The sequence below is a fragment of the Tunturibacter gelidoferens genome (assembly GCF_040358255.1).
In the GTDB taxonomy this organism is placed as follows: Bacteria; Acidobacteriota; Terriglobia; order Terriglobales; family Acidobacteriaceae; genus Edaphobacter; species Edaphobacter gelidiferens.
This window is the reverse complement of the sequence record NZ_CP132938.1, coordinates 1,095,760-1,153,430: the sequence shown is the minus strand read 5'-3', so window position 1 is coordinate 1,153,430 and position 57,671 is coordinate 1,095,760. Positions and strand designations below refer to the sequence as shown.

The 57,671-nt window shown below is 58.3% G+C and carries 46 protein-coding genes (1 of these 46 running past the window's edge); 21 read left to right on the top strand and 25 right to left on the bottom strand.

Going from position 1 to position 57,671, the window contains the following annotated elements:
• The 8 genes in view from RBB81_RS05385 to RBB81_RS05350 are tightly spaced (at most 37 nt apart) and all read right to left on the bottom strand, a layout consistent with a single transcriptional unit that may run on beyond the window.
• Window positions 1-685, bottom strand: partial view of an SCO family protein gene (locus RBB81_RS05385; protein WP_353072979.1) — the 5' portion only. Its footprint begins 215 nt before the window's first position; 685 of the gene's 900 nt are visible here — the first part of the coding sequence; its start codon is at window positions 683-685; the stop codon falls past the left edge of the window.
• 37 nt (window positions 686-722) lie between these two features.
• Window positions 723-1,412, bottom strand: coding sequence for a hypothetical protein (locus RBB81_RS05380; protein WP_183790584.1), 690 nt, complete (start codon window positions 1,410-1,412; stop codon window positions 723-725).
• A complete protein-coding gene (locus tag RBB81_RS05375; RefSeq protein ID WP_353072978.1) occupies window positions 1,402-2,745 on the bottom strand; it encodes a hypothetical protein in 1,344 nt (447 codons plus the stop codon). Before RBB81_RS05375 ends, RBB81_RS05380 begins: the two co-directional genes overlap by 11 nt.
• A 33-nt stretch (window positions 2,746-2,778) precedes the next feature.
• Window positions 2,779-3,561, bottom strand: coding sequence for a c-type cytochrome (locus tag RBB81_RS05370; protein ID WP_353072977.1), 783 nt, complete (start codon window positions 3,559-3,561; stop codon window positions 2,779-2,781).
• A gap of 7 nt (window positions 3,562-3,568) precedes the next feature.
• The gene (locus tag RBB81_RS05365; RefSeq protein ID WP_353072976.1) at window positions 3,569-4,111 is read right to left on the bottom strand and encodes a DUF3341 domain-containing protein; all 543 of its coding nucleotides are present in this window, start codon (window positions 4,109-4,111) and stop codon (window positions 3,569-3,571) included.
• Window positions 4,111-5,565, bottom strand: a complete 1,455-nt coding sequence (nrfD, locus tag RBB81_RS05360; RefSeq protein ID WP_179580864.1) for an NrfD/PsrC family molybdoenzyme membrane anchor subunit — start codon at window positions 5,563-5,565, stop codon at window positions 4,111-4,113. Before nrfD ends, RBB81_RS05365 begins: the two co-directional genes overlap by 1 nt.
• On the bottom strand, window positions 5,565-8,765 hold the full coding sequence (locus RBB81_RS05355; protein WP_353072975.1) for a TAT-variant-translocated molybdopterin oxidoreductase: 3,201 nt from the start codon (window positions 8,763-8,765) through the stop codon (window positions 5,565-5,567). The genes nrfD and RBB81_RS05355 overlap by 1 nt, the downstream gene beginning before the upstream one ends.
• The gene (locus RBB81_RS05350) at window positions 8,762-9,631 is read right to left on the bottom strand and encodes a cytochrome c3 family protein (protein ID WP_179580860.1); all 870 of its coding nucleotides are present in this window, start codon (window positions 9,629-9,631) and stop codon (window positions 8,762-8,764) included. Before RBB81_RS05350 ends, RBB81_RS05355 begins: the two co-directional genes overlap by 4 nt.
• 414 nt (window positions 9,632-10,045) lie before the next feature.
• On the opposite strand from RBB81_RS05350, the gene RBB81_RS05345 reads away from it, so the two are divergent.
• The 4 genes from RBB81_RS05345 (at window position 10,046) to RBB81_RS05330 (ending at window position 15,304) form a co-directional block, all read left to right on the top strand.
• Complete coding sequence (locus RBB81_RS05345; protein ID WP_179580858.1) at window positions 10,046-10,744, top strand: DNA-3-methyladenine glycosylase family protein; 699 nt, start codon at window positions 10,046-10,048, stop codon at window positions 10,742-10,744.
• Between the two features lie 258 nt (window positions 10,745-11,002).
• The gene (locus tag RBB81_RS05340; protein WP_353072974.1) at window positions 11,003-11,392 is read left to right on the top strand and encodes a DUF2809 domain-containing protein; all 390 of its coding nucleotides are present in this window, start codon (window positions 11,003-11,005) and stop codon (window positions 11,390-11,392) included.
• 24 nt (window positions 11,393-11,416) lie between these two features.
• The gene (locus RBB81_RS05335; RefSeq protein ID WP_353072973.1) at window positions 11,417-12,604 is read left to right on the top strand and encodes a hypothetical protein; all 1,188 of its coding nucleotides are present in this window, start codon (window positions 11,417-11,419) and stop codon (window positions 12,602-12,604) included.
• Between the two features lie 108 nt (window positions 12,605-12,712).
• Window positions 12,713-15,304 (top strand): DUF3536 domain-containing protein, encoded by a 2,592-nt coding sequence (locus tag RBB81_RS05330; protein WP_353072972.1) that lies wholly within the window; start codon window positions 12,713-12,715, stop codon window positions 15,302-15,304.
• A gap of 118 nt (window positions 15,305-15,422) precedes the next feature.
• Here RBB81_RS05330 and RBB81_RS05325 read toward each other — a convergent pair whose 3' ends face one another.
• Window positions 15,423-17,144, bottom strand: a complete 1,722-nt coding sequence (locus tag RBB81_RS05325; protein ID WP_353072971.1) for a hypothetical protein — start codon at window positions 17,142-17,144, stop codon at window positions 15,423-15,425.
• A 358-nt stretch (window positions 17,145-17,502) separates the two neighbouring features.
• Entirely contained in the window at window positions 17,503-18,633 is a 1,131-nt protein-coding gene (locus RBB81_RS05320; RefSeq protein ID WP_246373693.1) for a Rieske 2Fe-2S domain-containing protein, read from the bottom strand.
• Between the two features lie 311 nt (window positions 18,634-18,944).
• On the opposite strand from RBB81_RS05320, the gene RBB81_RS05315 reads away from it, so the two are divergent.
• Window positions 18,945-20,996 carry a phospholipid carrier-dependent glycosyltransferase gene (locus tag RBB81_RS05315; RefSeq protein WP_353072970.1) on the top strand — a complete coding sequence of 684 codons (2,052 nt, stop codon included), beginning with the start codon at window positions 18,945-18,947 and terminating at the stop codon, window positions 20,994-20,996.
• A gap of 224 nt (window positions 20,997-21,220) precedes the next feature.
• Here RBB81_RS05315 and RBB81_RS05310 read toward each other — a convergent pair whose 3' ends face one another.
• On the bottom strand, window positions 21,221-21,508 hold the full coding sequence (locus RBB81_RS05310) for a hypothetical protein (protein WP_179580852.1): 288 nt from the start codon (window positions 21,506-21,508) through the stop codon (window positions 21,221-21,223).
• Window positions 21,509-21,686: 178 nt separating this feature from the next.
• Here RBB81_RS05310 and RBB81_RS05305 point away from each other — a divergent pair, with 178 nt between their 5' ends.
• Window positions 21,687-22,205, top strand: coding sequence for a response regulator (locus RBB81_RS05305; protein WP_183790602.1), 519 nt, complete (start codon window positions 21,687-21,689; stop codon window positions 22,203-22,205).
• Between the two features lie 2 nt (window positions 22,206-22,207).
• Here RBB81_RS05305 and RBB81_RS05300 read toward each other — a convergent pair whose 3' ends face one another.
• The 4 genes from RBB81_RS05300 to RBB81_RS05285 form a co-directional block, all read right to left on the bottom strand.
• The gene (locus RBB81_RS05300) at window positions 22,208-22,927 is read right to left on the bottom strand and encodes a helix-turn-helix transcriptional regulator (protein ID WP_353072969.1); all 720 of its coding nucleotides are present in this window, start codon (window positions 22,925-22,927) and stop codon (window positions 22,208-22,210) included.
• Between the two features lie 164 nt (window positions 22,928-23,091).
• Window positions 23,092-23,478 carry a VOC family protein gene (locus RBB81_RS05295; RefSeq protein ID WP_179580846.1) on the bottom strand — a complete coding sequence of 129 codons (387 nt, stop codon included), beginning with the start codon at window positions 23,476-23,478 and terminating at the stop codon, window positions 23,092-23,094.
• Between the two features lie 186 nt (window positions 23,479-23,664).
• Entirely contained in the window at window positions 23,665-24,054 is a 390-nt protein-coding gene (locus tag RBB81_RS05290) for a VOC family protein (protein ID WP_353072968.1), read from the bottom strand.
• A 63-nt stretch (window positions 24,055-24,117) separates the two neighbouring features.
• The gene (locus RBB81_RS05285) at window positions 24,118-24,759 is read right to left on the bottom strand and encodes a TetR/AcrR family transcriptional regulator (protein WP_353072967.1); all 642 of its coding nucleotides are present in this window, start codon (window positions 24,757-24,759) and stop codon (window positions 24,118-24,120) included.
• Window positions 24,760-24,848: 89 nt separating this feature from the next.
• On the opposite strand from RBB81_RS05285, the gene RBB81_RS05280 reads away from it, so the two are divergent.
• The 4 genes from RBB81_RS05280 (at window position 24,849) to RBB81_RS05265 (ending at window position 29,247) form a co-directional block, all read left to right on the top strand.
• Window positions 24,849-25,733 carry an aldo/keto reductase family oxidoreductase gene (locus tag RBB81_RS05280; protein ID WP_353072966.1) on the top strand — a complete coding sequence of 295 codons (885 nt, stop codon included), beginning with the start codon at window positions 24,849-24,851 and terminating at the stop codon, window positions 25,731-25,733.
• 253 nt (window positions 25,734-25,986) lie between these two features.
• The gene (locus RBB81_RS05275) at window positions 25,987-26,523 is read left to right on the top strand and encodes a cupin domain-containing protein (protein WP_353072965.1); all 537 of its coding nucleotides are present in this window, start codon (window positions 25,987-25,989) and stop codon (window positions 26,521-26,523) included.
• 43 nt (window positions 26,524-26,566) lie between these two features.
• Window positions 26,567-28,036 (top strand): serine hydrolase domain-containing protein, encoded by a 1,470-nt coding sequence (locus RBB81_RS05270; RefSeq protein ID WP_353072964.1) that lies wholly within the window; start codon window positions 26,567-26,569, stop codon window positions 28,034-28,036.
• 206 nt (window positions 28,037-28,242) lie between these two features.
• Window positions 28,243-29,247 carry an NAD(P)-dependent alcohol dehydrogenase gene (locus tag RBB81_RS05265; protein WP_179580836.1) on the top strand — a complete coding sequence of 335 codons (1,005 nt, stop codon included), beginning with the start codon at window positions 28,243-28,245 and terminating at the stop codon, window positions 29,245-29,247.
• 176 nt (window positions 29,248-29,423) lie between these two features.
• On the opposite strand, the gene dnaB is transcribed toward RBB81_RS05265, so the two are convergent.
• Window positions 29,424-30,803, bottom strand: coding sequence for a replicative DNA helicase (gene dnaB, locus RBB81_RS05260; RefSeq protein ID WP_353072963.1), 1,380 nt, complete (start codon window positions 30,801-30,803; stop codon window positions 29,424-29,426).
• A gap of 225 nt (window positions 30,804-31,028) precedes the next feature.
• Between dnaB and RBB81_RS05255 the strand changes: the two genes are divergently transcribed.
• On the top strand, window positions 31,029-31,328 hold the full coding sequence (locus RBB81_RS05255; RefSeq protein ID WP_353072962.1) for a DUF5076 domain-containing protein: 300 nt from the start codon (window positions 31,029-31,031) through the stop codon (window positions 31,326-31,328).
• A 519-nt stretch (window positions 31,329-31,847) separates the two neighbouring features.
• Here RBB81_RS05255 and msrA read toward each other — a convergent pair.
• From msrA to RBB81_RS05240, 3 genes are all read right to left on the bottom strand, one after another.
• The gene (gene msrA, locus RBB81_RS05250) at window positions 31,848-32,465 is read right to left on the bottom strand and encodes a peptide-methionine (S)-S-oxide reductase MsrA (RefSeq protein WP_423248064.1); all 618 of its coding nucleotides are present in this window, start codon (window positions 32,463-32,465) and stop codon (window positions 31,848-31,850) included.
• Between the two features lie 234 nt (window positions 32,466-32,699).
• Window positions 32,700-34,718: a tRNA uridine-5-carboxymethylaminomethyl(34) synthesis enzyme MnmG gene (gene mnmG / locus RBB81_RS05245; RefSeq protein ID WP_353072961.1), complete on the bottom strand. Its 2,019-nt coding sequence runs from the start codon at window positions 34,716-34,718 to the stop codon at window positions 32,700-32,702.
• Window positions 34,719-34,722: 4 nt separating this feature from the next.
• Window positions 34,723-35,361, bottom strand: coding sequence for a hypothetical protein (locus RBB81_RS05240; protein ID WP_353072960.1), 639 nt, complete (start codon window positions 35,359-35,361; stop codon window positions 34,723-34,725).
• A gap of 105 nt (window positions 35,362-35,466) precedes the next feature.
• Between RBB81_RS05240 and RBB81_RS05235 the strand changes: the two genes are divergently transcribed.
• The 3 genes from RBB81_RS05235 to RBB81_RS05225 all read left to right on the top strand — a co-directional run bounded on the left by RBB81_RS05235 (window position 35,467) and on the right by RBB81_RS05225 (window position 38,187).
• Window positions 35,467-36,378, top strand: a complete 912-nt coding sequence (locus RBB81_RS05235) for an alpha/beta hydrolase family protein (protein ID WP_353072959.1) — start codon at window positions 35,467-35,469, stop codon at window positions 36,376-36,378.
• Window positions 36,379-36,462: 84 nt separating this feature from the next.
• Complete coding sequence (locus RBB81_RS05230) at window positions 36,463-37,641, top strand: mechanosensitive ion channel family protein (RefSeq protein WP_218892283.1); 1,179 nt, start codon at window positions 36,463-36,465, stop codon at window positions 37,639-37,641.
• A gap of 171 nt (window positions 37,642-37,812) precedes the next feature.
• A complete protein-coding gene (locus tag RBB81_RS05225) occupies window positions 37,813-38,187 on the top strand; it encodes a VOC family protein (RefSeq protein WP_179580829.1) in 375 nt (124 codons plus the stop codon).
• A gap of 13 nt (window positions 38,188-38,200) precedes the next feature.
• On the opposite strand, the gene RBB81_RS05220 is transcribed toward RBB81_RS05225, so the two are convergent.
• From RBB81_RS05220 to RBB81_RS05205, 4 genes are all read right to left on the bottom strand, one after another.
• Entirely contained in the window at window positions 38,201-38,518 is a 318-nt protein-coding gene (locus tag RBB81_RS05220) for a rhodanese-like domain-containing protein (RefSeq protein WP_353072958.1), read from the bottom strand.
• Entirely contained in the window at window positions 38,518-39,180 is a 663-nt protein-coding gene (locus RBB81_RS05215) for a DedA family protein (RefSeq protein ID WP_353072957.1), read from the bottom strand. The genes RBB81_RS05220 and RBB81_RS05215 overlap by 1 nt, the downstream gene beginning before the upstream one ends.
• A 71-nt stretch (window positions 39,181-39,251) precedes the next feature.
• Window positions 39,252-42,671, bottom strand: a complete 3,420-nt coding sequence (locus RBB81_RS05210; RefSeq protein ID WP_353072956.1) for a TonB-dependent receptor — start codon at window positions 42,669-42,671, stop codon at window positions 39,252-39,254.
• A gap of 238 nt (window positions 42,672-42,909) precedes the next feature.
• Window positions 42,910-46,266, bottom strand: a complete 3,357-nt coding sequence (locus tag RBB81_RS05205; RefSeq protein ID WP_353072955.1) for a TonB-dependent receptor — start codon at window positions 46,264-46,266, stop codon at window positions 42,910-42,912.
• 241 nt (window positions 46,267-46,507) lie between these two features.
• On the opposite strand from RBB81_RS05205, the gene obgE reads away from it, so the two are divergent.
• From obgE to RBB81_RS05180, 5 genes are all read left to right on the top strand, one after another.
• Window positions 46,508-47,620 carry a GTPase ObgE gene (obgE, locus tag RBB81_RS05200; protein WP_179580823.1) on the top strand — a complete coding sequence of 371 codons (1,113 nt, stop codon included), beginning with the start codon at window positions 46,508-46,510 and terminating at the stop codon, window positions 47,618-47,620.
• Window positions 47,621-48,190: 570 nt separating this feature from the next.
• Window positions 48,191-48,838 (top strand): hypothetical protein, encoded by a 648-nt coding sequence (locus RBB81_RS05195; RefSeq protein ID WP_353072954.1) that lies wholly within the window; start codon window positions 48,191-48,193, stop codon window positions 48,836-48,838.
• Window positions 48,839-49,315: 477 nt separating this feature from the next.
• Window positions 49,316-50,230 carry a 3-methyl-2-oxobutanoate hydroxymethyltransferase gene (panB, locus tag RBB81_RS05190; RefSeq protein ID WP_353072953.1) on the top strand — a complete coding sequence of 305 codons (915 nt, stop codon included), beginning with the start codon at window positions 49,316-49,318 and terminating at the stop codon, window positions 50,228-50,230.
• Between the two features lie 135 nt (window positions 50,231-50,365).
• Window positions 50,366-51,208 (top strand): pantoate--beta-alanine ligase, encoded by an 843-nt coding sequence (panC, locus tag RBB81_RS05185; RefSeq protein ID WP_353072952.1) that lies wholly within the window; start codon window positions 50,366-50,368, stop codon window positions 51,206-51,208.
• A gap of 57 nt (window positions 51,209-51,265) precedes the next feature.
• Window positions 51,266-52,729 carry a GGDEF domain-containing protein gene (locus tag RBB81_RS05180; protein ID WP_353072951.1) on the top strand — a complete coding sequence of 488 codons (1,464 nt, stop codon included), beginning with the start codon at window positions 51,266-51,268 and terminating at the stop codon, window positions 52,727-52,729.
• Window positions 52,730-52,831: 102 nt separating this feature from the next.
• Here RBB81_RS05180 and mnmE read toward each other — a convergent pair whose 3' ends face one another.
• On the bottom strand, window positions 52,832-54,235 hold the full coding sequence (gene mnmE, locus RBB81_RS05175; protein ID WP_353072950.1) for a tRNA uridine-5-carboxymethylaminomethyl(34) synthesis GTPase MnmE: 1,404 nt from the start codon (window positions 54,233-54,235) through the stop codon (window positions 52,832-52,834).
• A gap of 627 nt (window positions 54,236-54,862) precedes the next feature.
• Window positions 54,863-55,714: a PEP-CTERM sorting domain-containing protein gene (locus tag RBB81_RS05170; protein ID WP_353072949.1), complete on the bottom strand. Its 852-nt coding sequence runs from the start codon at window positions 55,712-55,714 to the stop codon at window positions 54,863-54,865.
• A gap of 590 nt (window positions 55,715-56,304) precedes the next feature.
• Between RBB81_RS05170 and RBB81_RS05165 the strand changes: the two genes are divergently transcribed.
• Both RBB81_RS05165 and RBB81_RS05160 read left to right on the top strand, forming a co-directional pair.
• On the top strand, window positions 56,305-56,997 hold the full coding sequence (locus tag RBB81_RS05165; RefSeq protein WP_353072948.1) for a DUF2461 domain-containing protein: 693 nt from the start codon (window positions 56,305-56,307) through the stop codon (window positions 56,995-56,997).
• A gap of 182 nt (window positions 56,998-57,179) precedes the next feature.
• A complete protein-coding gene (locus tag RBB81_RS05160) occupies window positions 57,180-57,623 on the top strand; it encodes a rhodanese-like domain-containing protein (protein WP_353072947.1) in 444 nt (147 codons plus the stop codon).
• The last annotated feature ends 48 nt before the right edge of the window (window positions 57,624-57,671 follow it).

The window sequence follows — 57,671 nt, the reverse complement described above, 5'->3', positions numbered from 1 at the left end:
AAGCATCGATCAGCCCAAGCAGCATGTCCTTCGGCGAGTACTCCACTCCCAGGTAGTACTGAGCCAACTTCCCGTCCGTCGTAACAATCTCGATCGAGCTCGCATGGGCGAACTGCGTCAGCTTTCCATCAGGTCCGGGAACCTTGACATAGCCAAACCCGACTGCATTCGTTACCGCATCAATCGCCGGTCGCTGCCCTGTAAGGAAGTGCCAACCCGAAGCAGTCTCCGGGCGCCCATAACGCTTCACATAGAAGGCTTTTTTTGCCGCCGCGGTCTCCGGAGTCTCACTCGGGTCGATGCTGATAATTACTACATCGAAGTCCTTCCCGGGTGTCAGCTTGACCATCTCCAGCGCACCGGTCAGTCCGTCCAGTTCCTCAGAACAAAGCATGGGGCAGTTGTAGTAAACCAGCGAAAGAATAACGGGATGCTTTCCAAAGTAGTCGCCCAGCTTCACAGTCTTCCCGGTGTCGTCCACAAAAGACGCGTCCAGAGGAAGCTGCTGATTCAAATGCTGCGAAACCCCGACCTTCTGCAAAACCTGCGGCAACTGGTCGCCAGCGTTATCGCCACTCTGCTTATCGCCATAGCTTGAGACTTGCGCAAACAACGGTGCACCAAACAGGGCGCAGCAAAGAATCGCCGCCTGCCATCCACGTCGGATTGTCCGCCCGTATCTCATATCTCTTCTCTATGCTAAATCTGCTTGATCAATTTCATTACTTTGCTGGAGCAAACTCCGCCTGCGTGGCTGCTTCAGCTTTGCCGTATGTCATCTTTTGCTCCCGTGCTTCGATAACCTCAAGCTCATATCCGGTCCGGGCAAATCCGGAGGTCAAAGGAGCTAAGACCACTGGCTTCTCATCTCCGGCCATCTCAACGGTAGCAGCCGCCTGAGGGCTGACCGGGAGACCACGTTGCGCGATCAACTCCATTGCACGAGAGATCGGAATTCGAATCGACCCATTCTCGGCAGGAGTCACGCTGTAGTAGTTCAGCAGCAGATCCTCGCGAGCATGCATGTCCGCCGTCGCTTGATTGCCATCATCGATATCGAGTCGCGGCTCCGGGAAGCTCGACGTCATCTGCTGAAACTCTCTCTGCTGCATCTCTGGGTTGCTGGCCAGATCCTGCCGCTTCCCATTGGTTGTCTCCGCGCCAGCAAACGCCGATAGCTTATTCCACTTTGTCGTTGGCCCGTCAGATTTTTCAATCGCCGAGTTGATGACCTTCCCCATCACAAAGCAGAAGATAAAGAAGACCAGAACAGATCCAAATAGACCGGCCAAAAACACTGCCACACCACCGGCGTTGACGTCCGTCGTCTCGTATCCCGGAGACTCCGCATCGCGGACATGAACGTCGTGTGGTCCCGGAGTCTGGTGCATTTCGTGATCGTTAGTGGGCATGTTCAGGCTCCAACATCTCTTCAACGTGAGGATCGTTCACGTTGAGCAGAGGACGTGCTTGCAATTGCGTCATGTAATAAGCGGCCCACAGCGAAATAACAGCTACGGGAACAGTGATGTAGGCAAGAATTCCCATATTGCCGGCGATATGCAGATTGCCCGCAGCATCTGCGAAGTTCGGTTCGATGAGCCAGAACATATCCAGGCAGCGCGCGAAGATCATGAAGCACGTCAACCAGATCATCTTCTGCTTGTTCCTCTTCAGATCCCTCGACAACAGCAGGCAGAAGGGAATCAGCCAGTGGCAGATGAAGTCCGCAGAGCAGACATACCACCACCCACCGTGGATTCGGTTCAGATACCAGGGAATCTCGTCCGGCACGTTCCCCGACCAGATGATGAGGAACTCTGCAAAGCAAAGATAGATATTGAGCATCACGAAGGCGAACGCCAGCTTGCCCAGGTCGTGCTGCTCTGTCGCCCGCAGCATCGTCTTCATCGGCTCAAACCGCGACAGCAGAATTACCGTCAGAATCCCGAGCGCGAGTACCGCGTAACCTTGCCCTACCAGGAACTGCAGCCCCCATATCGACGAATACCAGGTGATGTCCAGCGACTTGATCCAGACGACCGCACCATCGGTAAGGAGAATGACGTAGATCAGAATTCCAATGCCGCTCAGGTTCTCGAACTTCACTCGCCAACGGTCAAAGCTTGGTTCGGTCCCACGCTCTGGATCGGCGTCACGCTGTAGCGACCATTTATTGAGAAGAAACGCGAACGTCCCGATGATCGCGAAGATCACGAAAGTCTGAAAGATTGCCGCAGCCGGATTCAACATGGCTCGCTTAGCATCGAGCGTCATCGCCTGTTCAAGCGTCACCGCGTGATTTGCCAACGCCTGAGCCACCGCTCCAGCCGTCGGAAACGCCGCCCACTGATACAAATGCTTCCAAAGGAAGATGATCGGCACGAACATCAGGCCTACCAGCCAGATCGTGCGCGTCATCGCCTCGAGCGGGCGTCGCAGCAACAGACCCCATTTACCGCCGCTGACATACTGCAGCATCAGCATTGCCAACCCACCACCAGCGAAGCTGAAGCAGATCATGTAGCCCAACAGGTAGGCGCGAAGAATATGATTCTTTCCCTCGTGAGTGAATGCGAAGAAGATCGACAGAATCGTGGCGACCGCAAAAATGATCAGCGCACGCGTCCGCCAGGCGGAGAGAATCTCCGGCGCGGCGAGCGACGCAGGCAGTACTCGCGGCCCGTGGTGGGAGTGGTCGTGTTGCCCGCCTGCTTCTCCGTTATGTTCGTGTCCAAATGACATGCGTTTCAAGCCTTCGTTCGGAAGCTTCCGAGGTTACTGCTTCGGTGCGGTTTGTCCGGCAGACGCCGCCGGAGGAACTGCGTTGGTTCGCGATGGTGCAGCAGATGGCGCTCCAGCAGCCCCGGCTCCCGGGACGGGTAGCACATAAAGTCCATTATCAGGTGTTCCCGTCACAGCAGTCGGCGGTAGCACCCACTCATTTGCAAAAGAGGCTGGCAGGCCCTCTCGTTCGGCAATGCCTGCAAGCGGCTCAACGTGAGCTCCTGATGCAACGTCCGCCTGCGTCGCCTTTTGGCTCAGCTGCAAAGCCTTGATGTAGGCGACAATCGCCCAGCGGTCTGCGGGTGTGATCTGTGATGAATAGTCGGGCATCGAACCATAGCCATTCGACATCACGTGAAAGAAATGCCCCAGTGGCGCGCTCTCGAGCCGAGCCGAATGAAAGCTGCCAGCCTTGGAGTACCCACGCTGCACGATCATGCCGATCCCATTTCCCACACGCGAGTGACACGGGGTGCAGTAGACGTTGTAACGCTCCTGCCCGCGCTCTAACACTTGCATCGTAGCCGGGAAGGGCATGCCGTTCCCCTCTTTTCCATTCACAAGCCCGGTATAAAAGTAGGCGTCTTCATGCAGCTGGTTTCGCGCAACCGTGTTCTCTACCTGCGGACGCACAGAGCGGCCATCCGCATAAAAATCCGTGCCACGTTGAGGAAAAAACTTCGGCTGATCATGCATATCCTGCCGGCAACCCACCGCAACCAGCAGCGACAGCGCAGCCGTGGCCAAGGTGATGCGTCGGGATGTCAATCTCACTTGGGTATTAATGATCCACCTCCACCACGGAGACCGCAGGGAACTGCTCGAGGAAAGCCCGCGTCTCGCTCAGCGAGAACTTCGGATCAACTGCCTCGAGGCACAGAAAAAACTTATCGGTCGTCGCGCCATTCCTGAAGTTCGGCGCGTTGAACACCGGATGATAAAGCTGCGGCAGGCCATTGAGCGCGATCATTCCGAGAGCCGCCGAAAAACCTGCAAACAGAATCGTCCACTCGTAGGCCGGAATAATGAACGCAGGCCAGGAAAACAACGGACGACCAGCAATGTTCAGTGGATAGGCCCACACGTTGATCCACGTCTCCATCAGGAACGCCGTCGTTACCCCCATCAAGCCGCCAAGCAGGCAAACCAAGGGGACGCGCGTCTGGTGGAAGTGCAGCGCCTCCGCCGCCTGTTCCACCGGATAGGGCGTGTAGCACTCCATCCTGCGATAACCGGCACGGTGCGCCTCCTCGGTCGCATGCACCAACTCACCGGGGGTATTGAACTCGGCCAGCAGACCGTAAATTCCTTCGCGGGGCGGCATTAGGACTCCTCCTGACTGATTGTCTCTGCGTTTGCTCCGCCCGGCGTCACCTTCGTCTGCGGCAGCATCATTCGAATCTCGGACATCGGAATCATCGGTAGGAAGCGAACAAAGAGGAAGAACAGGAACGTAAACAGACCCATCGTTCCCACGTAGATCATGTAATCCCACTTCGTCGCGCGGTAGGTGCCCCAGCTTGAGGGCAGATACTCGCGGTAGAGGCTGGTCACGACGATGACGAAACGCTCAAACCACATACCCGTATTGACGATGAGCGACAGGATAAACAGAAACGTCACGTTCACCCGCAGCTTGCGCGACCAGAGCGTCGTCAGCGGAATCGCGATGTTGGTCAGGATCAGGATCCAGTAAGCCCAACCCATCGGCCCGAACATGCGGTTCCACATCATGAAGAACTCCCAGTGGCTGGCCGAATACCACGCCATGAAGACCTCCATGCCGTACCCATAGGCCACAATCGAACCCGTAGCCAGCATCACCTTGGCCATGTTGTCCAGGTGTCGCAGCGTCACGAGATCTTCCATGTGGTAGAACTTTCGGATCGGAATCGCCAGCGTCAGCACCATGGCAAAACCCGAGTACACCGCTCCCGCCACGAAATAAGGTGGGAAGATCGTCGTATGCCATCCCGCCAGTGCCGCCACCGCGAAGTCGAAGCTGATGACCGTGTGCACCGAGAGCACCAGCGGCGTTGAAAGCCCCGCCAGCAGCAGGGAAGCCGACTCATAGCGAATCCAGTGCCGGGTCGATCCGCGCCATCCCAGCGACAGCATCCCATAGAAGTACTTCGCAGCCGGCATCGTAGCCCGGTCGCGAAGCGTCCCGAAGTCGGGAATCATTCCGATGTACCAGAAGATGATCGAGATCGACGCATACGTCGAAACCGCGAAGACGTCCCACGCCAGCGGGCTACGGAACTGCGGCCACACGTTCATCGTGTTCGGGTAAGGGAAGAGCCAGTACGCAAGCCAGGGCCGGCCAACGTGAATCAGAGGAAACGTTCCCGCGCAGACCACCGCAAAGATCGTCATGGCCTCCGCAAACCGGTTGATCGAGTTGCGCCAGGTCTGTTTGAACAGCAGCAGAATCGCCGAGATCAGCGTACCCGCGTGGCCGATACCGATCCACCACACAAAGTTGATGATGGCGAATCCCCAGGCGCCGGGAATCGTAACGCCCCAGATTCCGACGCCCTTCAGGAACAGCCAGGTACAGCCGATCACCAGCCCCATAGTGACACCGGCGGCCACGATCAGGCCGAAGAACCAGCCCAGCGGAGTGTTCGACGTCAGCACGATGCCAGCAATCTTCTGCGTCACCGACTTGAAGTTATGGCCCGGCGCGATAACCGCATACTCGCCAGTACGCGGGTCGATCATGGGATCAATCACGGGATCGACGCTCGGGTCTTGCATGGGTCCTTTGGTCGCCATTATGCCAGCTCCGGATGCGGGTTGATGACTCCGGCCGTATAGGTGGTGCGCGGACGGAAGTTGAGGTCGGCGAGTACCTGGTAATCGCGCTCCTCAGCCTTCATCTTTGCCACCTTGCTCGCCTTGTCGTTGATATTGCCGAAGGTGATAGCGCTCGTCGGGCAGGCCTGCTGGCATGCCGTCACGATCTCGCCGTCACGAATCTCGCGATTTTCCTTATCCGCAGTAATCTTTGCCGCCTCAATACGCTGCACGCAGTAGCTGCACTTCTCCATCACGCCGCGCGAACGAACCGAAACGTCAGGATTCCGCATGAACTTCAGGCTCTCCGTGTCGTAGTCCGAATACAACAGGAAGTTGAACTTGCGAACCTTGTAGGGGCAGTTGTTCGAGCAGTATCGCGTTCCAACGCAGCGGTTATAGACCATCGTGTTCAGGCCCTCCGGCGTATGCACTGTCGCGCCCACCGGGCAGACCTGTTCGCAGCCCGCGTTCTCGCAGTGCTGGCAGGCCATTGGCTGAAAGTGCGCCTTCGGTGCATGCAGATCGCCTTCGAAGTAAGTATCGATGCGCAGCCACTGCATATTGCGCCCAACCTTCACCTGCTCGCGCCCTATCACGGGGATATTGTTCTCCGCATAGCAGCTGACGATGCAGGCATTGCAACCAATGCAGCTGTTCAGGTCGATCGCCATGCCCCACGCATTCTGAATCTTCAGCGTCGATGGATCTTGCTTCTCATAGTTCCAGTTATCCGGGAAGAACGAGTTGTCGTGTGGCACCTTCTCGCCCTGCGGCGAATACCCAACCTTGTCGATCAGCGTGCCGCTCGCCCCGCCCTCATGAGCGAAGTTCGGATTCTTCTTGACCTCATCCAAAGTCGCGTACCGGATGATCGACCGCTCCTCCGCCTCGTGCCCGGCCAGCGAGTACACGCCATCTTTATCCGAGAGCGGTTTCTCCAGATCGTGCTGCGCAAAGCTGCCGCGATGCTCGATGTTGTGGACCTTCGTGATGCAAAGATCGTACGTTCCGGGAACTTTCTTTGCGGTCGCGCCTGAAACCGACAACAACCCATCGGTAGTGCGAATCTGGTAAGCATCGAAGCCGACGCCCTGACCAACACGACCCGCCTCAACGCCTCGGCCAAAGCCAAGATGAACCGTGATCACGCCATCCGGATGTCCGGGAATCATCATCGCCGGCGCAACCACCTCGCGGCCATTCAACGAAATCTTCACCGGATCCGACTCATCGAGCTTCAAATCGGCCAGCGTGTTGATGCTCATGATCGCGGCGTTATCCCAGCTCAGACTCGTCACCTGCTTGGGCAACTCCTGCAGCCAGCCCACATTCGCGAACCGCCCATCGTAGATCGAAGGATCAGGCCGGAACGAAACCTCAAGTCCACTCTGAGCCGCAGCCGCGGGGAAGGACGCTAGAGAACTCTTACCCGCACCACCAGCCTTCGCCGTGAAGGCAGTTCCTTCTACCCAGCCATCATGCAGCGCCTTGCGCCACGAGGTAGCAAAGTCGCCCTTGATATAAGTCTTCGCATTTGCAACCACCACGTCATAGGCCGACTGTTGCGGATCCGCCAGCAGCGCCTGCAGCACATCATGCGCCGACTTGCCGCCATACATCGGATCGATCATCGGCTGAATAATCGAGATCGTTCCGTCGTATGCCCGCGCATCCGACCAGCTCTCGAGGTAGTGCGCTTTATTGATATGCCAGTTCGAGATCGCGCCCGTCTCATCCACATGCGACGCCAGTTGCACCGTCACCGGAACATTCGCGAAGGCGTCTCGGAAACCAAGATCCCACGGTGCTGAATAGATCGGATTGACACCGAGCATCACCAGCCACTGCACCTTGCCGGCCTTCATATCGGCAACCAGCGACTTCAGGTCAGCAACCTGCTCGCTCGGCATCGGATTCACCGTCTCGGTGTAGATAACCGTCTTGCCTACAGCACCCAGCGAAGAGTTCAACGCATAAGCCGCAGCATGAACCGCCGGCGAAGCCTGCTCGCCAGGAATCACGACACACTTGCCGCCCGCGCTCTTCAGGTCCGCGCTCAACGCTGCAAAAAACTTCTGTTGTTCCGCAGTCGCACCCTGGGGAGCCGAGCCGGTCGCCAGTGCCTGCGCAAAAGTCGCAATCTCACTAGGCTTCAACGCCAGTCGATGCTCCGCCTTGAACCCCGTCACCGTCGGCATGGTCTCGACGACGTACAGCCGGTTCATCGTCTTACCCTCTTCATACCGATGTCGCTCGGCATAGCCCGAAGCCAGCGGCAGGAAACCCGGATGAGCAATACCACCCAGGAAGTCGGCATCGAGCGAGAGGATGACGTCAGCCTCTTCCAGCTTGTACTGCGCATCCGTATAGCTGCCGAACGCCGCCTTCGAGGCCGCGCGCGAGGAGTCCTGGTTTACCGGCTCCCACTGCACCAGCTTCGCCTGCGGATACGCCGCCTGCACCTGCTTCCACTGCACCGCCAACGTGGGCGACGTAATCGTCTCGCTCAGGAAGTAGATCCCCTGTCCACCAGAGGTCTTCTTGGCGGCGGTTGCAAACGCCTGCTGAAACTCACCCCACGACGAGACTTCGCCGCGATGCAGCACATGCTGCGAACGATCAGGGTCATACAGATCGAGCAGCGTCGCCTGCGTAAATGCATCCGACTTACCCTTCGACATCGGATGCTCAGGATTGCCGTCGACCTTGATCGGCCGGAACGAATCCGACTTCACCAGCACCGGAATCGCGCCGGTCGGAAACGGATACGCCGTCGCAAAGTACATCGGCTTGCCGAGAACCAGGTCCTCAGGCTGCTTGATGTAAGGAAAGATCGGCTCATCCGGCTGCTTCGTACAACCCGCCAGCCCAGCCAGCGCCAACGACGCGCCCATCACCTTCAGGAAGCCGCGTCGACTCACTGCATCGACCCACTCGCCCGCTCCAGCCTGCCGTGGAAACTCTTCCTGCATCAACTCCTGGAACGCCGGCGTATCCGCCAACTCATCCAGATTCTTCCAGAAGCGCCGACCCGTCTTGCCATCCAACTTCGCATGGACCTCAGCAAGCGTCATCTTCGCCGGTGCAATCTGGGTGACTACTACGGGTTGTCCTGCCGGTGCTCTCATCTCAGCCATCGTCTCGTCTGTTCCAGTCTGATTCCCAGTCGTCTTCATCGGTGGCACGTCTCACAGCTCGACAGCTGCTCCGGATTGCGGATGTGATACTGAGCGGTTAGATACTTGCCCAGGTCAATCTGGCTCGTGAACTTCTGATAGCTCGCCGGCATCGTGATCCCCAGCGGGGGCACATCGCTCGACGTCGGCCCATTCGCCTCAGTGTTCATCTGCAACATCGCCACCTCAGGACTCTTGCCCGAAGGATTCGTCGTCGTGCAGCTCACATTCTGCGCCGTCGGTCCAGATCCAGCTGCGCCCGTCGCCGTGCTCGAACACCACACCGGCTTCTCGCTCGAAGGCCCAGCCCACGCCATGTTGTAGATCTCGCTGGTCGGCCGCAGATTTACCGCCGGATTGCGATGGCAGTTCAAACACCACTCCATCTGCAGCGTGTTCTGCTGGTACATCAGCGGCATCTCGTCCACGCGTCCATGACAACTCGCGCAGCCAATACCCTTGTTCACGTGGATCTCATGGTTGAAGTAAACGTAGTCCGGTAGATCGTGCACCCGAATCCACTGAATCGATGCGCCAGTCGCCCAGCTCTGTCGAACCGGCTCCAGCAGTTCCGCGTTCGTCCAGATTTGCGCGTGGCAGTTAATACAGGTCTTCGTCGGAGGAATCCCGGCGTACGCAGCCTTTTCCACTTGCGTGTGGCAGTACTGACACTGCAAACCAAGTCCCTCGACATGGTGCTTGTGGCTGAACGGTATCGGCTGATCTGGCCGCTGGCCCTGCCGCGTCACCCACGGTGATCGCTGTAGCTGGTCCAGGGTTACGCCGAGCGCGATGACGATTACGCCCGTCAATACAAGGCTGAATCGAGCCAGCGCGTTCGAACTGCGGTCAAAAACTTGCGCCATGAGTGCGTTCCTGCTTCCTCTGCATTACCTGAGCTAAGGGTTGAGAAGTTGCTGTCAAGGTTTAGTTACTGCTTCTGGCTGATCGCCGCGCAATCCATACGCGGCGGCTGGAGCATCCGCAAACGGAGGCCCCGAAAATTTCTGTCTTCGAAACTCAGAGTATAGCAGTGGAAAACCCCGCCTCGACTCATCCCCTACAACTCGCAACTGATTTTCCTGCTGCAACATCCGATTATCGAACCCACTTCAAATCCCACGCACAACATCTCGTGCATGCTTGTTCACCGGCTGAAAACGACCACTACATCTACCCTGCCCGAAACGTATCGGACTTGTAAATGGAAACCAACTTAGTCCGAATTCTGCTAATCGCGCACAAGACTTTCCCGCCCCTCCTGCGATACCGTCAGTGTCATGCCGCGCCCACACCACGCTCCTCGTTCTCCCCGCTATGATGCCCGCCAGGCCCTGTTGGATCTATCCACCTCCGATCCCAAATTAGGCAAGCTCATCGAACGCGCCGGTCCCTTCACCCTCAGAGTCGCCAGCACCCAATCCCCCTTCGAAGCCCTCGTCGAAAGCATCATCTATCAGCAACTACACGGCAAAGCAGCCGCCGCGATCCACCGCCGCCTGCTCGAAAGCTTCTACCCAGTAACTTCCAACGAGCACTTCGCCGCCCAGCATCTCCTCGACTGCCCCAACGAGCAGCTCCGCGCCGCCGGCCTCTCGCACAACAAGTCCCTCGCCCTCCGCGATCTCGCCGCCAAGACCATCGACGGCACCGTCCCCACCCTCCTCCGCATCCGTCGCATGTCCGACGAAGCCATCATCGAGCACCTCACCCAGGTCCGCGGCGTCGGCCGCTGGACCGTCGAGATGCTTCTCATCTTCCGGCTAGGCCGACCAAACGTCCTGCCCGTCGACGACTACGGCGTCCGTAAAGGCTTCGCCCTCACCTTCGGCAAACTCAAACCCGTTGACAAAGTCACACCCATGGATCTCCCCAAACCCGACGTCATGCGTCGTCGAGCCAAAAAATGGGAGCCCTGGTGCTCGGTCGCCAGCTGGTATCTCTGGCGAGCCTGCGACCTCGTCAAACCCAAGACCTAACCGTGTGTCTTCGCAGTTGCAGTTGTACTTGCCCTTACTTTTTTGTTGTCATCTTTCGCCAAAGGCGGAGAATCTCCTATTGCACTTGCCTTCGCTTTTGCCTTTTCCGTTGCATTTGCCCTTTACGTTGCTGTTGCACTTGTCTTTGCTTCTGCACTGCTTCTGCACTTGTCTTTCTGGTTGTCATCCCCGCAGGGGATCTGCTGTTGTTCTTGTCTTTGAATGCTCTTCCTCCACCTCAGCCACGAACGCCACAAAATGCGCCGCTCCATCACCACCCTCACCCTCATGCTCATCACCATCCCCATCGGACTCGCCGTACGCCTTCTCCCGCTCGGTCTACCCTGGTTCCTTTATAAATACCTCGGCTCCGCCCTCTGGGCAGGGGCACTCTACTGGTTCCTCGCGACCCTCCTCCCAACACTCCGCCCAATAGTCGTCGCCACAATCGCCCTCACTATCGCCACGCTGCTCGAGCTCAGCCGCCTCGTCTCCATCGCCCCAATCGACACCTTCCGCCTCACCTTCGCCGGAAAAATCCTCCTCGGCCGCTACTTCTCTCTCAAAAACATCCTCGCCTACCTCCTCGCCATCACTCTCACCGCCGCGCTCGACCACCTCGTCGTACCTCGGCAGACAAAATCCTGACATCTCCTCCGTATAGTCCTACCTATGAGCGAAGTCGGCCGTCGAACTCTGTTTGTCCTTGGCATCTGCGTGGCCTGGGCGCTCACCTCGGTCGCTCCTCTTCTCAAATATCTTTCTCCGGCTAAGGCAACAGGCGCCTTGATACTTGGCTCTCTTTCCATCGCCATCGGCATGTCCTGGATTCTTCGTCTCAACCTAAGGCCACGTGAGATCAGCATCGCCTGGCTTCTGCTTCTCTTTCTCGCCCTGACGACAGCCTTCGCAATCCTCTATCCCATCTCTCTGAGACACACCCTGAACATCGGATCGGACCGCGAAGATGCCCTCCGCATCGAACTCCTCGCCATCGGCCATCATCAATACCCCTACGACACCCGCACCTTCCTCGGAAATCCCCCGACCCCTCTTCCGGGTGCGATGCTGCTGGCCGCACCCTTCTATGCACTCGGACACATTGCCTGGCAAAACTTACTGTGGCTCGCGCTATTTTTCTTCTTCGCCCTTCGGTTCTTCCGTTATCGCTCCACCGCACTCTTTTATCTCGCGGTCTTTCTCCTGTTCGCGCCTGCCCATCTCAGCGACTTCTCCTCAGGCGGCGACTACCTCACCAACTTCTTCTACATCGCCATCGCCGTTACTCTCTTCAGCCGGTCTCTGAACCATTCCCTCTACGCCTCGATCCCCGCCGCACTCTTTCTCGGTGTCGCTCTCTCGTCGCGCATTCTCTACGCAGTCATCCTGATCCCTCTGCTCTCGCTTACGCTCCAGCGAACCTTCCGCCTCCGTGCCGCCGTGCTGTTTTTTCTCATTCTCCTCTCAACCTGTGCCATCACTCTACCGGTCTTTTGGCCGCATCCTCTTTCGCAACTCCTGCTGCAGCTCCAGCAGAACGCAAACAAGCTTCGCTACATTCCCACTGTGATCCATCCTCAGTGGACCCTTCCATTGCTCGCGATTCTTGTGGCGTCCGCCGCTTTTTGGGTTCGCATGGATCTTCCACGCCTCTTCCTCATCTTTGGCGCTGCCATCTTTGTGATGCTTGCGCCCTTCGTCATAACCTTCGCAATCCACTCGGACAAGTTGCGATACGCCTTCTTCTATCTCTCGGTTTCCACGCTTTCGTTCTCTCTTTGGGCCCTCTCGCGCTGCGAGCACAGCGAAGGGAACACTCATCTGATCCCACCAGCGAAGCGTTCACCCCGGACCGCATAACTCCGCTCTTTAATGATTTACGGCCTCGCTCTCGTAAAATCCGCGAAATTTCTACTTCGCGCGCCGCACCCAACCCCTCCACCCGCGATACCCTCTAACTGAATACTTATGGCCAAACCTCGCGCCGCGAAGTCCCCCAAGCCGCAAACAACCGTCGAAGCCCCCCGCTTCGTCTGCATTCACGGCCACTTCTACCAGCCCCCACGCGAAAACCCCTGGCTCGAAACCGTCGAGGTCCAGGACTCCGCCGCCCCCTATCACGACTGGAACGACCGCATCACCGCCGAGTGTTACGCCCCCAACGGCGCCTCCCGCATCACCAACAAGCAGGACGAGATCATCCGGATCATGAACAACTACGCCCGGATGAGCTTCAACTTCGGCCCCACGCTCCTCAGCTGGCTGCAGGACAAAGCCCCTCGCACCTACCGCATGATCGTCGATGCCGACAAGTTCAGCGCCCAGCGTTACAGCGGTCACGGTTCCGCAGTCGCCCAGGTCTACAACCACCTCATCATGCCGCTCGCCAACCGCCGCGACGCTCTCACCCAGATCCGTTGGGGCATCGCCGACTTCGAATCCCGCTTCGGCCGCAAACCCGAAGGCATGTGGCTCGCCGAAACCGCAGTCAACCGCAGCGTGCTCGATCTCATGGCGCAGGAGGGCATCAAGTTCACTATCCTCGCTCCCGTCCAGTGCGCCCGCGTGCGCCGCCTGGAGCCACCCGCAGGCACAGCCTCGAAACCAAACCTCGACCCCGTCGCCGCAGCCGCAGCCCCCGCAGAAGAACCCTGGACCCAGACCCCCAACGCCAACGTCGATCCCACCCACCCCTACCTCATCAAACTCGACGAAGGCCGCAGCATCGCCGTCTTCTTCTACGACGGCCCCGGCTCTCGCGCCATCGCCTTCGAAGGCCTCCTCAACAGCGGCGAAAACTTTGCCAACCGTCTCGTCAGCGGCTTTCACCCCGCCTCTCCCGGAGACCCCGAACTCGCCCAGATCTCACACGTCGCCACCGACGGCGAGAGCTACGGCCATCATCACAAACACGGCGAGATGGCTCTCTCCTCCGCCATGCACCGTATCGAAGAAGGTCAGCAAGCCAGGCTCACCAACTACGGTGAGTTCCTCGAAAAATTCCCGCCCAAGTGGGAGGCCGAAGTCGCCGAAGACACCTCCTGGTCCTGCGCCCACGGCGTCGAACGCTGGCGCTCCAACTGCGGCTGCAACGGCGGCAAGATCGGATGGAATCAGGAGTGGCGCGCCCCCCTTCGCGACGCTCTCGACTACCTCCGCGACGCCACCGCACCCCTGGCCGAACAGCTCTCCCAGTCCCTCTTCAAAGATCTCTGGGCCGCCCGCGACGCCTACATTCACGTGGTCCTCGACCGCTCCCCGGCCTCCATCATCCGCTTCTTCGCCGATCACACCACTCGTCACCTCACCGAAGACGAGCGCGTCACCGCCCTCGAACTCATGGAGCTCGAACGCCACACCCAGCTCATGTATACCAGCTGCGGCTGGTTCTTCGACGAGATCTCCGGCATCGAAACCGTGCAAATCATCGCCTACGCGGGCCGCGTCCTCCAGCTCGCCGCCAAACTCTTCGGCCCTCCCGGCGTCGCCCTCGAAGCCGAGTTCCTCACCCGCCTCGCCCACGCCAAAAGCAACGTCCCCGAGATGGGCGACGGCGCAGAAGTCTACCGCCGCTACGTCACCAACATGAAGATCGGCCTCGAACAGGTCGGCGCTCACTACGCCATCAGCTCCATCTTCCGCGCCTATCCCGAGCACGGCGAGCTCTTCTGCTTCGACGTCCACCGCGAATCACAGGAGGTCTTCAACTCCGGCCGTGGCCGCGTCGCCCTCGGCCGCGCGCTCCTCTACTCCCGCATCACCGAAGAGAGCGAGGAGCTTTGCTTCGCCGTCCTCCATCTCGGCGACCAGAACCTCTCCGCCGCCGTCAAAGCCTACAACTCCACCAACCCCGCCGAGGTCGAAGCCTTCGCCACCTTCTCCACCGAAATCAGTACCGCCATCCGCCGCGCCAACCTGCCCGAGGTCATCCGCCTCATCGATCGCTTCTTCGGCGAGACCGCCTACTCCCTCACCTCGCTCTTCGCCGACGAGCAGCATCGCATCCTCAGCACCATCCTCAACCAGACCGTCTCCGAGATGGAAGACTCCCTCCGCAAGATCTACGAAGACCACGCCTCCCTCATGCACTTCCTCACCGAGTCCGGCATGACCGCGCCGCCCGCCCTCGCCACCGCCGCACGCTTCGCCATCAACGCCAGCCTCCGCCAGGCCATCGAGTCCGACACCTTCGACACCGCCGAAATAGAAGCACTCATCGCCCGTGCTGAGGTCGACCAGATTCCCCTCGACACACAGCTCCTCAGCTACACCACCGGCCAGCGCATGAAGCGCGCAATGATCCGCCTCGAGGCCGCAGCCGCCGGCGACCACCAGTCCTCCGATGCACTGGCCGCAGCCATTGAAGTCGCACAGGCCACCCACAAGATGCCCTTCGAGGTAAACATCTGGCAGGCCCAGAACATCTGGAACGACCTCCTCCGCCGCAGCGACACCAACTACTGGACCGACGAGTGGAAAGAAGGCTTCAAAAAACTAGGCGAGACCATGAACATCAAAGTCGACCAGCTCGTCATCGAAGAGGGCGTCAGCGCCTTCTAACCGCGCGCCCTTCAGTCTTTTTAGCACCGCCCAGACGCGAGGCCGCGACTCCGCATGCCCCCTGATCCTCCTTCGCGATGAATAATTGGATCCATGCACCACGTCCAACCATCACCCCTCACGCATTCACAGTCAAAGCCGCATACATCAGCGGAATCCCTCCCGCCACAATCCTCACAAAATGATGCGTGCCCGGGGAAACAATCCCATGCGTCGTGATATTAAAAATGCCCACAGTCTGCCCCGGCGGAATCGTAATCGAAGCAGGCACGCTCGCAATCGATGACGCCGAACCCGGCAGCGGCAGCGGACCCCCTGGCCCCACAGTAGGGTCCATCGCCTCAAGCGCAATCACAGCCGGCATCGGCACCGCCTCCACCAGTGTCACGGTCCCCCGGCTGATCTCCCCAATCGTCACCGTCGTCGGAAAAACTGTCAACGAACTCATAATCGGCGCAATCACCCGCGAAGCAACCAATAACACCGCAGAAGCCGACGAACTCCCATACGTCGCGTAGATCGAACAGATCGCCGTCTTGAACGGAATCGGAATATTCGGCGTCGTGATCACAAAGCTCTGCGAAGCCACCCCCGGCGGAATCGTAACCGTAGCAGGCACATTTGCAAATGTCGACCCATTGAGCATAGTCGCCACCACTGGCCCCGAAAGCGACGGCTGGCTCAGCGTAATCGTTCCAGTCGCATTGTCGCCGCACGTCACCTTCGCCGGCGCAATCGTAAGCCCCGTAAGGTACGGTGGAACCACCTCACACGCTACCGTGATCGTCTTTCCCGCATAACTCGCATGCAGATTTACAATCTGAGGCGCGAATGGAATCGGAATCGCCGTCGTAGAGATCGTGACCGGAGCCGACGTGCCACCCACCGGTATCGTCACCGTCCCTGGAACCTGAACCAGCCCCGGATTATCGCTCGTCAGCACAACATTGACCTGCGCCATCGCAGGCCGATCAATCGAGATCAGGGTCGTTTGACCATATCCGCACGTAATCGGATTCGGCGGAAAAAACGCGTTCAGATCCGACACCGGAAAGATGTTGTCGCCCTTCGGTGTATAAGGAGAAAATGCCGGCGGATAATATCTGTTTACCAGGTCAATGAACGAAGCCCACCCAGCAGGCTGCCCAGTCAGATTTTGATAGACCCCCGCCAGGTTCGACGCGCCCGCATTGATGATTTGCTGGATACTGAAATTGAGCTGGTTGAAAAGATAGTAGATAAACAGCGTCGTGCAACCAGTCACTATATCCGGCCTGTTATCGTCTGGATCGTTGTTCACAAAGTCCGGCCGCGCTCCGTTCAGCCAAACCGGAACCACCCCAGCTCCCGGCGGCGGCACCCCGCCGATCCCATTCGCCAACTGGAACTGCACCCCAAGAAAACGCGATAGGCCTTCGCCCATGCTCCCCTCGTCTCCGCCCTGAAAAAGCGACGTTGGCTCGGCCCACTGGTTGTTCTTCGAGACCATGAACATCTCCGTCACCTCCGAAACCAGCAGGTACCGAATCACATTCACTGACGTGCCAGAGGCCGGTTTGATCGTGATCGTCGGACTGGAACCAAAGATAAGTTGAAATCCACTCGGATTACTCCAGCTGGCCCCGCCAAACGCATTCACAATCTGCACCGGCAATGGAAAATTGAAAATCAAATTGACGCCAGCGAACCAGCCCGACATCAGCGCAAAGTCCGCCTCGCATATGTTAAAAAGATCCAGCGCGCGAGCCACACCATCCACCGGCGACAGTGTCGTGTCATATGAAATCTGATAATGGGCCGTCTTCCCATTATTCGGTAGCCCTGAACTCGTAAAAGCCATGGCCTGCTCTCCTTTTTCAGAAAATGTAGGGGCCGTGATTCCGAGGGTGCCTGTGAATTGTTTTGGAGCGGAGCCGAGTCTTTATCGGGGAGGGGGCCGGATGATGCTACAGGAAGCGGAATCGCAGGTCGCGAACTAACCCGAGCTTATGACATTTTATGCTCTCGACAAGGCAAACGCAGCGAATCTCGCTCGGCGCCCGCCTCCCGCCGCTCGCCGATCCACTAAGTTTACTTTTTTGTCCCAGGCCTCCGCACAATTATCGGTGCGATCAAACTTGGAGTCCAAGCCTAACCATAATCTTTAGAAGACTTTGCGCAACTTTTGACGGGAGGGGCACCCTCAAAAGACCAGCTCGTCAACTCCGCCAATGCAGCGTGACCGGCCCACTCAGCGGATGCTCCCCCGTCCCCTTCAACCGCGCCTGCTTCAAAGCGAAGTACCACTTCGCCGGCTTATCCGCATCATCGATCAGCATCAGCCCCGGATGAAACCTCAACCCCTCAGCCTGCTCGATCATCGTCTCCTGATCCTGCCGCACAAACCGCGCCCCAAAAAACGTAGCAATAGAAGTTACAAATGGAATGTAGTAAAAAACATTCCAGGCTGCAACCACATCGATCCTGCAAGTCGAAGCCGTCACCGGCGTAATCGTAGTCAAACTCGAAAACCACTTCTCCCCCGCGCGTATCGTCTCGTACCGCCGATTCGGCAGGACAAAATCAATCGTCGTCGTAATCGGCTCGCCATAAACTCCCAGCAGCTTATAAGGCGCCGAGTTCGCGCTCGGCGCATGCGACGACATCCGAAACCCGGCATTCCGCCCATTATTCTCTCTGTCTTCCAACGGCTCAAAGTGCTTCGTCTTCTCATGAATACTAGCCGCCGAACGCCACCACCAAGCCTGGTGCACAAACGGCCCATGCGCCGGATCCATCAACCCGATAATCCCGTGATCCACATTGCAAGGCAGCTCCGCCACCAGATGCGCACTCCGAAACCTCACCGAAAACTTCGGCACCTCCGGCACCGGCGGCAAAGCCTCTCCCACCTGCACTCGCCCCGCCCCCACCTCAGGCAGATAAACCCACGCAAACCCATCGCGCTCCTCGCAAGGAAACGCCCCCGCATAGATCTTCGTCGGATCCAGCGTCTCATGGCTTGTCAGCGAAGGAATCTCCCTGCACTGCCCGCTGCAAGGCTCAAACTTCCAACCGTGATACTTGCAGGTCACCGTCTCCCCATCGAACCACCCAGCCGAAAGCGGAATCCCCCGATGCGGACAAAGATCCCGCATCGCAAACAGCTTTCCCCCCGTCTTCCGTCCCAGCAGCAGCGGAACCCCCAACAGCAGCGCCTTCGCCGTCTTGCCCTCCCGCAGCGCCCCAGCACGCAGCGCCGGATACCAATCCCCAAAGATCAGCTCCGTCGGCGGCCCCGCAACCTCCGCAACTCGTACCAACTCAGTCAACCTGAACGCCTCGCTCAAACAACACGCTTCTCATCATAGCCTTGCGACCACCACCAAAAAACATTCGTCATCTCGACTGAAGTCGTGCGATTTATCGCACGACGCAGCGGATTGCGGCCACAGCTCTCAGTTGCGGCGAACCGAATCATGCTGCGGTATCCGTCAAGACCACCGCATTTCGTCTTCGCGTCAAACTAAAACATCGGCTTCTCGTTCTTTCCGATCAGCGGCGTATTCAACAACCAGAACACCTCTGCCGTAACACGCATTGATAAACTCACCTAACGCCCCGCACCTCCGCCACCATGCAGACGAAACGCCCATCCCCCATGTCGCAAACATCCAGACCGCCGACAGCCCTATCGCCCGTAGCAAGAAACCGTCTCATCCTCTTCGTCCTCTGGCTCCTCTTCTACGCAACCCTCACCCTCTTCGTCCCCCCGCTCCTCGACGACGCCGACTCCGTACACGCCGAAGTCGCCCGCGAGATGCTCCTCCGCCACGACTGGGTCACCCTCTACGCCAACGGCATCCGCTACCTCGAAAAAGCCCCCATCCTTTACTGGAGCATGGCCCTCAGCTTCAAACTCTTCGGCGTCAACACCGCGGCCGCACGCCTCCCCATCGCCCTCACCGTCCTCTCGCTCGCCCTCCTCCTCGAGGGCTTCGCCCGCCGCGCCTTCAGCACTCCAGAACAACCTCAATCCCCCCGAGCCGGCCTCTACGCCGGACTCATGCTCCTCTCCAGCTTCGGCATCTTCATCTTCACCCGCATCCTCCTCCCCGACGCCGACGTCTGCCTCTGGCTCACCCTCGCCCTCTTCTTCTACTGGGCCACCGAGCAGGCCGATGAGCGACAGACCCATGGGATGCCCCAAAATCGGGTGCCCCATCTTCGCGAAGCTAAGGTGGGCCTTCGCGAAGCGAACCGCACTCCTTTCCCATTCACAAAAGCCAACGCAAGCATCACCCTCTGCTGGCTCTTCGCCGCCTGCTGCGCCCTCAACGTCCTCACCAAAGGCCTCATCGGCATCGTCTTCCCCCTCCTCATCGTCCTCACCCACCTCATCCTGACGCGCCGCAACCTCCACGCCGTCCTAACCCGCATCCCCCAGCTCCACCCCCTCTCCAGCACCATCGTCTTCCTCGTCATCGCCGCTCCGTGGCACATCCTCATCGCCCTCGCCAACCCCACCCAGGGCCATCCCGGCGCTCTCTCCTTCTCGCACGGCCACTGGTCCGTCCCCCTCCCCACCGACGGCAACGTCCACGGCTGGCTCTGGTTCTACTTCGTCAACGAGCAGCTCCTCCGCTACCTCAACCTCCGCGTCCCCCGCGACTACGACACCGTCCCCCTCGCCCTCTTCTGGGCCCTCATCCTCATCTGGATCATGCCCTGGAGCGCCTTCCTCTATCGTGCCCTCGCCACCGTCCCCTGGCGCAAGGCCCTCCGCCCTAGAGTCTCCATCCGCACCCTCACCCCACCCGAAAGCACCCTACTCCTCCTGGGCCTCTGGGCCATCATCCCTGTCCTCTTTTTCTCCCTCTCCACCCGCCAGGAGTACTACGTCCTCCCCGCCCTCCCCGCCATGATCCTTCTCATCGCCGGTTGGCTCGACGCCGAAGCCACCGAAGCCGAATCCTTCACCGTCCCCAACCCCCTCGTTCGCTCCGGACAGCGCATCTCCGTCGTCCTTCTCGTCCTCGGCTCCATCGCAGCCCTCACCGCGGGATTCTTCCTCCTTCACTCCGCCCCACCCAACCCCGGCACTGACCTCGCCTCACTCCTAAAACAAAATCCCAGCGACTACGCCCTCTCCTTCGGCCACTTCCTCGACCTCAACGCCCAGGCCATGGGAGCCTTCCGCGATCCGCTCCTCCTCACCGCCGTCGCGCTCTTCTCCGGAACCCTCGCCAACTGGCTCCTCCGCCGCAACTATCAGCCCCACGCCGCGAACCTCTGCCTCGCCGCCGCCACCTTCGCCTTCGTTCTCGCCGCGCACGTCGGCCTGCAGATCTTCTCCCCGGTCCTGAGCTCTCGCCAGTTAGCCACCGCCATCCAGCCCGAGCTGAAACCCAGCGACCTCATTGTCATCCACGGCGAGTACGAGAGCGCCAGCACCCTCGGCTTCTACCTCGGGCGCAACGACCTCCACATCCTCAACGGCCGCTCCTCCAACCTCTGGTACGGGTCCTTCTTCCCCGACGCCCCACCCATCTTCGAGGACGCCCTCTCTCTCAAAGTCCGTTGGCTCGAGCCCCGCCGCATCTTCCTCTGGCAGGATCTGTCCGACCCAGTCCCCACCCTCCCCGGAAAAACCTTCTTCATCGCCCAGAGCGGCGGCAAAGAGATCCTGAGCAACCAACCCAACCCTTACTAAAGACGGTGTCCTGCCGGACGGGCCTCCTGCGCGGAGGGCGGGCGTTCGCACGCCTCTTTAGTGCTTCGCCCGGTCCTCCCGTTGGTCGGAATCATCTTCCTTCGCGACCAACGAAAGCGCCACGCAAAGCGGTATACAAGCCACGAAGTGGCCGCTCTCCGCGTAGGAGGCCCGTCCGGCAGGACAAAGCGGTGATTTTTTTGAAGGGGTCGTTACAGGCAGCCTTACTTATCCGTCTTCCAAACAAACAAAAACTCGTCATTGCTAGACGTAGCCAGATTGATCTTCTGCTGCCGCGCAGCCCTGCTCAAAGCCGATCGCACATTCTCCTTCGTATCCGGAAGCTGATCGAGCGGAATCTTCAACGCACTGCCAGGCTTCAATTGCGCGATATCGCTCAACAGCTGCGTAATGATCTCTCTGTGCTTGCCTTCTCTACCTTTGGGTACGTTCGCCTGCAGCACCGACTCAAACTTCATCTCCTTTGAATCAAACTCGTCGTCGCCGCTCACTTCCCCTCCTTCTCGTCCTCTCAGGCTATCGTGACACTAACCTAAAGTTAAGCCGATGCTCAAATCACCTGTCAAGATGCTATCCCAGCCAAAGCCTGAACCGACCAAAAACTGAGAGATCGAAAAGAGTTAACCCGTATAGAAACGGCTGGCCTAAGGTGTCTTCAGAGGTTACGTTATGTCCCCAAAAACGTACTTTGAGGTCGTTCCCTTGTCAGAAGTTGCGAAGCAAGATGAAGTCTCGCTGCCCGAGGAATTTAAACCCGTCATCCTCATCGTCGACGACGAGCGAATCATCGCCGACACTCTCTCGATAATCCTCTCCCGTAGCGGCTTCTCCACCCTCACCGCCTACGACGGTACCGCAGCACTAGCGCTCGCACGAACGTCCGCCCCCCAACTTCTCATCTCCGACGTCATGATGCCCGGCATGACCGGCATCGAACTGGCTATCGCTGTCAGCCAGACCATCCCCGGATGCCAAATCCTTCTGTTCTCCGGCCAGGCCGCAACCGCCGATCTCCTCGTACACGCGCGCAATGCCGGCTACAACTTCACCACCCTCACCAAACCCGTCCACCCCACCGACATGCTCAAGCGCGTCTCCGAGTGCCTGGCGGTACAAAAGACCGTCTTCGCCCCCACGCACAGCCCGACGGACGATTCTTCCCGACCCGCAACCTACCTCGTAAACTAACCTTACCCAATACCCACCGCAGCAGCCGATTCGGAGACATAAGGCGGCTTCCCCGCCTGCTTCACAAAGTCCTCCAGCCTCTGCCCCTTCTTCTGCACGAACTCGCGCCCCAGCACATCGACCTCCTGCATCCGGTCGATGCGAAACACCCTGAAGTCATTTCGCAGCTCGCACCACGCCGCCAGCGTCCACGCCCCACCCCAGAAGTACAGCGCCAGCGGCCTCACCTCGCGCTCGCTGCTCTGCCCATCCTCCTTCGCATAACAAAACGCTACCGCCCGACGTCCCACGCAAGCATCGTGCAGCAGATCCAGCCGCTCCTTTAGAGGCTGCACCATTCTGTGCCCAGGCGCGTACATAAGGATCGAATCCAATCGCTCTCGAAGATCCGCCGGAAGCACCGCCTCAATTCGCTGCAGCGCCTGATCGACCGAAGCCACACTCGCCGCTCCGCCCCACGCCTGCACCATCCGTGCACCCAGCACCAGCGCCGTCAGCTCATCCCGCGTAAACATCAGCGGAGGCAGGTCCATATCCCGCCGCAGCGTATAGCCGACCCCAGCCTCTCCTTCAATCGGCATCCCCGAGATCTGCAGATCACGCACATCCCGATAGATCGTCCGCTCTGAAACCTCAAGCTTCTCCGCCAGCATTCGCGCCGTCTGCAATCTGCCGCCGCGCAGCACTCGTACGATCCGGAAGAGTCGGTCAGCCCGTCGCATGCACCTATCCTACCCACTTCGTGGGGTGTATACCGGCTTCGTCCCAGGCCTCCCGATGGTCGGCAGAAGATATCTCATTCGCGACCAACGGGAGCGCCAACCGAAGGGGTATACAAGTCACGAAGTGACCGCCGCCCGCGCAGGGCGCCCGTCCGGCAGGACACTCAAACCGAAGTATGCAAACCAATATGATTCCCTTCCGTATCCTTCAAGCAAGCAAACGCGCCATGCCCTCCAGGAATCACCGTACGCGGCATCAGCATCAACCCCCCAGCCTCACGAACCCGAGCGATCACGGCATCCAGCTCCCCATCGCAGTTCAGATAAACCATCGTCCCGCCCCGACCTGGTTTTCGGAACGGCCGCTTCACCAAAGCCCCCGCAACACCACCCGGAGCCGCTGGAAACAAACGCATCGGATCGCCCAGCTCCCCAAAATCATCCTTCTTCATCCTGCGATCCAGAATCGTCTCGTAGAACCTCGCTGCCCGCTCCAGATCGGCACACGGAATCTCGAACCAAACTGCCCCCGACTTCGGCTGTTCCTTCATATTGCCTCCTCTGACATTACGAACACAGAGGCAGCATACTGACACCCTCCTGACACCGTACTGTCAGTAGCCTTTGCCAATTTCCGTCTCGTGCAGCCCGCAGGTAGGCCAGGTCCTCTGTTCCTTGGGCGCCGCCTTATCGAAACCCAGACCCCCCGGCCGGCGCTCTACAACTACAGCGCCTTTTCAAGCCGCAGAGAGCGCACTGATCGTAACGTAATATCCGTCCGGATCTCGGAGCGAGAACTCCTTGGTTTGAGTATTCGGATTCACATGAAGCTCCTCTTCGAGCTGAGTGACGAGAGAGCGTGCCCTTTGAAGCGTCAGGTCGAAATCATCGACGCGGAAAAACAATAGAAGCCCATTGCCGGGGATCCCGTGATCGGGCTTCATCAATGAGGGATGCTCGTGGGCGCCCCACTCGTGGAGGCAGAGCAAAACAGTTCCATCGGAATCAAGAATTTGTCCAAAGTAGTCATGAGCAGGAAGGGTAGCCGCCTGACCGAACAACGCCTGATACCACTTGAAGCTGCCCCGCACATCGTCTACTCCTATGATGATCCACGTGCGCTTCATTAGATACCCCCTCTGCAGACTAATTCTTGTTCAGACTGATCTCCATCCACTCGGCCCCATCGCCTAAACAGACTCCCGCACCGTACAAGCCTCCAGGTAAGCGCACACCAGAAACACCAGTTCCTGCCGCAAACCCTCAAAATGCTTCTCCGGATCACCCGACTCCAGCAATCTTCGGCTCACCCCGGCCATCGCACTCATCAACATCGAAGCCACAATCTGCGGATCCTTCGTCAGCCGATCACGCGCCGTACCCAGCATCCCCACAAGCGCCTTATTCGTCTCCACACCGTTTCTCAGCGCAATCTTCGCACCATCTACATCCGAGCTCACCGAGTACAGCGCCACACTCGTCTTCGCATCCCTCATCTTCGCCTCAAGAAACGCGTTGATCAGTGCCGTCACCATCTCCTTCAGACTCTTCCCCCGCTCCTCTCTACACACCCTGCGCATCGCCCCGGCCACCTCATCGAGATGCCGCGTCAACGCCGCCTGCAACAACGAGCTCTTATTCGGAAAGTACTGATACAACGTCCCCACCGATACCCCCGCCCGCGACGCCACCTTCGTCGTCGTCAACCGTTCCTTGCCCACGCTCAACAAAACCTGAACGGTCGCCTCCAAAACGGCATCCACGCTCGCAGCCGAACGCGCCTGCACCGGCGATTTACGCGGCTCCAGCAGCACCTGGGAACGTTGCGTCAAATGCGAACTCCTAACCTGAGGCTTTCTTCATCTAACCACAGGTAACCACGACGGCCGCAAGCAGCGCCCCAACAAAAAGGAGCAACAGCATGACGCAACAGACAAATCTAGGCGGCACCTTCACCCTCCCCGGTACCTCGATGACCGTCAACCGCATGGGCTACGGTGCCATGCAACTCGCCGGGCCCCACGTCTTCGGCCCGCCGAAGGACATCGACGTCGCCGTGGCCGTTCTGCGCGAGGCCATCGCCGCCGGCGTCAACCACATCGACACCAGCGACTTCTACGGACCCCACGTCACCAACCAAATCATCAAGCAGGCTCTCCACCCCTACAAAGACGGCCTCATCATCGTCACCAAAGTAGGTGCCCGCCGCGGCGAAGACGCCTCCTGGAACCCCGCTCTCTCGCGCCAGGATCTCATCGACGCCGTGCACGACAACCTCCGTAACCTCGCCCTCGACAAGCTCGACGTCGTAAACCTCCGCGTCGGAGGAGTCATGGGACCAACCGAGGGCTCCATCGCAGCACCCCTCACCTTCCTCGCCGAACTCAAAGCCCAAGGCCTCATCCGCCATCTCGGCCTGAGCAACGTCACCCCACAGCAGCTCGCCGAAGCGCAGAAGATCGCCGACATCGTCTGCATTCAAAATCTCTACAACGTAGCCCACCGAACCGACGACGCCTTCCTCGACGACCTCGCCAAACAAGGCATCGCCTACGTCCCCTTCTTCCCCCTCGGAGGCTTCACACCCCTGCAATCCTCACTGCTCAACGAAGCAGCAGCGTCTCTCCAATCCACGCCAATGCAAGTCGCACAGGCCTGGCTCCTTCAGCGTTCCCCCAACGTGCTCCTCATCCCCGGCACCTCATCCCTCGCCCACTTACGCGAGAACCTCAAAGCCGCAACCCTGCAACTCCCACCCGAAACTATCACCAGCCTGAATTCAATCGCCGCAGCGCCCAAGCAATAACCCGCCGCAACTTCTCGCTCATAAGCGCGTGAGCGCCGTCGGTCAGCCCCATCCGCACTCTTCTTCGAAGCGCCTCCCCTCAAAGAGAGGCGCTCTCGAATAAGAGCATGAGCATTACTCAGGATAGAGCTGGCCGTCGCCTTATCCGGCGCGATCTTCGAGCGTCTTCACATGTATACTTTCGCATCCGCGCAGCGATCTAAGCCGTGTGAACGATTTGCACCTGAAAAGGTTACATTCGACCGGGGTGACATTGAAACGACGCAACTTCTTATCGCTCATCGCAGCAGCGGCGGGACATGCCGCCTGTGCACAATCAAACGGCACAGCCTCTCCAAAGATTCCAGTTCTGCATGGCCCGGACGATCGCAGCGGCACAGCCCATCCTCTCGGCATAAGCGTGCTGGCCTATAAGGTCGTCACGGCCGACACCCAGGCAGCCCTCTTCGTAGCCGAGCAGATGATGCATGCAAAGGGTGGGACACCGCTGCACATGCATTTGGACCAGGACGAATGGTTCTACGTGTTGGAGGGTGAGTTCCTGGTTGAGATTGGAGGCGTACGCCAGGTGCTCACTGCAGGAGACTCAGTGCTGGGGCCGCGCCAGGTATCTCACCGCTGGTTGTTCCTCGGCAAAGGCTCCGGAAAGATCCTGGTCTCCTTCGCGCCGGCGGGAAAGATGGAGTCCTTCTTTGAGCAGGTCGCTCAGACCGGGGCGATGCCGGGTGAAGACAAGGCTCTCTTCGCGTCACATGGCATGGTGCCCCTCGGTCCCGCATTAACCGCATGACCTCCTCATCTCTGCGAGCAGTCGAGTTTGTTTACTATTCTCCATGCGATCTTCCACTCTCGCTGCCGTAGCCGTCTTCCTCTGTGTTCCTCCGCTGTTCAGCCAGGCCGTCCCTGCCCCCGCCTCGCAGACCTCCCCGCCGCAAACCATCGCAGCCGAAATCCACGCCGTAGAGACCGGCTTGCTCCCCCCTGTCACCGTCTCTGGAGACCTGCACCCAACGCGCTCCCTCACCGAAGAAATGAGCCGCCGCCACATCCCTGCCGTCAGCATCGCCGTCATTCACAACGGCGCCATACGGTGGGCCCACGCGTGGGGCACGCTGAACCCGGCAGGCGGTCCGCCCGCCACGCCAGACACCCTCTTCCAGGCTGCTTCCATCAGCAAATCCCTCACCGCCCAGGCGGCACTGCACCTGGTCCAACAAGGCAAGCTCTCGCTCGACGCCCCCGTCCAGACCGAGCTCAAAGGCTGGACCCTCCCGCAGAACACCTTCACCGCCCAGCAGCCCGTTACGCTCCGCGAGCTCCTCTCCCACACCGCCGGCATCAACGTACACGGCTTCCCCGGTTACGCCACCGCGGCCCCGGTTCCGACGCTCCAACAAGTGCTCGATGGCATCAAGCCCGCCAACACTGACGCGATCCGCGTCACTGCCGTCCCCGGCCAGGCCAACAGCTACTCCGGCGGCGGATTCACCATCGTCCAGCAGATGATGATCGACACAACCGGCCAGCCCTTCCCGCAGATCATGCAGTCCCTCGTCCTCGGCCCCATCGGCATGCACCACAGCACCTATCAGCAGCCCCTTCCGCAGTCTCGCCTCAAAGAAGTCGCCCTGCCCGCCGACGACAAAGGCGAGCCAATCCCCGGCGGTCCCCACATCTATCCTGAAATGGCCGCCGCCGGCCTCTGGACCACCCCCTCCGACCTCGCCCTGTGGATCATCGAAATGCAGCGCTCGCTTTCAGGCCACGCCAATCACGTGCTCTCACCCGACATGACCCGCACCATGCTCACCCCCATCAAAGACAACTACGGTCTCGGCGTCGACCTCTCAAAACAAAACAACATCCCCTCCTTCGCCCACAGCGGCGGCAATGCCGGCTACAAAGACTTCTACATCGGTTACGAGAACGGCGACGGCGCCGTCATCATGACCAGCAGCGACAGCGGCGGCTGGCTCTGGCCCGACATTCTGCGCAGCATCTCCCGCGTCTACAACTGGTCCACCTGGAAGACCACCCAGCGCAGCACCATCTCTTTAGCACCATCCGCGCTGACTCCGTACACCGGCAAATTCAGCACGAAGTCACTCGGCGAAATCGAAATCGCTCTCGAATCCGGGCACCTGCAGGCCAACCTCTCCTACTACGGCTCCAGCCCGCTCTTCCCCTCCGCGCCCAACACCTTCTTCGCAACGGATACTCAAGTCGAGCTGCGCTTCGATTCACCAGACTCCGGCACCTTCCTTGTAGACAACCAATCCATCCCATTCACTCGCGCCAAGTGACCGCCCTCCATCGAAAGCCTCTTATGATCGGTAACCGCAAACGCGCTTTTCGCCACCGAACGCTTCTGACGAGAAGCCGACTTATCGAGACTTACCTTTCATGGATGAGTACATTGGCGATTTAGCACCAATTGAGAATCCGTGCGGTAGAGTGGCCATCCACGACTATGCTACATTTCTCGCATTGTCGAAGGGAGCGTGGCTCATTGAACGCCGTCGTTACCAGGAAATACGGCCCGCCGCTGGATGTGCTGCAGCTCAGAGAGGTGGCGACACCAGAGCCGACTGAGGCGGAGGTCTTAGTCAAGCTGTATGCCTCGTCCGTCAATCCGCTCGACGGTTTCACAATTAGAGGGCCCTTGTTTTTCGTTCCGAGCCTTGGAAGGCTTCTCAGACCGACACACAAGATAGCTGGCGCTGATTATGCGGGGCGAATTGAATCGGTCGGCCGGGATATAAAGCGATTTCAGCCGGGCGATGAAGTCTTTGGGGCATCGTTCACGGGAAAAGGCCAGGGAGGATTTGCTGAGTACGTATGTACTCAGCAAGACAGCCTTGCGCCGAAGCCATCCAATCTGTCGTTCGAGCAAGCAGCAGCCGTGCCCGTAGCTGCGATTACTGCTCTTCAGGGTCTACGCGATCACGGTCAGATCCAGCCCGGCCAGAAAGTTCTGATCGACGGCGCATCGGGTGGCGTGGGTACGTTCGCTGTCCAGATTGCCAAATCATTCGGGGCCGAAGTGACCGCCGTATGCAGCCCGCGAAATGTAGACATGGCGCGATCAATCGGTGCGGACCATGTGATCGATTACACACGAGAAAATTTCACGCTAAGCGGGTTGCGATACGATCTGATCCTCGGGGCGAACGCCCATCATTCGATTCTCGATTACAGGCGTGCGCTCAATCAGGACGGAATCTTTGTGTGGGCTGGAGGTGGTTTAGCTCGAATGTTCCAGGCGATCTCACTGAGGCCGCTTCTATCGTTGATCGGCAACAAGAAAGTGCGTTTCTTCATTGCGAAGGTCAACGTAACGGATCTGCTTCTTCTCAAGGACCTTCTCGAAGCCAGAAAGATCGTACCTGTGATAGACAGGCGATACCCACTAGCCGAAGTAGCTGAAGCCCTCTGTTATCGCGAAGAAGGACATGCACAAGGGAAAATCGTTATCACCATCCCTCACGGTAATGAGGTTGATGCTGCCCTCTGAACCTTCAGACCATACAAGATCCGTCTGACAGAAATTTCATTGCTACGTTGATGACATCAGGCCTATGCACTCATCAACCTTGATTTACGCTTCTCCAAATTGGATAAGTAACGAGAAACGCGCTTCTCGTCATTTGCCCACCGCCCACGCGAACCTTCGCGTCGGCTTCCCCGCGCCTAGTACCCGCCCGAATCCCCGCCATGCGATAGATTCTCGAACCGCGTATAGTCCGCCAGATACGCCAGCTGAATACTTCCAGTCGGTCCGTTTCTCTGCTTCGCGATGATGATCTCCGCCTTGCCTTTTAGATCTTCATTCTCGCGGTCGTAGTACTCCTCGCGATGAATAAAGCAGACCACGTCGGCATCCTGCTCGATCGAACCCGACTCGCGCAGGTCGCTCAACAGCGGCTTCTTGTCGCCGCCCCTCTGCTCACTCGCACGCGACAGCTGCGACAGCGCCACCACCGGCACCCTCATCTCCTTCGCCAGCGCCTTCAGCCCGCGCGAGATCGCCGAGACCTCCTGCGTGCGATTCTCAAACCCCTTCTGCGACCCCGACGAGCCCGTCATAAGCTGCAGATAATCGATCACAATCAGATCCAGCGCACCATGCTGCTGCTTCAGCCGCCGCGCCTTCGCCCGCATCTCCGCCAGCGTGATCCCCGGCGTATCGTCGATAAACATCTTCGACTCCATCAGCCGCTCCAGACCATTGATCAGCTTCGCCCGGTCCTCGCGCATCAACATCCCGGTCTGAATCGCCTTCGAGTTCACCAGCGCCTGCGAAGCCAGCATTCTCCGCAGCAGACTCGCTTTACTCATTTCCAGCGAGAACACCGCCACCACCTTGCCCCCGCGCACCGCAGCATTCTCCGCAATATTGATCGCCCACGCCGTCTTGCCCATCGAAGGCCGAGCCGCAATAATCGTCAACTCCGACTCCTGCAACCCGCTCGTCATCCGGTCAAACTCGATGTAGTGCGTCGCCAGCCCCGTAACCTCGCGTCCCTGCTCATACAGCGCATCGATCGACCCAAACGAGTCCTTCACAATCGCCGTAATATCCGAGAACCCGCCCGTCACCGCGTGTTCGGAGATCTCCGTCAACCGACTCGAAACCTGGTTCAGCACATCGATCGCCTCGCGGCTCTGGTCCGAGGCCTCGATCATCCCCATATCGCACACCGTCAGCAGCTGCCGCATCAGGCTCTTATCGCGAACGATCCGAACATAACTCTCAATACTCAGCTTGCGCGGCAGGCCCTCACTGAGCGAAGCCAGATAAGGCAGCCCACCCACCGAATCCAGCTCCTTCTTCTTCCCCAGATAATCGGTGACCGTAACGATGTCTACCGCATGTCCAACCTCAACCAGGTGCAGCATCGCATCGTAGATCTTCCGGTGCGAATCCAGCGCAAAGTCATCGGTCTTCAGCAGCATCGTCGCATCTATAATCGCGACCGGCTCCACCAGCATCGCGCCAAGAATCGTCATCTCGGCATGGACTGACGCCGGCCGTTCCTGCTCGCCGACAATGTGGGGATAAGTAGCCATGAAGTCCTAAATTATCGAATGCCAGCCTGCGGAAGGCGGCGCATTTCTGTGGATTACCCAGCTGTCGGGCAGATTTCAGTCTACGCCGCCCGGCCACACCCACCCACATCCAGAGAACCAAGCCGGATGCCCCACACCAGCCCTCGTGAGTCTGTGTTTTCAGCCTCCACAGAAAGTCGTTATAGGCTATTCGTTAACGACAAACAAACTTCCGCAGGAGCAATAATGGGCGTCGAAAAGGTTCTAGCCATTCCCGAGCAAGCCCAACGCGACAAAGCCTCCTTCGAGGTCCTCCGCGTCTGGATCGCCGAACAGGGCCAGCACGTCAGCATCCGCAGCGGAGCCTGGGAGGACCCCTTCGCCTGGGGCATCGTCCTCGCTGACCTCGCCCGCCACATCGCCCTCGCCCACCAGCTGCAAAACAAGGACACCGACCCCGAAGCCTTCCTCAACCGCCTCCTCGAAGGCTTCGAAGCCGAGATCGAAAACCCCACCGACGAACCCGAGGGCGAAGTCACCCAATAACCCGCACTCTGCTCCGTTGAAACCCGTCTCCTGCCCAGAGCTGCAGCCCTTTTCGAGCCGTCATCCTGTTCAAGTCGTCAATCTGTTCGAGCCGTCCTCCTGCTCGAATCGTCATCCCTTTCGAGTCGTCATCCTGAACGGAGTGAAGGATCCCCGTATTTAGTCCTTTGCCGTTGTTCCTCCCCTAAACCCGTCTCAAACTTCGTCATCTCGACCGAAGCGGCAGACAGCCTCACCGTCTGTCGCGCAGTGGATTGCGGCCACATCTCTCACTTGCAGCGAACCGATGCATGCTGCGGTATCCGTCAAGCCCCCCGCATTTCGCGCACACGCGCCACCCCGCCAAAATAAATCTCAAAACCTGGCGTATTTTTAGCCACCCAAATGTGTGGTGCTAAAACACCACATTCACCACACATCCCACCACACCCAGCCACACAAAAAACCAGGTTCAAACACCACAATTTCGCAAAACCCCCTGCAAAAGCGGGCCTCCGTCGCAGGCCCGCCAGCCCAAAATTATTTGTGCTTGTAATCCTGAAAAAGATCAGGAAACTGCTGCTTCAGCGCCGCCATCTTCGGTACATCGCACACTTGGATGTACGGATTGTTGGGATTCTTCTCCGCATAGTCCTGGTGATAGTCCTCGCCGTCATAGAAAGCCTTCAGCGGCGTAACCTCGGTCACAATCGGCTTGGGAAACACATGCGCCGCATCCAGCTGAGAGATATAGGCCTTAGCCACTTTCTCCTGCCCCGGAGTCGTATAAAAGATCACCGACCGATAAGAAGTCCCCACATCCGGCCCCTGCCGGTTCAACTGCGTAGGATCATGCACCACCGAAAAGAAGATCCGCAGCAGCGTCCCGTAGCTAACCTTCGCCGGATCAAACACAATCTTCACCGACTCCGCATGCCCCGTACCCTCAGACGAAACCTGGTCATAAGTAGCCGTCGACGCAGATCCACCCGAATACCCCGCAGTCGTAGCCGTAACGCCTTTCACCCGCTGAAACACAGTCTGTACGCCCCAGAAGCATCCACCCGCAAACACTGCAGTCTCATGCCCCACCGCCGCATGTGGCTCATCCATCACAGGAGCCGGAATCGGCTCCCTCCGCTCTGCGCCCATCACCATACTCTTTCCCCTTCCAAATAAAATCAACGCGACCACCACCACAGCCAGCAGAATCAAACTTGTCTTGAAAGAACCCATCATGCACCAACCCTTCCCAACTTGGACGCCCAAACCCCGCCAGCGGTTACATCTGGAGGGCCGACACACCTCACTCAGCCAGAAGGTACACACGTCACGAAAGTGACCGCCGCCCGCGCAGGGCGCCCGTCCGGCAGGACACCCGAGGGCACAAAACTAAGCCACGCGCGCCCTGCCCTGAATCTCGATATAAACGTGAATCAAACTAACCGCCGCAGGCGTAACCCCTGCAATACGGCTAGCCTGCCCAATCGTCTGCGGCCGCACCCGCGAAAGAATCTCTTTCATCTCACTCGACAAACCACTCACCGTCGAATAATCGAACCACCCCGGAATCGCCCGTCTCTCCGCCCTCCGCATCTTCTCCATCGAGCGCCGCTGCTGGTCCAGATACCCCGAGTACTTGATCTCCGTCTCCACCGTCTTCATCTCATTCCGAACCCAGGCCGGCAGCTTCGAATCCCCGGCAACATCCATCGCCGCCACCCAACCCCCAAGCGCCTCATCCCCATCCCGCAATCTCTCCCGAAGCACCGGGGCAACCTCTTCGATCGGCACCTCAGGCCGCTTCAAAAGCTGCGCAAACGTCTGCCCGCTAACCCCAGCCGCATCGCCATCCAGCCTCTCCTTCAGCGCAACCGGCAACTCCTCCGCCTTCACCCGCGCCGAACCCAGTAGCCTCTCAAACGCAACCGCCCGAGCCTGCTTCGCCTCATACTCCGCCCACGCAGCATCATCGATAAGCCCCAGCCGCCGCCCATGCGGAGTCAGCCTGCTATCCGCATTATCAATCCGCAGGTGAAGCCGAAACTCCGCGCGTGAAGTAAACATCCGGTAAGGCTCATTCGTCCCCTTGCTGATCAGGTCATCAATCAGAATCCCCGTATAGGCCTCGGTCCGATCCAGCGTAAAGCCATCCTCGCCCCGCACCGCCAGCGCCGCATTGATCCCCGCCATCAGTCCCTGACACGCCGCCTCTTCATATCCACTCGTCCCATTGATCTGCCCAGCCAGATAGAGTCCTGCAAACGACTTCACCCGCAGCGTACGATCCAGCTCCGTCGGATCAATCGCGTCATACTCAATCGCATATCCCGGACGCAGCATCTCCGCATTTTCGAGCCCCGGTATCGACCGCACCATCGCCGCCTGAATCTCCATCGGCAGGCTCGTGCTCATGCCGTTGATGTAGACCTCATGCGTATTCAACCCCTCCGGCTCCAGAAAAAACTGGTGCCGCGACTTCTCCGGAAACCGCACGATCTTGTCTTCAATCGACGGACAATATCGCGGCCCAATCGCCTCGATCTGCCCCGTATACATCGGCGACCGATGCACATTCTCGCGAATCAGCCGCAGCGTCTCCGGCGTCGTATGCGCGATATGGCAGTTGATCTGCCGCAGCGGAATCTCCTTCGTGCGAAAGCTGAACGGCGTTGGATCTTCATCCCCCGGTTGCTCCTGAAACTGGCTCCAATCGATCGTGCGACCATCGAGCCGCGGCGGCGTCCCCGTCTTCAAACGGCACTCGCGCAACCCCAGCCGCTTCAGCGCCTCTCCCAGCAATACACTGGCTGGCTCTCCACTCCGCCCCGCCGTGTACTGCTGCTCCCCGCAATGAATCAACCCATTCAGAAACGTTCCCGTCGTAACAATCGTCGCCGCAGCATGAATCACGCGGCCATCCCGCAACTTCAACCCGCGCACAACTCGCTTCGGAGAAAACTCGCTGACTGGCTGACTCGCTGATTGGCTGACTCGCTGATTAGCCGACTCGCTGTCCTCCACAATCAGATCCACCACCTCGGCCTGCTTGATAAACAGATTCTTCTGCCCCTCCAGCACCTCGCGCATCTTCACGCGATACAGCGCCTTATCGCACTGCGCCCTCGGCGACCACACCGCCGGCCCCCGCGAAGTATTCAACAGACGAAACTGTATCCCCGTAGCATCTGCGACCTCGCCCATCACCCCACCCAGCGCATCCACCTCACGCACCAAATGGCCTTTGGCAATCCCACCAATCGCAGGATTGCAGCTCATCTGCGCAATTAGATCAAGATTCAACGTAAAGATCGCAGTACGAAGTCCCATTCGCGCAGAGGCCATCGCCGCCTCGCAACCAGCGTGCCCAGCACCCACCACCACCACATCGAACTGTTCCGAAAAGGTCATAGTTCTATTTTAGATGCGGTTCAGATTTCCCTTGGTTACAACCCACTTTTGAGTTGTCCTCGGGCTTCGATGCATCGAACAGGCGTACATCCAGCTTGGGTGACAGCCCCATAGCAACTACATAACTCTTTGGAGAAAATAACAACAGGTAGGGCGCTTCCTGCAACAGGTACTCTTCGCTGTCCGTCAATGGCTTTTGGCGTATGTAATCGATGGTTGCTATGTCTGCCTTCGCAAGTGTTTCGGTCCGCGCAAGGCTCTTGAGAGTAATCTCGGTACCCGAGACTGAAACAGGTCTGCCCGTGTATTTCGTGCCATCTTTCTTTGTGATCGATAGTGCTTCTGCGTGACCAGGTTTAGCACCGATCACATCGCTCCAAGAAGAACGCGCATTGAATACAAGGTTATGCGGACCACCCTCACCAACCTGCAGTAAGTCCCCTATTTGAATGGTCACGTCTTTCTTCTCAAATCGGGTTACCGTTACACTTGATGCATCAACTTTCAAAACAGCCCCTCTCTCACAGGTAGCGTCTTTCTTGATGAACATCAGTGAGCTGTTGTGGCTTACCCGCGACAAATTCATCCAACCGCTGTCATTGCCGGGAATCCCTTGCGCTCTAGTCGGCATTACAGACGTCATTGTCCATATCCAGCAGGCAGTCACTATCCAGCCTGACCTAATCTGATTACGGATTCTCACGAATACATTCTATGAGGACTACCGTAACTTATCTACAATCAACGCATGTCTATCCTCAAGATCATTGCCGCCAGCATGCTTCTCTGTGCGACACTTTCCCTTCCGTCCCATGCTCAGCAGCTTCCCACCGCCATCACAACTGACCCCGCCCACGACAAGACCAACCCCGCCGCCTTCGAAACCTTCCAGATCCCCAGCCACGGAGCCCTCCTCAACGCACTTGCCTACATCGCTCCCGGCCCAGGCCCACATCCCGTGGTCCTCCTACTTCACGGCTTCCCCGGGAACGAGAAAAATCTCGATCTCGCCCAGGCCATCCGCCGCGACGGCTGGGACGTCGTCTACTTCGACTACCGCGGCTCCTGGGGCTCCCCCGGCGACTTCTCTTTCACCCACTCCATCGAGGACACCCAATCCGCCATCGCCTACCTGCGCGACCCCGCCAACGCAAAGAAGCTTCACTCCGATCCGTCCTTTATCGTTCTCGTCGGCCACAGTATGGGTGGCTTCATAGCCCGCTACGTCGCCGCACAAGACCCCGCCATCAAAGCCGTCGGCCTCATCTCCGCAGCCGATATGGGCGTTGACAGGGTTCAATCCATCAAACCCGATCAGAGAGACGCCGCAGTCGCCGCTCTCGCCTCACACCTCGCTGCAGAAGGCATGGCCCCGCTCGCCGGATGCACGCCCGAAAGCCTCGCCAAAGAGGTCGTCGCCAACGCAACCGCATGGAATATCCCCGCTCTCGCCCCCAAGCTCGCCACCCGCCCCATCCTCGTCATCACCTCTGACGACGGCCTCGCACCCTCCAACGACGCCTTCGTTGAAGCCCTCCACAAAGCCGGCAACCAAGAGGTCACCGCAATCCACATGGCCACCGACCACTCCTACTCCGACCAGCGCATCGCCCTCGAGAAGGCGGTCCTCGACGGTCTCGACTACCTTCAACATAAATAGTGCTGTCACACGCAGCCGAGTTGCCGGATATTAAAATGCTCTCAGCTTCGTTACATCTAACCGACGAAGGAGAGACGGGCAACCTTGAATCGACTCACTCATAGCCCGACCAGCTTCACTGCATCGCACATAGATTCGCTCGCGCTTGCGTTCCCTCACTTTCGCCACACCTGGTTCTTGGCTATCTTCCTCTTCTGCACCGCCATCGTGCTCGCAAACGTGGTGCATTACGTCCTGTTCCGCATACTGCGCCGCAAAGAAGAAGAGAACAAAACTCTCGGCTGGGGACTCCAGCGTTATCTCGGCAAACCAGCCCGCGCCATCTTCTTCCTCACCTGTCTCCTCATCATCCTCCCCATCATCCCCGGACTGCCTGACAAGCTCGAAGACACCATCCGTCAGGGCCTCATCATGGCGATGGTCGCCGCCCTCGGCTGGTTCGCCGTCGGCTGCATCTACGTCCTCCAGTCCATCATGCTCCGGCGATACGACCTCAACGCCGAAAACAACATCCAGGCCCGTCGCGTCCACACCCAGTTCCAGCTCTTCCGCCGAATGCTCATCAGCTTCGTGGTCATCATCGACATCGGCGCCCTCCTCTGGACCTTCAACGACCCGCGCATCTGGCACTACGGCTCCGGACTGCTCGCCTCCGCCGGCATCGCCTCCCTCATCCTCGCCACTGCCGCCAAATCCACCGCCGCAAACTTCTTCGCCGGCCTCCAGATCGCCGTCACCGAGCCCCTCCGCATCGACGACGTCGTCGTAGTCCAGGGCGAGTGGGGCCGCGTCGAAGAGATCAACTCCGCCTACGTCGTCATCCGCATCTGGGACCTCCGCCGCCTCATCGTGCCCCTGAGCTACTTCATCGAAAACTCCTTCCAGAACTGGACCCGCGAGTCCTCCGACATCATGGGCACCGCCTTCCTCTACGTCGACTATTCCATCCCAGTAGAGGACCTTCGCCAGCAACTCGAATCCATCGTCCACCCTTCGCCGCTCTGGAACAAGCAAGTCTGCGGCCTCCAGGTCACCAACCTCACCGACCGCTCCATGGAGCTCCGCTGCCTCATGAGCTCGCGCAACTCCAGCGAAAACTTCGACCTCCGCTGCCTCGTCCGCGAAAAGATGACCGAGTGGATCCAGCAGAACTACCCCGACGCCTTCCCCACCACGCGCTTCGCCTCTCGTCCAGATGGCTCTGCCCAACCGCAGGAAGACCAGAGGCTCCCAAATCCCCTTCAACAAACCGACCACAACTAGATCTGCACCTCCCTTCCGCCCAACGGGAGGACCAGTAGTCTTCACCCGCCACTATAGGGTAGACAAGTCACGAAGTGACCGCCCCGCGCGTAGCGGGCCCGTCCGGCAGGACATATCTTTCGCCCACGGCAACCCAAAATCGCTATAAACTAGCCATCCAGCGAGGTCCCCATGCTAGGCCAAACTCCCATCATCGCCTTCATCCCCACCCGCGACGCCGCCCAGTCCCGCGCGTTCTACGAGGACCTCCTCGGCCTGCGCTTCGTCGACGACGACAAATTCGCCCTCGTCATGGAAGCCAACGGCACCATGATCCGAATCGTTCGCGTCGGCAACTTTACTCCCGCGCCCTTCACCATCCTCGGCTGGGAGGTCAAAGACATCCACCAATCAGTAGCAGACCTCACCGCCAAAGGCCTCGTATTCACCCGCTATCCCCACTTCGAGCAAAGTCCCGACGGCGTCTGGACCGCGCCCGGCGGCGCCGCAAAGGTCGCATGGTTCACCGACCCCGACGGAAACACGCTCTCGCTCTCACAGCACTGAGCCGTCAGTCGAACTAGTCGAATCTTGGCATATGCTGCAGGTCTGTTTCAGGAACCAGCTCCACTTCACCGCCTGCTTTAATCCAGGCCTTCATCCCGCCCGTAATCACCTTCGTGTGGCAGTTTTCCTGCATCAACATATGCGCCACCCTGACGCTGGTAGTATCGCGAAGGCAGCTGCAATACAAGTAGACCTCGCACTCCGGCACCATAAACTCGCGCAACGCAATCAGCTCCTCCTTCAACCGGTGCGGTTCCACTCGAATCGAGTTTTTAATCCGCTGCATCCCCGGATCGTAGTACCCATGACTGCGCACATCAGCAATGATCATCAGCTTTTCCGGTGTCTGTTCCTGCAGGCGCCATAAAGATTGTCCGCAGTAATCCGGTCGATCCCCTTGTATCTCTGCGCACGCATCGTAAAAACAACCAACGCCAGCGCATAACTGAATCCAAGTAGCAATAACAGAAAAAGTGCAGCATGGCTCGCTCTTCCAAGCGACTCTGTAATCTCCCGCAGAGATCCGCTGAACGCATACCCGATACCCAGCCACACCGAACAATAAGCCAGGGCTCCAAGTGCATCCAGACGGAGAAACCGCCCAATCCGCATGTTCAACGAACCAGCCAACGGAGCCGCCATCGCCCCAAGCCCCGGAATAAACTTCGCGAACAATAGCGTCTTCTGTCCGCGCCGATAGAAATATCCGGCCGAACTGAAGATGCACTGCTCAGGGTTCATCGACATCCGGCACATCCCGGACAACAACCACCAACCCGTATAGCGCCCGCCGAAGTAAAACAAAGTATCGCCCGCTACCCCTGCACCCCACGCTACCAACAGGACAGTCGACAGCCTCAAACCATGCTGGGAAGCTGCGCCCGCCGCCAGCAACGTGATCGACATCGGCAGTGGCAGTCCCATCGCTGCCAGAAACATCACCATCGCCGTCACTGTGTACCCATGATTTGATATGACGTCGATCAGGCCCATTCACCGCTTCTCCAGCTGCACTTCAGGTACGAAGCAGCTTACGCCGATAGATTTCCAAGAAGCCATACAACTTAAAACTCGACCCTAACCCCCAACTGCACCTGCCGCTCCGGCGACTGTCCCGTCGACGCCGCCGTAAACGTCCCGAACGGCCGTACGTTCAGCCCCTCCGCCGCAACCGTCGCAGCATTCTGAAACACCAGCGGCGTCACCCCGTTTACCTCCGTCCCCACCAGGTAGGCCCGCTGCATAATCGCCGAGTAGTTCACCCGATTCGTCAGGTTGAACGCCTCGGCAACCCACCGCACCTTCACACCTTCACTCGCCAGCACAGCCTTGCTCAAACGCAGGTCGACGCGCCCGGTGTCCGGCAGCCGCAGCGTATTTCTTCCAACCGTCGGCAGATACGCCGCCCCGCCTGAACCATTGATACTCTCGTGTCCACCAGCAAGCCTGGTTCCGCCAAAGATATCCAGGCTGTAAGGTCTCCCGCTCGTCTCCGTAAAAATAGGAGCAACCGCCCAGCCGTTCACCGTGCTCCTCAGCCAATGCTGTTCGATCGAAAACTTCGGCTCCCACACCACGCTGGCCACGATCTTATGCGGATAATTCAGCGCAGAGAGCCCCTTGTCATACCGCACGTCGAACGGATCGAACTGACCGTTGGTCCGCGGCGTCGCCCCGCTACTCTGGCCATAGTCAATCGCCTTCGCCCACGTCCAGCTCGCTCGAAACTCCAACCCGCCCCGGCTGCGTCGCCGAGCCTCCAGCACCAGAGCGTTATAAGTCGCATTTGCATTCGAAAGGATGTCAGTCACGGGCCCAAAGTTCGTGTTCAGCCTCTGCGAATAAAAGGGAATAACAAACGTCTCCCCATCTCGAACACCGACAACACCGGTGCCACCCTGCAGCTGAAACTCCTTCGTCGCAACCGACGGAGCAATATTGATATCCACCGAGTTCGGCAGTTGACGATCAAGATTCAGCAGATACGTCGCACTCGCAACCATCCCCGCACCCACCTCACGCTCAATCGAAAAGCTGCCCTGCTGCACCGCTGGCAGGCGAAATCTCCGATCGAACACCATCGCCGACGTCGTCTTCCCCACAGCCGCCGGCGGCGGCGTCACGTACGAGCAGGCATACCCAAACCCCTGATTCGCAACCTGCGGACAATTTGTAACCGTCGTCGGTAAGATCAGAACACTCGTCGTCGAAGAGGGGAGCGCCGTGTTTGACAGCGCACTGCTCAATTTGGCGCCGGGCAGCCTGCCATAGAACAGACCATATCCAATGCGAACAACTCCCCGGCCCGACCCAAACGGCTCCCACGACACAGCCGCTCTCGGGCCGAAGTTATTGCGATCCTCCGGAAACACACTCGTCGCGCCTTTCTGCCCAAACACCGCATCGAGCGTTGCATTTGGCTGTTGCGGCAGCGGAGAGAGTTCGTATTCGTAACGCAATCCGGCACTTATTGTCAGCCCCCGCCTCACCCTCCAGCTATCCTGCAAAAACCCCGCCCACTCCTGCGTGTTGAACGTCACTGTCTTCTGTCCAAAGCTCTGCGTAAAAGAGCGAAAGCAAAAATCGTGCACCGCCGCGGTGATCGATGGACAACCGCCGTTCGGATACGCGTTCACATTGAAGGTATAGTCCGTGATCCAATCCACCAACCCACCCGAGTGACCGGACGTAACTCCGCTGTCGTAATGAAACGCTCCTTGTGGATTGTTGAGACTCGAGATATCGTCATGAACAAAGCTGACATCTACGCCCACCTGCAGCTGATGCCGCCCTCGCACCACCGTCATCAGATCCGCCAACTGCACTTTATCCTCATCCGGATAAGCCGTGCGTCCCAGCGAGCTCGACGTCCCAAACGTAAATCCATCGGGCCCAATCGCAATCTCGGGAGCATATCCATCCGGCCCTACCGCCGGCTCCTGGGGCAGTGGCTTCGCAGCCGTCTCGTACTGAAAGTCACGCCCATACTGAACCCGCAGCTCATGACTCAGCTTCGGCGATACCGTCCACATCCATCGCCCCAACAGCGAATCCACCTTCACATAGCTGCTCCCCAGGCTTGCGACTCCAAGATCCACCACCGGCGCAGACCGCACCCCCGACGGCGCACTTGACCGCGCCCGGTTGTACTGCAAACTCACGCGATGGCGCTCCGTTGCCTGCCAATCCATCTTGCCGAAGTTGATCGTCTGGTCCTGTCGCCGCGCCACGGTCCCCGTCAGGCTGTCGAGATAGGTCAACGCAGCACTCACCTTCGCCCCCGTCACGCCTCGATTGCCCAGCAGCGCACTCTGCGTTGGTGTCAGCAAATAGAAGTTCGGATCATAGGGTGTCGAGACAGCCGGAAACGACCGCAGCTGCTGATCGTACGTATAAAAGTAAAAAAGTTTATCCCTCACCGCCGCCCCGCCAACGCTGCCGCCGAACTGCTGCCGAAGATCGGAGGGCTTCACCGCGGTACTCGTGCTCACACCATTCACATAGGTCGTCGCTATCGAAAAAGGATTCGTAGCTCCAAACGCGCTCGACCGCACCAGGTAAAAACCCGTCCCATGCAGCGCATTCGCACCGCTCTTCGAGACCGTCGTAATGATTCCTCCCGCCGCATGCCCATACAACGCCGAGTAGTTCTGGCCGCTCACACGAAACTCCCTCACCGCCTCCTGAGAAAACGTGGAAGCAGCTCCTGCGTGCCGGCTGTACCCACCCCCTCCATCCACGCTCCCCGCACTCACCCGTCGTGAAGACCCCGTCTCCGCGGCGTCTTCGATCTCCCCTGCACTCTCCCCGCCCGTCCCTCGCGGCACCGCGCCAAAGCTCTGGTCGTCGTCTCCACCATCAATCCGGCTGCTGTTCTGCGTCGAAGCCACCCCGCGGAAGCTCAACAGCCCGTCCCCCTCCGGATCGGCGTTGACCGTCGGCGTCAATAAAGCGAACGTCTGCCATCGCCGCCCGTTCACCGGAGTCCTCTCCATCTCCTCCGGTGTAACGACACTGGCCGTGGCCGCAGACGCCACCTCGTCGACGCTTACCGTAGCCGGCGTCTCCGGCACTGCGGTCACGTTCACCGAACTCACGACCCCACTCACTTTGAGCCTCGCCTCCACCGTGGTCACGCCTCCAACCTCCACGACCACCGGTTCCAGCGTCAGATTCGCGAACCGCTCATAGTCCACCAGCACCCGATACTCTCCCGCAGGCAGATGAGACACGACAAACTCGCCTTTACCTTCGGTCTTCGCAACAGCAGTCAATCCGTTCGCGAGATTCTGCACCTGCACCACCGCGCCCACCAGCGCACCACCCGTCGCGTCAACTACAAAACCGCTGACCGCCCCATCCACCGAACTCTGGCCCCACGCGCAGCCCCCCATGGCAGCAGCGGCACTAAACCACAGCAAGCAGGCCCGGACAACGTTCCTCACACCCGCGCTCACCTTCGCGCGTCCCAGACAGAACGACATGCACTCTCCGCGGATTCTGTACCGCTCTACGCCGCAACCACGGGAAGATTCAAAAGAAAGCTCGCCATGCCCTTTCGCTATCCAGGCAAAGCGTCGCAGCCGCAAATGGTCCGCACCACGCCAAAAACAACAGGACACTATGAGATTAGCCGCAGACGCGGCAATTGTGAAAGGCCACTTCCGTGTTAAGCACAAAAGAGCAGCGACCGAAGCCGCCGCCCTCTCGAAATAACCAGGTTTAGAACTGCGCCCGAACCGACAACTGGACCTGACGGGGTGTGTAAGAGAATCCGCTCGCGTTCGAGTTCGTCACGGAGCCGAACAGCGGTAAAGCGGAGTTCGCGCTGCTCGTGTTGAACGTCAATAGGTTCGCTGTTACCTGTTTGGCCGCATTGGTCGTAGTACCGATGAAGTATCCGGTAGTATTCACCGACGTGACGTTCTGCCGGTTCAGAATGTTGAAGCTCTCTCCAAGCAGTTCCAGCTTCACACGTTCGGCAACATTGAACCGCTTCGACAGCCGAAGATCCAGCACATTCGTGCTCGGCTGTTGCAGACCATTGCGCTCAAACCCCGGCAGCCGGAAAGCTCCGTTCGATCCGTTCACGCCACCGCCTACCGCATTCAACTGCACACCGTTGATAAGACCCGTCGACAGCGTCCCGCTGGTGACCACCGAATAGGGCAATCCGCTCTGCGCCGAGAAGTTCGGCGAAACCTCGTAATCGTTCAGCAGATAGCTCTTCCAACCCGTAAAGCGCCACGGCGACGTCGCCACCGCTGTCAGGACAAACCGGTTCGGAACATTCTGATTCGAGTTTCCATACTCCTCGCGAAGACTCGTCGGATCCAACAGTGCATTCGCAGAGCTTCCAGTCGTATTGTTCTCCCCATAGTCCAGCGCGTGCGACCAGGTATAGTTCGCGCTGAACTGCAGGTTGTGCGTAAGACGATGGGAGATCTGACCCACCAGACCCTGGTAGTTCGAGTTCACCCCGCTGAAGATGTTCGTCTTCGATCCGAAGTTGCAATCCGGACGCTGGCTCGGACACACCTTGGAAGACGTCGTGCTCTTCGCAAAAAAGTTCGACGTGAACGTGGAACCGTTCTGCAGCGGGCCTTTCCCAGACGTATCCACCACGGTGTAGGTCACGGTGGTCGGAGCAGGCAGGTTCAAGTCGACAAAACTCGGCAGACGCCGCCCAAACGATCCCAACCAGGTCACGCTGACGACCGTATTCCAGCCAAGGTCCTGCTCCACCGTCAGGTCTGCCTGGTGGATCTCCGGCAGCTTGAAGTTCTTGTCGAAGAACGTGGAGTTCGGTGGAGTTCCCGTGTTGACCAGCGTCGGAATGACCTCCGGAAACACCGGTGCGCCCGCGCTCGTCGACGTGTACGTGAAGCTCGGCTGGCCGTTGAGCGACCCTGTGTTGATCAGCGCGTTATAGATCGAGGAGTTGATGACACGAGCGAAGAACTCTCCATAGCCGCCTCGCAGAATCGTCTTGCCGCCTCCGAACACATCGTAGGCAAAGCCAACTCGCGGACCGATGTTGCTCTTGTTGCTCGGCAGCGATCCCGTCTGCGGAATCGATGAAACGACCAGGCTGCTGACCGGCGACGGCAACTGTTCATACTCATACCGAATGCCTCCCGTCAGGCTCAGCCGCGAATTCAACTTCCACTCATCCTGCACGAAGAACCCATAGTCCCCCGTATTGAAATCGAGGCCTGGACGACCAAACCCCTGCGTATACGAGCTGTAGTTATGCGCCTGGGCAACTGTCTTCGGATTCTGTGAGAGATACAAGTCCGTTAGGTAGTTCGTCAACGTGGAGTAACTATATCCGCCATACTGCGCAAAGAGATTGTTGATCAGGTCATTCGTATGAATGTAGTCGCCGCCAAATTTAATGCTGTGGTTTCCGCGAATCCAGTTCACCGTATCCGCAACCTGATTCCTGCGCTCATCCGGCAGCGCAGCACGCTGCAGAAACGTCTGTGTTCCAAACGTAAAGCCGTTCGTAATCGAGACACTCGGCGGTAGTCCGCCAAACGGATTGCTATACCCTCCCAGGGTCGGGCCCACCAGGTTCGAAGTCTCATAGGCCGCAGGATCCTGGGCGAACTCGAACTCAAAATCGCGCCCGTACTGATAACGAACCTCGTTGCTGATGTTGTTCGTAATCAACGTATCCAGCTTCGCAATGCCGAACGTATCGCGTACATAGTCGTTGCCAAAACTATGCGAACCATCAAAGACAGTAGCGCCGGTCTGGATACCGGCCGGTGAGATCCAACGCAACCGGTTCACCTCAAACGAAGCATGATTCTTTCCGTTGATCTGCCAGTCCACTTTAGGAAAGAAGATCGTCTGATCGCCCGTACGCGGCACACTGCCAAGCAGTGAATTCAGATTGGCAAGACCGCTGGTGTAATCCGTTGCGGCCGCACCATAACTGGCCAGCTTGAGATTGTTTTGCAATGTGCACGCCGCCGCGTCGATCGTGCTTGGCGCCGTCGCACCTGTCCCTCCGCACACCTTCCCGCCTGGTAGCGCCGCATCAGGCGTCGCAAAGAAGCTCGTCGGATTGCTGGCGGCCGCGACCGCAGGAAAGTTTCTCTGAAAGCGATCAGCCGCAAAGAAGAAGAACAGCTTGTCGCGGAAGATCGGCCCGCCCACCGCACCGCCCCACTGCTTGCGTCGATCCGTCGGCTTGAAGTTCACCGAACTGAAGGGTCCATTCGGAACCACCTGCACGGTCTTCGTCGTAAACGCGTTCGCCGCTCCCCACTCCGCATCGCGATCGTAAAAGTACGCCTCGCCGTGGAACTTATTGCCGCCCGACTTCGTGATCGAGTTCACAACGCCGCCAGCAGCCCGGCCATACTCGACCGTGTAGTTCGAAGTATTAACCTGAAACTCCTGAATCGAAGCTTTGGCCGTCGAGTATCCCGCGCGAGTGCGTCCACGCTCCTCTGAAAAGTAGGCCTGATTGTCATCTGCTCCGTCGATGGTTACATTATTCAGCAGGGTGCTCTGGCCGCGGAAACTCAAAAGCCCAAACCCGCTCGAATCGGCAACCACTCCAGGTGTCAACAGCGCATAAGCCGACCAACGATAGTTGTTCACTGGAAGATCAAGCAGCATCTTTTGATTGATGACTCCCGAAAAATCAGGCGACGTCGTATTCAGCACCGGGGCCTCGCTCGTCACCTCAACCGTGTCGCTCACGTTACCCACAGGCAGCTTGGGCGAGATATCTGTCAGCAGTCCAACCTCGACGAGGACCTCACCGGAACGATAGCTTCGGAACCCGGGCGCCGTAATTGTAACCGTGTAGGTTGCAGGCTGTAGATGGATCACCCGGAAGACACCCGAGCCATCGACCTTCACGTTCTGTTCAGCATTCGTCGCGTTCGAATGGACGACTACGATCGCGCTCCCAATCGCGGAACCACTCGCATCCTCGACCGTACCGCCGATCGCGCCGTCGACTGCTGACTGCCCGTAGCTCCTTAGTCCTGTAGCCGCGCAAAACGTCGCAATCAGCGCAACCAGCGCGCCGCGCATCATCCATCCCGAAATCTTCATCTGGTCTCCTGAGTTTGTTTCGCCCTGCAGACTGCACGTCGTTCCGCGCCTGCTACGAGCCAAAGTTTGCTTGCTTTCTGTGAGTCTCCCCAGCGTCGCATGAGACCGTTAACGTCGGATTACGAGAAGTAAAAATGATGTCTTCTACACGCTCCCGCATGACACCCTCGCATCGTCACAGAGCCTCGCGCGATCGCCGCAGCCCGCTCCAGGCGCGCAAACTTGTACACTGTTAATAGAAATGTTTATTGATGAAGCAAGAATTCGTATCAAGGCCGGCGACGGCGGCAACGGCTGCATGGCCTTCCGCCGCGAAAAGTTCGTCCCCAAGGGCGGCCCCTCGGGCGGCGACGGCGGCCACGGAGGCGACGTCCTCATGTCCTCCTCCCTCAGCCACAACACCCTCGTCCATTTCCGTTTCAACCCCGAGCACAAGGCGCAGCGCGGCGGCCACGGCCTCGGCTCCAACTGCTCCGGCTCAGCCGGCGATAGCACCACCCTCAAAGTTCCCGTAGGCACGCTCCTCTACGACGACGCCACTGGCGAACTCATCCACGACTTCGCCCGCCCAAACGAGACCATCGTCATCGCCAAGGGAGGTCGCGGCGGCCGCGGCAACCAGCACTTCGCCACCAGCACCCACCAGGCCCCGCGCGAGCACGAACTCGGCCGCGCCGGCGAAGAACGCACCTACCGCCTCGAACTCCGCCTCCTCGCCGACGCCGGCCTCGTAGGCTACCCCAACGTCGGCAAATCCACCCTCATCTCGCGCCTCTCTGCAGCCAAACCCAAGATCGCCAACTACGCCTTCACCACCCTCGAACCAAACCTCGGCGTAGTCCAGGTCGGCGACTTCCCCCACACCGAATCCTTCACCGTCGCCGACCTCCCCGGCCTCATCGAAGGCGCACACCTCGGCGCTGGTCTCGGCATCCAGTTCCTCAAACATATCGAGCGCACCAGCGTCATCGTCCACCTCGTCGACGTCTCCGACTCCGGCGCCGCCGAAGGCACCTCCCGTCCCGACCCCGTCGCAGACTACAAAGTCATCACCGAAGAGCTCAAGAGCTTCGATCCCGCGCTCGCCGCCAAGCCCACCATCCTTGTGGCCGCCAAAGCCGACGTGGCAAATCCGGAAAAGCTCAAAAAGCTCACCGCCATGGCCAAACGCCGCAAGTTACCCTTCTTCATCATCTCCGCCGTCACCGGCGAGGGCATCGAGCCGCTCAAGTTCGCCATCGCCGAGATGGTCGCCGCCCACCGCCCCATCGCGCTCGAACCCGAGATCGTCGAACCCGTAAAGCTCAAGCCCAACTACCCCCCACCCCCAGGTTCCGCCCGCGGCCGCGCCTAGCCTTCGCTCCAAACCGAAATGTTGTCCGTCCTTCGCCGTCATCCTGAGCGTCATCCCGCAGGGATCTGCTGTCTCTCACCCAAGAACATCGTCATTTCGACCGAAACGGACCACAGTCTCATCGTGGTACGCGCAGTGGAGAAACCCCGCATTTGCCGTTGCTTTTGCCGTTGTCGTTGCCGCTGCATTTGCCGTTGCCTGCTCGTGCTGTCATCCTGAGCGCAGCGAAGGATCCCAACGAAGCCTGTCCCGCCAAACCTTTCGCCCCTTTTCACCCACCATCTCAACGCTACAGTTGTTCTTCCAGCCATAGCCGTCACTCTTTTTGCTTGTCATTCCGCAGGGATCTGCTTTGCCATTGCCTCTCGCCTGTCATTCTGACCCTTAGCTTGCCAAAGGGAAATAACCCTCGGTAATTATCCCTGACCTCACATGCGAACAAGTCAACGACATCAGCAACGGCACGCATGAGTTGCGCCACCGCTGGAATAACAGGCTGCGTTTGCCTGTTTCCGAACTGGGCGAACGCGATTTGCGGGGCGACCTCAAGATTCTTCTTGATTGCCTTGTTTGCGGCCGCAGTTCGGCATCGGAAAGCGTCTCTCCCTTACCGTACTTACGGAGCGCGAGAACACCGTCGTCGCCCGTACCTGGAGAGAAGACCATTCGGGCGCAGCTAATGGCAATCGTCAGTTCCCGGTGCTTATCGAATCTGTCCATGTCATGGACGATGCAAATAGGATCATCGACCGCGTCGCTTCCTCTTTGGTATGGCTGGACGTCCTCAATGAGCTTCAAAGCATTGGCGTTGGTAATTCCCTTTATTTTTCTTTGATACCCGCCCAGTTCGTTTTACGTCGTCGGAGATATTTGGAGCACCGGGAACTGAATCGCTGTCTCGTGATCCCTCCGATACTCAATGCTGGAGAAATACCAGACGATGTGATCAAGGCAGGATCGCAAGTGGTGGACAATCTCTCCGCTCAGAACGCTAAAACGCAGCGGGATGGTGAGATTGCGATGATAGTCAACCGCCTCTTGCCATTCCTTCGCATTTGGATCGGGAATAGTTGGGTATTTGCTTCTGTTGAAAAGTTGGCGATCTCACTTTGGAGATTGAAGATTCTCTCGTCGGCCCGTTTTATTTTCTCGGCAATTCCCGCGAAGGGATGGTTGGGGGCATCAATCCAAGCCATCTCAGCATCGTACTTGAATTGAGGGGATGCATCTGTCGTTTGCGTGCTCTTGTTTCTTCTTCGACTGCAATCCCAAAAAGCTGTCAAGGCCCCGTCGCCATCAAACCCATTGCAATCAATGGCTTGCACTGTGCGCATTAGTTTCATCTAAACCGTTACAATTGAAACAGTCAGATTGTGTGAGATGGTCTGACGCCCCACAAGTGCCGAAAACACTCTAACCCTTTTGTTTCTAGGTATCTGCGGGTAACTCGTTTAGAATGAAATATTTGCGAGAGATACTCTCCCGTAAGCTTATGATAATAAAAAGGTTACACGCGGGTAATATGGGGGGTGTACCTTGCGAGGACAGGGCAGCGAACCTTCAACCCCTTGCCATTAGGACCACAAGACGCGTAAGTTTTAACCCGGACCCAGGTACCTGCTGGGACAGGTGGTATCCAGCCAAAGTCATCCTCACCAAGGACGACACGCGGCGGAGCTGCACTGGAGATTTGCAATGAGTTTGACCACGTTCTCTACGGAACGAGCCGGAGCCCAGGGTGGGCGACAGGCCGATTCCCCCGCCAAAGTAACCGTCCCCTCCCTCCTCGAAAAGAAACTTCTACGCCGGCCGATCAGCGCCATCACGGCCTATGACTACGCCAGCGCCAGGCTCGTCGACGAGGCTGGCCTCGACATCGTCCTTGTGGGAGACTCGCTCGCCATGGTCATGCAGGGCCACGAAAACACCCTCGCCGTCACCATGGACGAGATGCTTCTCTACACCCGCGGAGTGCGGCGGGCCGTAAAACGCGCCCTGCTGGTTGCCGACATGCCCTTCGGCAGCTACCACACCAACGACCGCGAAGGACTTGCCAACGCGATCCGCTTCATCAAGGAATCCGGAGCCGAAGCAGTCAAGCTCGAAGGTAGCCGCGAACGCACCGAACTCATCCGGCGAATCACAGCCGCCGAGATCCCGGTCATGGGACACATCGGACTCACTCCCCAGAGCGTCCATCGCATGGGAGGCTACAAAGTACAAGGCAAGACCATGGAAGCGATCGACGAACTACGCACCGACGCCCTCGCCCTCCAGGAGGCAGGCTGCTTCGCCATCGTCCTCGAGGGTGTGCCCCGCGAGCTCGCCCGCATCATCACCGAAGAGCTTCACATCTCCACCATCGGAATCGGCGCCGGCCCCGACTGCGACGGACAGATCCTCGTCCTCCACGACATGATGACCATGACCTTCTCGCCTCCAGCGAAGTTTGTCAGACGGTACGCCGACGTAGCAGGAGTCATGCGCAAGGCACTGGAAGAATACCGGCACGACGTCGAAGCCAGAACCTTCCCCGCCGACGCCGAGAGCTATCACTTCTCCCGCGAGGTCCGGGAATTGATGACAGAACCGATCGAAGTGGTGGGATAGCCGGACAATCGAAACGAGCAGGAAAGAAACTCTCAGTCGCGTCGAGCGGACTATGGTGGCACACGTTGGTGCGCTGAAGAAGTGAAGAACTAAAGATAAACCCGCAGCGACGCGGGCGAGAGGAGCCGTCATTTGATGCAGATCGTAAAGAGTGTTGCGGAGATGCAGAGCATCTGTCGCAAACTCCGGATGCAGGATGGATTGCTGGGCTTTGTCCCAACCATGGGCGCGCTTCACAAAGGCCATCTCTCCCTGGTCCAGCGAGCCGGAGCCGAGTGCCAAACTGTAATCGCATCGATCTTCGTCAATCCCCTCCAGTTCGGTCCGGGAGAAGACTTCGCCAAGTATCCACGAACCTTCGAGCAAGATTGCAGGCAACTCGAGGCCGAAGGTGTATCCGTTCTATTCGCTCCCGAGGCCACGGGGATGTACCCAACCGGCGCTGTAACCACCATCACCGTGCCCGGCATCGGCGACCGGTTAGACGGAGCCTCCCGGCCAGGTCACTTCACCGGAGTAGCCACCGTGGTAGCGAAGTTATTTCACGTGGTTGCCCCCCACCGCGCCTACTTCGGACAGAAAGATGCCGCACAGCTAGCCGTCTTGCGACAGATGATTCAGGACCTGAACTTCGACCTTGAGCTGGTGAGTTGTGCGATCGTGCGAGATGCTGATGGCCTTGCTCTGAGCAGCAGAAATAAATACCTTAGCATTCCGGAGCGCGAACAGGCACTGGTTCTGCATCGATCGCTTACTAAGATCGAGCAGAGCATCGCAAGCGGCGAACGCCGCAGTTCGACGCTCTTGCAAATCGGGAGAAACACCCTGGAGACTGCGAAGGGCATACGGGTTGACTACCTTGCCATCGTCGACGCCCGATCCCTCCTTCCCGTCGCATCTGCAGAGAGAGACGTCCTGATCGCAGTAGCAGCGTATGTTGGGCGAACGCGTCTGATCGACAACTTCCTCGTCGCGTGAAACCGACAAACGGGTCGATAGCGCCAGAGCGAGCTCCGCAAATGACACGGAAGTACCATGCAACCCTTGCAAATATGCGTGTATTGGGTTCCCGCTTTAGTAACATTCAGGGAGCGCCATCTTAGTGACGACTTGTCCTTGAACTGCCGGCTGCGTAGGACAGGACACCGGCAAAGGATGCAAGACAGACTGCAAGGTAAGAGGCAACTTCAGATGCCGAGCACTTCCATTCACGAGCTCGCGATTCAGCAGATCGAGCGGCTTTCACGAAGAGGGTTTCAGCGACTAGCGTTGCCACGGCCTCTTGAGAACGCCTTCGAGCAGTCAACACTCGCTCGACGATCCGAGCGTCTCTGGCTGGAAGGTCTGGTAGCGATTGGTCTGTTCAATATCTATCTCCTCGTCGACCACTTTCTCCAAAACAGCAGCAACTCCTGGCTCCCGTTACAAATCCGACTGTGCGTTGTCACGCCCCTGGCCCTGCTGATTAATCTCAGCATGCGCTGGAGTCCAAACAAGATCTATCGCGAAGTAAGCATCGCCGGCGCCAGCTGCCTTATAGGAATAACGCACCTCTACATCGAGAGTAATAAGAATGCAGCCTCTTCCGCGTACGCTCAAGTAGGCCTGATTGTAGCGGTCATTTTTGTCAACGTCGTGATGCGGCTCCAGTTCTTTTACGCTCTCAGCGCGTCGACCATTTTGCTGGCGAGCGATCTCGTCTTCATTCAACACGACCATTTCCTGAACTCATCGGAAAAGCTCCTCGGAATCACTTTGGCGGTCTGCGCCATTTCGATGACCGCAATTGCGAATTACAGCATCGGGCGAGAAGAACGATTGGGCTTCCTGATGCGGCTGCGCAGCGAGATACAAAGCAAAGAGCTTTCCTTCCTGAATGTCGAACTGCAAAGAATTTCCTGCATCGATAGCCTGACTGGACTCGCCAATCGGCATGCTTACGAGTTGCAGTTTGCCAAACTGTGGAGCGAATCTATTGACTCCGGCTCCTGCTTATCCGCCATCGTGATCGACATCGATCACTTCAAGCTCACAAATGACACTCGCGGCCATCTGTACGGCGACCGAGTACTGGTCCGAGTTGCTTCTCTGTTGTTGCAAGGTCTGCGCTGCAAGGACGACTTCGCGGCGAGATTCGGTGGTGAAGAGTTCGTGGTTCTACTTCCCGGCACAACACAGGAAGGAGCCATGATCGTCGCCGAACGCATCCGCAAGCTCGTCGAGGTGGCTGGATCTCCAGCACTACCCGAGCCCGGCAGCCATCCCAGGCTTTCAACGGTAAGTTGCGGCGGAGCGTCCTGCTACCCGAGCGACGTCAACTGTAAGGAGGACCTTCTGGATGCGGCCGATAAGGCGCTCTATCAGGCAAAGGAGCTGGGTCGCAATCGGGTATGCTGGGGCGAATTAGCGAGCAGACAAAAAGAATCATCGTCCTCCTATAAGCGACCCATAAGGATTTCGGTCAAGAGTGACCCGCTGCCGCTGACGAGCGTCGACTAGCCATCATCGTTCTCGCGGATTCAATACTTTCTTCTGTTGGCGCGGATACAGGGAACGTTGTTTCAACAGGTATCACCGACAGAACTGCTTTTGTAGGCAATGTTATTTTCCGATGCAGAACTTACTGAAGATAAGGTTTAGGATGTCGTCGGTCGTCGTAGAGCCTGTGAAAGCGTCCAGCGCGTGAAGACCTTCGTAGAGATCAAGAAGGATCATTTCGTGAGGGATGATCGCGGTCGCCGCTTGCCTCGCTCGATTGAGAGCCGCCAATGCGTCCGATACCGACCGCTGTTGGCGGTGGTTGGTGAGAACCGCGGTCTCAACGTTTGGGATTTCCTTCGTGACCAGCGACAGGATGGCTCGACGTAACTCAGAGATACCCGATCCGGTGAGAGCAGACGTTTCAATCGTTTGAAGAGTAGGTTTCAGGATGTTCGATTCCGGGTGTTCAAGATCTTGCTTGTTGATAACAATGAGGAAGGGGCGGCCAGTCAGGGTGGCTACTGCTGCCGCGTCTTCTTCATGCGGTAGTGCAGTGGCATCCAGGACCAGGAGTACTACATCGGCTTCGGACATAGCTTCGCGGGATTTGGCGATGCCTATTGATTCGGCTTCGTCGGTAGAAACGCGCAGACCTGCGGTGTCGATGAGTTCGAGGGGAATGCCTTCCAGTGATACGCGTTCGGTGACCAGGTCGCGTGTCGTACCGGGAGTCGATGTGACGATGGCGCGGTCGCGTTCGACCAGGCGATTGAAAAGAGAGGATTTACCGACGTTAGGGCGGCCAACTATGGCCATGGTAAAGCCGTCGCGGACGATGCGGCCGTAGTCAAAGGAGTGCTCCAGTGCGGTGAGGGGGGCTTCGATTGCTGTGATTTGGGAGGAGATTTGATCTTGCGCGAGGAGGTCGATGTCGTCTTCAGCGAAGTCGATGCCAGCTTCGAGCGCGGCGATCAGGCTTATAAGTTGTTGTTTTATTGGGGTGATATGACGTGATAGCGAGCCGCCAAGTTGTTGGGCGGCGATGCGGGCCTGATGAAGGGTAGTGGATTCGATCAGGTCGTAGACGGCTTCGGCCTGGGTAAGGTCGAGGCGGCCGGAGAGGAAGGCTCGCTGGGTGAATTCGCCGGGTTCGGCGAGACGGGCGCCGGCGGCGAGGCATTGGCGGAGGAGGTGATGGAGGAGGACGGGCGATCCGTGGGCGGAGATTTCTACGATGTCCTCGGAGGTGTAGGAGTGGGGGGATTGGAAGTAGGTGACTACAGCTTCATCGAGAACTTCGCCTGTGGAATCAAGGATTTCAGCGAAGCGGGCCTGGGCGGGGACCAAGGGATGGCGAAGTTTCAGGAGGGGTTCGGCGATGGTGCGGGCTGCGGGGCCGGAGAGACGGACGATACCGATGCCGCCGCGGCCGGGAGGGGTGGAGATGGCTACGATGGTGTCTTCGGAGTATTTGGAGTCCTCGGAGAGGAATCTGGAATCGGAGTTGGAGTTGGGGTCGCTCACCTGGATTTTTCCATCTTAGCGGGGAAAAAAACCGGCGTGGTGATTGTGGTGTTTTGCAGCGGTTTTTTGCGAAATATGGTGTTTTGAACGTGGTGTTTTGGTGGTGGGAGCGTGGTGAATTGTGGGGTTGGGTATGGTTTTTCGCCGCGTGTTTTTTTTTTGAAAAATGCGCCATGGTTTCGAAGTTTATTTTTGCGGTCTCGCGGTGAAGGAAGAGAGGGAAGTCAAGAGAGGTGCGGCTTGACCTTGGTTGCGGTACGCCCAGGGCAAGTACTGGACGCCTCGCCATTCGACTGCGCTCAGGGTCTCAAGAGTTTGGAGTCGTTCTATAGCAATTTGCCTGATGGTTTAGAGACTGCAAACGCAGATTCCCTTCGGGAATGACAACAAGAAGCGACAGCGACTCCACGCCAACTGCGGCGTTGCTCTAAGGGACCTCTGATTAAGCCGGAAGCAATAGAGACTGCAAACGCAGATTCCCTTCGGGAATGACAAACCAAAAAAAGCGACACCTGGCTGGGTGGGGATGAAGAGACGGGCAGCGAAGAAGGGCCGATTCTCCGCGAGGGAGGATCGGCCCGAGGTCAGGTTTGCTTCGTGGGAAAGCAGACTCTGGGGTTGGAGTGACTAGCAGGAGAGCTTGCGACGGACGACTCCCGCCAGCCCGAGCAGCCCGGTCCCAAAGAGAGCGAAAGTGCTGGGTTCCGGAACGGCAGGAGGCGGTCCAAGGACCTGGGAGTAATCAGCTGACAGGTCCTCGATGAGGAAAGGATTGCTGCTGGTTGCGCCGGTTAGGGAGATGGTTTTGACGAAAGTGCCGCCTTCGGTCCATTCGTTGAGGGAGCCCTGAAAGATGTTTGAGGTGAAGAAGTCGGTTCCATCAAACGCGATTCCGGTTGTACCGCCGGAGTGAGCCGCTGCGTTGATGTAGTCCGCCTGAATGAGGTTGCCGTTGGTGTCGTAGAGATCGTAGTTATCTACGCTGCCATCTGCCTCGTTCGATAAAAGATATCCTTTACCGTTCATCACGAAGTACTCGAGACCGTCGCAGTACCCAGTGCAGTCTGCGAGCGACACCGTTTTCAGCAGCGTTCCTGTAGGGCTGTACAGGTAGGCATGGTTGGTGCCACTGTAGTCGCCGACCCAGAAGTTTGTTCCGTCGTAGGCGATCGTCGAAAGAGCTCTCGAGCCGGCGACAGTAAACAAAGGTCCGTTGTCTGTTTTTGTGGTGAGATTGTAGGAGTAGACGGCGTTGGTGGTAGCCGAGGTGTAATACATTGTGGTCCCGACGACCACTACACCGCGACCGTTGAAGCCGCTGAGACCTGTGTAGGTGTTGGTGACGGCACCAGTGGTCTTATCGATTTGGAAGACGTATGGGGCGCCGTTGTCGGCGTTGTCCCCGTAGATGAAGTCGTCCGCGAGAGCTGAAGAGGTCGCGGCGGCGAACAGGCAGGCTAAAACAAGTAATTTTTTCAAGAAACACCTCCAGAGCTGGTTGTAAAGAGTAAACGAATCCCGAGCCTTCGCTTGCGCTGCGGATGGGAGAAAAAGACCGCAGGTTCTCAGGCGAATGGTGTCGGAGGAACGACAGCATAAACGGAGATAGAGATGATTTTTTTTGAAGGGGCCTAAAAACCGAACCGGAGACATAACCGTCTGGTTTGCGGTAGTGTCTATCGAGCGTTCGCCAAGAAAGCTTTCCAGATAGTGGAGCTTGTTGGCTGACGCGAAGCTAGTTGCAATTGCGGCTCCAACTATCGCTGTTGAAAAGGAAGCATTTATTTGAGTGAAAGTGAGAGTCCGTGCAAAGAATTGCGGATTTGTGGGAACTAGAGGTTTTGTTGCATGGAGATACGGATCACAGAGAGAGCTTTTTGGCTGTGAGCTAAGGTCAATAGGAGAAAAGCAAGAACAGCAGCATGCGCTCCTCGCGTGTAGCTCCGGGCCGAAAACACAACCTTGATCCTGCATGAGAAAAGGCGAAAGGTGCGGCTGGCGTTTTCTCTTCGATCGCATCGGTGATCGATGGCTGAAGACGGAACGCATCTGGAGGGTACGATTGAAGGATGGGGACACAGTTTTCGAATGAGGCTTTGAAGTTTTTGCGGGGGCTGAAGAAGAACAACAACCGCGAGTGGTTTGGGGAGCGGAAGGATGTCTACGAGAAGCAGCTGAAGGAGCCGATGCTGGCGCTGATCGGCGAGGTGAATGAGGCGATGGCGGAGTTTTCGCCGGAGCACCTGCGGCCAGCGAACAAGATTCTGATGCGGATCTATCGCGATATTCGGTTCAGCAAGGATAAGCGGCCTTACAAGCATCATGTGTCGGCGTGGTGGGCGAGGGATGGTTTGCAGAAGACGTCGGGGGGCGGGTTCTATCTGCAGGTGAGTTCGACCGAGCTGCTGATCGCAGCAGGGGTGTACATGCCGGAGCGGGAGCAGTTGCTGGCGATACGGCGATACCTGGTGGATCATCATCTGGAGTTTCGCAAGATTATGGCGGGGAAGAAGCTTCGGTCGTTGATGCAGGAGACTGAGACGCTGTCGCTGACGCGGCCGCCTAAGGGGTTTGCTGCGGATGATCCGGCGATCGACCTGGTGATGTGCAAGCAGTGGGGCTTGTCGGCTACTCTGCCGGTGGAACGGGCGACTTCGCCGGGGTTGCTGAAGGATGTGGTGGAGCGGTTCAAGGTGGCCGCGCCTTTGATCAGGCTGCTGAATACTCCGCTTTTAGGGAAGGCTAAGATGCCTCTCTTTTAAAGACCCTGTCCTGCCGGACGGGCCCACTTCGCGTGGGGCGGTCACTTCGTGACGTGTGTACCTTTTCTGGGTTGGTGATCGGCTCTGGTCCTCCCGTTGGTCGGCGCGAGTTTCGCGGATTTGATGGCGCCGACAACTGGTGCTGGATAGCGAACATCTGATCCAAGTAGCTGGAGGACGGGATGAGCGTGACGGCGATTGTTGTAGCGGTAGTTTGCATCGTGGTGGCGGGGTTGATTGTGCGGCGCGTCCTGGCGAAGCGTGAGGTGAGGGTGAAGAGTATTGAGCCCGAAGCCCTGTATGCGCTGCTGAAGGCAAAGAAGATTCTGCTCTACGATGTGCGTCAGCCGCTGGATTTTCTGGCGCATCCGGAGATTATTCCGGGCGCGACGAGGATCGCGCCTAAGGATATCGCTGAGCATACGGCTGAGTTTTCTCGCGACCAGAACTCTGTTATCTATTGCACGGGCGGCGACGATGAGACCAGCCAGATGGTGTTGGGGAAGGCGCGGGCGCTGAACTTTACGCGAGTGAAGCTGCTGAGGGGTGGCCTTGCGGCGTGGAAGGAGAAGGGGTATCCGGTGGAGGCTTATACGGAGTCCTTCCACCTGGATACGGCGAAGTAGATTGGTTTTGTTTTTGAGAGAACAAGCAACAGCAAAGGCGAAATGCGG

Bases quoted from the DNA above. Each gene is read 5' to 3' on its own strand.
- RBB81_RS05355 (WP_353072975.1), bottom strand. From the start codon at position 8,765: ATGAAGACGACTGGGAATCAGACTGGAACAGACGAGACGATGGCTGAG.
- RBB81_RS05215 (WP_353072957.1), bottom strand. From the start codon at position 39,180: ATGGGCCTGATCGACGTCATATCAAATCATGGGTACACAGTGACGGCG.
- RBB81_RS05160 (WP_353072947.1), top strand. From the start codon at position 57,180: ATGAGCGTGACGGCGATTGTTGTAGCGGTAGTTTGCATCGTGGTGGCG.
- RBB81_RS05335 (WP_353072973.1), top strand. From the start codon at position 11,417: ATGAGCGAAGTCGGCCGTCGAACTCTGTTTGTCCTTGGCATCTGCGTG.
- RBB81_RS05340 (WP_353072974.1), top strand. From the start codon at position 11,003: ATGCGCCGCTCCATCACCACCCTCACCCTCATGCTCATCACCATCCCC.
- RBB81_RS05295 (WP_179580846.1), bottom strand. From the start codon at position 23,478: ATGAAGGAACAGCCGAAGTCGGGGGCAGTTTGGTTCGAGATTCCGTGT.
- RBB81_RS05165 (WP_353072948.1), top strand. From the start codon at position 56,305: ATGGGGACACAGTTTTCGAATGAGGCTTTGAAGTTTTTGCGGGGGCTG.
- RBB81_RS05220 (WP_353072958.1), bottom strand. From the start codon at position 38,518: ATGATCATTGCTGATGTGCGCAGTCATGGGTACTACGATCCGGGGATG.
- RBB81_RS05350 (WP_179580860.1), bottom strand. From the start codon at position 9,631: ATGGCGCAAGTTTTTGACCGCAGTTCGAACGCGCTGGCTCGATTCAGC.
- nrfD (WP_179580864.1), bottom strand. From the start codon at position 5,565: ATGGCGACCAAAGGACCCATGCAAGACCCGAGCGTCGATCCCGTGATT.
- RBB81_RS05380 (WP_183790584.1), bottom strand. From the start codon at position 1,412: ATGCCCACTAACGATCACGAAATGCACCAGACTCCGGGACCACACGAC.
- dnaB (WP_353072963.1), bottom strand. From the start codon at position 30,803: ATGGCTACTTATCCCCACATTGTCGGCGAGCAGGAACGGCCGGCGTCA.
- panC (WP_353072952.1), top strand. From the start codon at position 50,366: ATGCAGATCGTAAAGAGTGTTGCGGAGATGCAGAGCATCTGTCGCAAA.
- obgE (WP_179580823.1), top strand. From the start codon at position 46,508: ATGTTTATTGATGAAGCAAGAATTCGTATCAAGGCCGGCGACGGCGGC.
- RBB81_RS05305 (WP_183790602.1), top strand. From the start codon at position 21,687: ATGTCCCCAAAAACGTACTTTGAGGTCGTTCCCTTGTCAGAAGTTGCG.
- panB (WP_353072953.1), top strand. From the start codon at position 49,316: ATGAGTTTGACCACGTTCTCTACGGAACGAGCCGGAGCCCAGGGTGGG.
- RBB81_RS05225 (WP_179580829.1), top strand. From the start codon at position 37,813: ATGCTAGGCCAAACTCCCATCATCGCCTTCATCCCCACCCGCGACGCC.
- RBB81_RS05345 (WP_179580858.1), top strand. From the start codon at position 10,046: ATGCCGCGCCCACACCACGCTCCTCGTTCTCCCCGCTATGATGCCCGC.
- RBB81_RS05180 (WP_353072951.1), top strand. From the start codon at position 51,266: ATGCAACCCTTGCAAATATGCGTGTATTGGGTTCCCGCTTTAGTAACA.
- RBB81_RS05205 (WP_353072955.1), bottom strand. From the start codon at position 46,266: ATGAAGATTTCGGGATGGATGATGCGCGGCGCGCTGGTTGCGCTGATT.
- RBB81_RS05210 (WP_353072956.1), bottom strand. From the start codon at position 42,671: ATGTCGTTCTGTCTGGGACGCGCGAAGGTGAGCGCGGGTGTGAGGAAC.
- RBB81_RS05365 (WP_353072976.1), bottom strand. From the start codon at position 4,111: ATGCCGCCCCGCGAAGGAATTTACGGTCTGCTGGCCGAGTTCAATACC.
- RBB81_RS05290 (WP_353072968.1), bottom strand. From the start codon at position 24,054: ATGAAGCGCACGTGGATCATCATAGGAGTAGACGATGTGCGGGGCAGC.
- RBB81_RS05270 (WP_353072964.1), top strand. From the start codon at position 26,567: ATGCGATCTTCCACTCTCGCTGCCGTAGCCGTCTTCCTCTGTGTTCCT.
- RBB81_RS05255 (WP_353072962.1), top strand. From the start codon at position 31,029: ATGGGCGTCGAAAAGGTTCTAGCCATTCCCGAGCAAGCCCAACGCGAC.
- RBB81_RS05300 (WP_353072969.1), bottom strand. From the start codon at position 22,927: ATGCGACGGGCTGACCGACTCTTCCGGATCGTACGAGTGCTGCGCGGC.
- RBB81_RS05315 (WP_353072970.1), top strand. From the start codon at position 18,945: ATGTCGCAAACATCCAGACCGCCGACAGCCCTATCGCCCGTAGCAAGA.
- RBB81_RS05330 (WP_353072972.1), top strand. From the start codon at position 12,713: ATGGCCAAACCTCGCGCCGCGAAGTCCCCCAAGCCGCAAACAACCGTC.
- RBB81_RS05280 (WP_353072966.1), top strand. From the start codon at position 24,849: ATGACGCAACAGACAAATCTAGGCGGCACCTTCACCCTCCCCGGTACC.
- RBB81_RS05235 (WP_353072959.1), top strand. From the start codon at position 35,467: ATGTCTATCCTCAAGATCATTGCCGCCAGCATGCTTCTCTGTGCGACA.
- RBB81_RS05325 (WP_353072971.1), bottom strand. From the start codon at position 17,144: ATGGCTTTTACGAGTTCAGGGCTACCGAATAATGGGAAGACGGCCCAT.
- msrA (WP_423248064.1), bottom strand. From the start codon at position 32,465: ATGGTGATGGGCGCAGAGCGGAGGGAGCCGATTCCGGCTCCTGTGATG.
- mnmG (WP_353072961.1), bottom strand. From the start codon at position 34,718: ATGACCTTTTCGGAACAGTTCGATGTGGTGGTGGTGGGTGCTGGGCAC.
- RBB81_RS05375 (WP_353072978.1), bottom strand. From the start codon at position 2,745: ATGTCATTTGGACACGAACATAACGGAGAAGCAGGCGGGCAACACGAC.
- RBB81_RS05240 (WP_353072960.1), bottom strand. From the start codon at position 35,361: ATGACGTCTGTAATGCCGACTAGAGCGCAAGGGATTCCCGGCAATGAC.